We start from the raw sequence: 57,671 nt of genomic DNA, 5'->3' as shown, positions 1-57,671 counted from the left end.
CCAGCGCCGTGCTCGACACCGAGAGCAGCTTCGCCGGCACGGTGCCGGTCGACATCAATTCGATCCCGCCCGGCGCCATCGACCACATCGAGATCCTGCGCGACGGCGCCGGCGCCCAATACGGCAGCGACGCCGTGGCCGGCGTCATCAACATCGTGCTGAAGAACGCCAAGCAGGGCGGCTCGGCCTCGGTCAGCTACGGCCTCAACCACACCGACTTCGCGCCGACCAGGCAGACGCTGACCGACGGCCAGACCAAAATCGTCAACGCCGACTACGGCGTGCCCTTGGGCGACGCCGGCTACTTCCGCTTCGGCGCGGAAACCCGGCGCCGCTCGCCGACCGAGCGCGCCGGCCCCAGCGACGCCGGCTGGACCTCGTGGAATTCGACCCCGGCCGACCTGGCGCTGGACGGCAAGGTGCTGTTCAAGTCGGGCGACTCGAAACAGAACAACGACTACCTGTTCTACAACACCCTGCTGCCGCTGGCGCCGGGCGTCGACGCCTATTCCTTCGCCACGCTGAACCAGCGCAAGTCCGACGGCAGCGCCTACTTCCGCTTCCCCGGCGACCCGTCGAATGTGCCGGCCTTGTACCCGCAGGGCTACCGCCCCGTCACCAAGGGCGACAAGACCGACCTCAGCGTGGTGGCCGGCGTGCGCCTGGGCGCGGCGGGCTGGAACTGGGACTTGAGCGGGCGCCACGGCGGCGACAAGTTCCGCTACGACCTGAGCAACTCGGCCAACGCCTCGCTGGGCGCGCAAAGCCCGACCAGCTTCCACCTGGCCACCTTCGACTTCCAGCAGAACGCGTTGAACGCCGACCTGAGCCGCGAGCTGGACCTGGGCCTCGGCCTGGCCGCGCCGCTGAACCTGGCCGTCGGCCTCGAATACCTGCGCGAAACCTACCGCAGCACGCCGGGCGACGCCGCCTCCTACGCCGCCGGTCCGCAGACCGAGGCGCCGCCGGGCGCCCAGGCCGGCCCCGGCCTGCGTCCGGCCGACGCCTTCGACGGCAGCCGCAAGGTGCGTTCGATCTACGCCGACCTGGAGCAGGAGCTGGGCAGCAAGCTGCTGGTCGGCGCGGCGGCGCGCTATTCCGACTACAGCGATTTCGGCAGCGCCTCGACCGGCAAGCTGTCGGCGCGCTACAAATTCAGCAACACCTTCCTGCTGCGCGGCTCGCTGTCGAACAGCTTCCGCGCGCCGGCGCTGGTGCAGACCGGCTTCCGCTTCGCCACCCTGAACTTCAACAGCGACGGCAGCGCCCTGCAGACGGCGGCCCTGCTGCCGGCCAGCGACGGCCTGGCGCGCCGCTTCGGCGCCGAGGCGCTGAAGCCGGAGAAGTCGACCAACCTGTCGCTCGGCCTGGCGTGGAAGCCGGCGCCGGCCACCAGCGTCACGCTGGACGCCTACCGCATCCGCATCAAGGACCGCATCACCCGCAGCAGCGATTTGCAGAGCGAGGCGGTGAGCGCCTACCTGGCCGGCATCGGCCGCAGCGACATCCAGTCGGTGGCCTACCTGGCCAACCTGCTCGACACCACCAGCGACGGCCTCGACGTGGTGCTGAACCACGAGCTGAACCTGGCCGGCGGCAAGCTGAACCTGAACGCCGCGTTGAACCTGAACAGGACCACGCTGGACAAGGTGCGCCAGAGCTCGGCCGCGCTGGCCGCCATCGACCCGTCGCTGACGCTGCTGACGGACAGCGGCCTGTTCCGCATCCGCAACGCCTCGCCCAGCAGCAAGCTGATCCTCGGCGCCGACTGGCAGGGCCAGCGCTGGGGCCTGCTGGCGCGCGCCACCCGCTTCGGCGCGTTGAAGGACTTCTCCTACGACCAAGAGGCGCCGCTGATCGACGGCGTGCACGCCCAGCGCTTCGGCGCCGTCTGGTCGCTGGACCTGGAGGCGCAGTACAAGCTGAGCAAGCAGCTGACCCTGGCGCTGGGCGGCAACAACGTGCTCGACCAGTATCCCGACCGCGTCCGCCAGACCAACAACGCCACCTACGGCGGCGCGTTGCCGTACAACTTCGTCAACCCGATCGGCGTCAACGGCGCCTATTTCTACGCCAAGCTCAGCTATACTTTTTGAGCATTGATCGATCCACATTGTTGAACAAAGGTAGACCACGATGGCATTCCGCATGATTCCAAAATTGATCGCCACGGCCTGTTTCAGCGCCGCCATGATGGCCTCGGCCCACGCCGGCTCGGCGCTGGTGCTGCTGACCGACTTCGGCACCGCCGACGGCGCCGTCTCGGCCATGCACGGCGTCGCCTTCGGCGTCGACCCGACGCTGCAGGTGTCCGACCTGACCCACCAGATCCCCGACTACGACATCTGGCTGGGCGCCTACCGCCTGTACCAGACCGCCAACTACTGGCCGCAGGGCAGCGTGTTCGTCGCCGTGGTCGATCCGGGCGTGGGCACCGAGCGCAAGTCGGTGGTGCTCAAGACCAAGGGCGGGCGCTACTTCGTCGGCCCGGACAATGGCCTGTTCACCCTGATCGCCGAGCGCGACGGCGTGGCCGAGCTGCGCGAGATCGACGAGTCGCGCAACCGCCTGGCCGGCTCCGGCGAGTCCTACACCTTCCACGGCCGCGACGTCTACGCCTACGTCGGTGCGCGCCTGGCCTCGGGCGCCATCAGCTACGAGCAGGTGGGGCCGGTGCTGCCGAGCGAGTCGGTGGTCAAGCTGGCCTACCAGAAGCCGGTGTTGAAGAACGGCACCATCCGCGGCATCGTCCCGGTGCTCGACGACAAGTACGGCAACGTTTGGACCAACATTCCCAAGTCGCTGTTCGAGGAGTTGCACATCGGCCTGCACGACAAGGTACAGGTGCGCATCCTGCACGGCGGCAGGGAGGTCGACAAGCTGGTGGCGCCGTTCGAGCACAGCTTCGGCGGCGTGGCCAAGGGCAAGCCGCTGGTCTACCTGAACAGCCTGCTCGACGTGGCAGTGGCGATCAGCCAGGGCAACTACGCGCGCCGGCACCACATCGGTTCGGGTTTGGATTGGCAAGTGGAAGTGAGCAAGGCGAAGTGATACCCAGTTAGCCGCGCTAAACGGCACGGCGGATTGCCAACAACAGCCGGGCCTCCCTCGCGGAACGCCCGGCTTTCTTTTTTGACTAGGTCACCGCAAAGTGTGGCGTGTCGTCCAAACGTCGAGGTTCCACTTCGACGAGAACGGCGTTGATTCCGACGCTATAGCTCCCGCAAGGAATTCGCAGACAACTGAAACTTATCTTCAGAGCCAAGGTCACAACAAGTAGAGATGCGCTCGCCGTCTCGGATGGACAGCTAGATTTCTCATTTCGTTAGCACTCAGATCCCGACGGGGGCCGGGCAAGTGATGCAATGCACAACAACTCAGACCGTTCAAGAGTGGCTCTTCGATTTGGAGCAATTGCGGAGCGAAGGGCGATGTGGCGCGCCGAAATTTATCAAGCCGTTTCATCTTGCGACATTGGCGCACACCTTGATGCAGCTCGAATCACGGAAGTTGGCGTTGCCGGAAAAAATCGCCCCCTATGCGGACACGATGAAGTTGTGGGATGCCGTCAACGTGCCCTCGCCATTTCCGGAGAAGGTTCGGTCGCCCGGTGGTCGCTACCATCCCATACAGCTTTTAAAGGACGAAAGTACCATAGACGCAACGGCGGCCTCGCTAACAGCACTCTTTCAGACAGTGTGTCCCGACGCGCGAACGAACGACGCAATTTGCATCATGCTGAGGGAGCTGATCGCCAACTGCTACGTGCATTCCGCAGTTGCGGACGGGTTGTACGGTTTGATATGCGCGCAAGTCTGGAGCGTAGGCCGAAGAGCGCAAATCGTATTGGCGGACACCGGAATCGGAATTCGGCAATCGCTTGCGCAAAATGCACTGCTCTCTGCTAGACTGAACATTGAAAATGCTTGTTAAATCGCTACTGAGTATGGCGTTACCGGCAAGCCAGGAAAAGGGCATTCCGGGTATGGCCTGTCGGTGGCTAGAAGGTTGCTCGAACAGAACAAGGGTTTTCTGCTAGTCTTATCCGGTAACGAAGGGTTTGCCTCTCGATATGGTGCTTCAACGCACGTCAAGATGAAGACGAGTTGGAACGGTACTCTGCTTGTAATCGAATGGAGTCTTGATATGCCGATGGATATCGGTGCTGTGTATAGGAGCTTTCCTTTGCCAGAAGGGATGGACGACGATGACTTCGACTTTTAGAATTAATATCGAGGATGTGGCTAGCGAGATGACGACACGTCCTGTTGGCGCGCTGGCCCGTACGCGCATCCTGAGCTTTTTGCGTGATTACGAGTCGATCGACATTGATTTCGGCAATCGGAGCATCACGCCCTCGTTCGCTGACGAGTGCATTGGCCAGCTTGCTGCTAAGCTCGGACTGTCCGGTTTTAAGAATCGAGTTAGGCTTTCCAATCTAAGCGACTCTAGCAAACCGTTGGTGAAGCACGTTATATTAACCCGTTGCAATGAGCTTCGGCAGGCTATCATCTAGCTGCTAAATTACTAAGAATTGCTCTGCCATTGTGGACCTATTTGTCGTGTCCCGTGCAACCAAGCACTATCCTTCCTCTCATCACCGACGCTAGTCATACCTCTGGACACGCCAAGTATCGCGGCGCTCTCCTCTTCACAATCTGAAGTAGCGTGCTGTGTCTCAGCCTGTTTCAATATATTTACCCGGCGCATGGCCAGTTTTTATGTCTCGCCGTCGAAGCCGCGCGGCGCGATCGGTCCAAGGTGGATGGTCGCGCGGTGCTCGACATCGCTTGCCACATCGGCCAGCGTGAGTTTGGCGAAGCGCTGCATCAGCAGGGCGCGGGCGTCGCGCAGCGCGTCCTCCAGGCCGGCGTTGACGGCCTGTTCGACCAGGCAGTGCGGGTGGTCGTCCGACAGGCCGAGGGCGAACACCGGCGGTTCTCCCAGCGCGCGGTAGACGTCGAACAGGCTGATCTGTTCCAGCTTGCGCGCCAGCACCCAGCCGCCGCCGTGGCCCTTTTCCGATCGCACATAGCCCTCGTCGCGCAGGCCGGCCATGGTCCGCCGCACCACCACCGGGTTGGTGCCGAGCATATGGGCGATCACGTCCGAGGTCACCGGACCGTCGTGTTGGGCCATGTGCAGCAGCACGTGCAGCATGCGCGATAGGCGGTTGTCACTTCTCATCGTCTTCCCTGGTTGGCCGGGCGCCATCGGCGCCCACGCAACATTATAAGTTGCGGGAGAATTTTTACGCTGATATCATGTAACTTTTAAAGTATCGAAATAGGGACCGCAATGACTTATGACGTGATCGTAGTGGGTGGTAGCTTCGCCGGCCTGTCGGCGGCGATGCAGGTGGCGCGGGCGCGGCGCCGGGTGTTGTTGGTCGACGCTGGGCAGCCGCGCAACCGTTTCGCCGCGCATTCGCACGGCTTCCTCGGCCAGGACGGCAAGGCGCCGCACGAGATCGTCGCCGAGGCGCGGCGCCAACTGGCCGCCTATCCAACGGTGGAGTTTGCCGACGGCCTGGCCAGCGCGGCGCGGCGCACGGCGGACGGTTTCGCCGCCGTGTTGGGCGACGGCCGCGAGGCGGTGGGCACGCGGCTGGTGCTGGCCACCGGCCTGCGCGACGAGTTGCCGGCCATCGCCGGCATCGAGGGCCGTTGGGGCGCGACGGTGCTGCACTGTCCATATTGCCACGGCTACGAGGTGGCCGGCCAGCCCTTGGGCGTGTTGGCCAACCACGCGCTATCGGTGCACCACGGCATGCTGGTGCCCGACTGGGGCAGCAGCACCACCTACTTCACCCAGGGCGTGTTCGAGCCGGACGCCGAGCAACTCGCCGCCTTGGCGCAACGCGGCGTGCGCATCGAGCGCACGCCGGTGGTCGGCTTCGTCGGCACGGCGCCGGCGATGGAGGCGGTGCGGCTGGCCGACGGCCGGCTGCTGCCCATGGCCGCCGTGTTCACCGCGCCGAAGACGCGCATGGCCAGCCCGCTGGCGCAGCAACTCGGCTGCGCCTTCGACGACGGCCCGCTTGGCGCCACCGTGCGGGTCGACGATATGCAGCAGACCACGGTCGAAGGCGTCTACGCGGCGGGCGACATGGCGCAGCCGCGCGCGAACGCCACGCTGGCAGCGGCCGGCGGCGTGATGGCCGGCGTTGGCGCGCACATGTCGCTGATCTTCGGCTAGGTTACCCTAATATTTTGAAATTTATGCAGCAACGCCTCTTGTTTTCCTGGCCGTCACAAGACTGAGTATTGCTATACTCGCAATGAGTGACATGCCAATGCTATACAGCGGAATTGGTTTAAGCAACCAAATGGAACATACCCAAAGAAAACTCAAAACCGATGGTATTGCAACGCTCTGCATAGTGCCGCGAGCCATATAAATAAAAAGACAAATTAAAAAACCTGATGAAACGATTCCGGCAAACCAAAATATGTCTTGAGTTTGTGATAATTGAATATTTTCTCCTGCTTCTGCCCGGGCCTTCATTCCCATGAGGAGCCGTCTTTCCATAATGAAATGAAGAGGAACTTCTATGTAACTCGCAACCTTCAACCATTCGTTGCTTTTGCTCGCAAGCTCTTGAGTTCGAATAATTAAACGAGTTTGTTGACTATTTACCTCTTCCAGCAAAAATGTGCCCCAATTGCCCAGCACAAAAGCTCTTTCTGGCTCAACATGAAGAACCGGAAAACTGTAAGGGACAATGCTACGCTTTTCATTGATTGATCCTCGCACCAGATCGCCTACTTTTATCTCCTTAAATTCAGGCGTAATGGAAGCCTGGTGACGAGTTTCATAGCCCAGTGCTTCTTCAATAAAGGAATAGCTGTAAAAGCCTCCTCTATCCGCCCCTAGTTGTACCAGCCATTTCCACACTTCGGATTTCGATCTGTTAATTGATATGGCTCTGGTGGCAGTGATGGTTAAGGCTTTATCGTCACCAGCCATTGGCATGGAGACTTCTTTTTCAGAGGCGCCCCATGTGGTAATGACAGGCTTCAAAAAAATATCATATATTGACAACTGCAATAGAGTAATAAAAATAACGATTAATATGGATTTGACTACATTCCGCATGCTGATTTCTCCCGATTGAACCACGCCGTCATTTTTTCGTTCGACCTTGCCGCTCGGCTAGACGTCGCGCGGCAAGCTTGGTATGGCGGCCGTGTCGTGCGGCCGCCGATGCTGCGCTTCAGCTGGCGCTGGCCTTGCGCATCAGCCACTCCAGCGGGCCGAGCTTGAAGCGGCCGCGCCACAGGTGGGCGAACAGCACCGAGGCCAGGCAGAACAGCAGCGCGCTGGCGACGGCGAAGCCGAGCGACTGCTCGTTCAGCAGGCCGAGCTGTTCCAGCAGGCCCATGCCGACCACCACGTGGGCCACGTACAAGGTCAAGGCCATCTGGCCGGTGCGCACCAGCGGGCGCAGCCAGGGCGCGTCCTGCCAGGCCTCGCCGGCCTGCACGCACAAGGCGATGACGGCGCAGGAGCTGCCGACGGCGGAGAAGAAGTACAGCGGCAGCGGCGGCATCGGCGTGGTCGAGAACAGGTAGGCGACCAGCTCGGGCGCGTAGCCGCGCCGCTGCGCCTCGGCGCGCAGTGCCCAGGCCAGCGTTTCGAGCGCGACGGTGGTGGCCAGGCCGCCCCAGAAAACCTTGCGGCGCAGGCCTGCCTGTTGCAGCGGCAGGCGGCCCAGCAGCAGGCCGAACACCAGGAAGGCGGCCCACGGCAGCACCGGGTGGAAGCCGTTGAACAGCAGGTTGCGGGCGAAGCCGGCCGGCGTCCACAGGTCGGCGTAGGCCAGGGTTTCCCAGTTCCACGCGGTGCTGTAGTCGAGGTTGAGGAACAGCAGCGGGAAGGCCAGCGCGATGCCGATTGCGCACCACAGCAGCGCGCGGTTGGAGGCGCCCAGCAGCACGGCGGCGAGGGCGATGTAGACGCCGTAGTAGTGCAGGATGTCGGCCGGCCAGACGGCGATGTAGAGCAGCCCGGTGACGAACAGGAAGGCGGCGCGCTTGAGCAGGGAGATGCGCTCGCGGCGCAGCAGGGCGGCGTCGCCGGCCAGCCGCGCGGCGTTGCTCATCAGGGTGATGCCGACGCCGGCCAGGATGACGAAGATGGCCGAGGCGCGGCCGTCGAGCAGGTTGAACAGGCCCAGCCACCAGGCGCCGCCGTCGGCGTGGGCGTGCATCACGGTTTTGAAGTTGACCACCACCATGCCGAACACGGCGAGCGCGCGGGCGATGTCGTAGCCGTGGATTCTTTGTTTTTCAGACATGGGCATTTCCTCGCGCGGTGGATGGCCGCGCGCGGCCCGGCCGCCGGCGGGCGGCGGCAAACCATTGTTGGATTGGGTACATGGGATAGAGCCTGGCAGGTGTGACGGGTTGTGCGCTGCGGATGTCAGCGCCCGAAAAGTGTAGCCCGCAGTTAATTTCCGCGCAATGTTGGTTACAATGCATTTCAATTCGCGGGCGCCAGCATGCCACCGCCGCTCAGGCCGACTGGCGGACCTGTTCCTCGACCAGCTCGCAGACCACCGCCGCGCTCGGCTCGCCGGCCAGGCGCGCCGCCAGCTCGCCGCAGCGCGCCCGCGTTTCGCCCGACGCCAGCAGGCCGGCCAGCGCGGCCCGCAGCGTGTCGGCGCGCAGGCTGCGCATGTGCAGGATTTGGCCGGCGCCGAGCGCGTGGATGCGCTGGGCGTTGTCGAACTGGTCGTGGGCGCAGGGCACCAGCAACTGCGGCACGCCGGCGCGCAGCGCCTCGGCCAGGGTGCCGATGCCGCCGTGGTAGACCAGCGCCGCCGCGTGCGGCAGCAGCGCGCGCAGCGGCAGGAAGGATTGCCACAGCACGCTGTCGGGCAGCTGCGCCGGCACCTGGTCGCGGTGCGGCGTGAGGAAGATGGCGCGCCGGCCCAATGCCTTCACGGCGCTCAGCGCGGCGGCGAAGTAGGCGGTGCCGTGCTGGTAGCCGGTGCCGGGGGTGAAGACGATGGGCGCGTCGCCGGCCGCCAGGAAGGCTTGCAGCGCCTCCGGCAACGGCGCCTCGGCTTGCGGATCGTACAGCTGGAAGCCGGCGTGGGCGAAGGGCCGCGGCCAGTCCGGCTGGGTCGGCCCGTACCAGGCCGGGAACAGGGCCACCGAGGCGTCCGCCGTGTCCATCATGTGGTCCCAGAAGCGCGACAGCGGCGCCAGGCCGAGCGCGCCGCGCGCCCGGTTCAACGTGGGCATCACCACCGGGTCCACCGTGGTGGCCTCGGCCAGGCGCCACAGCGCGGCGCGCAGCCACATCGGCATCCAGCGCGGCACCGGCGTGTAGCCCATGGTCAGCGGGTCGTGGCAGGTGCGCAGGTTGGACGGCGCCAGGTAGGCGGTGACGATGCGCAGGCCTGGCCGGCGCGCGCGCGCCAGTGCCGCCGCCGGCGCCGCACCGGGATGGACCAGCAGGACGCAGGGCGCCTCGGCCGGCAGGGCGGCGACCAGGTCCGGCAGGCGTTGCAGCGCCGCGCTCTGGGCCAGCCAGGCGGCGCTGAAGCCCTTGATGTGGTGCCACAGCAGCGGGTTGCTCAACATCGCGTCGGTCTCGTCCTTGCTGAACAGCGCATGGAAGTCGAGGCCGGCCTGGAGCACCGCCGCCTCGAAGTGCTGCGCTGCCAGCAGCGTGACCCGGTGGCCGCGCTGGCGCAGCGCGCGGCCGACGGCGATGAAGGGGAACACGTCGCCGGCGGTGCCCAGCGTGACGACCAGCACATGCGCGGGATGCGGCGAACACGGCGAGGTATGCGGCGCCATCTGCGGCGCCATGTGTGACACGCTTGGTGTGGCCGGCGGCGCGCCGACGATGGGCTTGCGGGTGGTGGTCTCGGTCATTGCCGTCCTTGGTTGGGCCTGCAGTGGGTTTGCGCCGCCAGTCTAGCGGGGTAGGCCCGGCTTCGATTGTACCGAGCCGACGTGTGCTTGCCGGTGCCGGGCTCGGCTATAATTTTCCGACCCGGCCGTTTGCGCCGCCCCCAAGAGAGTCCGCGCCATGCCCCCACAGGTCTTCGCTCCCGCCGCCCCGCTGGCCCCGCTGCTCATGCACATCATGGCGCTGCGCCTCGACGGCTGCGAGTTCCACCTGCCGGCCAGCCTGTCGCCCGGTCTGGTGTTGTACGTGCGCGGCGGCGTTAGCGTGCTCGACCCCGCCGGCATGGCGTGGCGCCGGCCGCGCTTCGAGCTGGCCGGCGCGTTCATGGCGCCGCGCCGCGCGCTCGCCGACCCCGGCACGCTGGTGCTGACGGTGCTGCTGCGTCCCGGCATGCTGCGCCAGGCGCTGGGCATCCCGGCGTGGGCACCGGACAGCGTTGGCCCGGCGCTGGAGCAGCTGGTCGATCCGGCGCGGTTGGCGCGCCTGTTGGCGGCGATGGATGCCGAGCGTCCGCTGGCCGAGTATGTCGAGCTGTTGCAGCAGTTCCTGCTGGAGACGCTGGACTGGCGTTCGGTCGCCGGCTTCGGCGCGGCCCTCCTCGCCGTGCGGCAAAAGATCTTCCTGCCCGTCGTCGAGATCGCCAGCTGGTTCGGGCTGGGCGAGCGCCAGCTGGAACGGCGCGTGCTGCAGACCTTCGGCTTGTCGCTGCGCGACGTGCGCCGGGTCAGCCGCTTCGGCTTCGCCCTGCGGCGCCTGCTGCGCCAGGGCGCGGCCGGCGGCTTGGCCGCGCTGGCCCACGACGCCGGCTACTTCGACCAGCCGCACATGGTGCGCGACTTCCGCGAGCTGGCCGGCCTGGCGCCGGCCCAGTTGCTGGCCCAGGCGGCCGGCAGCGATCCCGCCTACTGGCTGTACCGCATCGCGCCGGACGACTTCGACAAGCTGTTTTTCCAGTTCGATTGAGCCGCGCCGCGCCACTTAGCCGGCGAGGATCTCGTCGAGCGCCGCCACCAGCTGGGCGCATTCGGCGTCGGTGCCGATGGAGATGCGCAGGAACTGCTCGATGCGCGCCTGCTTGAAGTGGCGCACCAGGATGGCCCGCTGGCGCAGCGCGGCCGCCAACGCCACGGCGGCGTGCGCGGGATGGCGCACGAAGATGAAGTTGGTCTTCGACGGCAGCACCTCGAAGCCCATGGCCGCCATGCGCTCGCTCAGCGCTTCGCGCGTGGCGATGATGGCGCCGCGGGTCTGCTCGAAATACGCGCTGTCCTGCAAGGCGGCGACGGCGCCGGCGATGGCCACCTGGCCCAGCGGGTAGCAGTTGAAGCTGTTTTTGACCCGCTCCAGCCCGGCGATCAGCTCGGCGTGGCCGAGCGCGTAGCCGACCCGCAGGCCGGCCAGCGAGCGCGACTTGGAGAAGGTCTGGATCACCAGCAGGTTGTCGAAGCGCGGGATCAGCGCCGCCGCGCTGGCGCCGCCGAAGTCGACATAGGCCTCGTCGACCACCACCACCTGGTCCGGATGGGCCGCCAGCAGCGCCTCGATCTGGTCCAGCGCCAGCGCGCGGCCGGTCGGCGCGTTCGGGTTGGCGATGATGATGGCGCCGCCCGGCTGGGCGTAGTCGGCCACGTCGATCTCGAAGTCGGCGTTGAGCGGCACCACGCGGTAGTCGATGTCGTACAGCGAGCAGTAGGTCGGGTAGAAGCTGTAGCTGATGTCCGGGCACAACAGCGGCTGCTCGTGCTTGAGCAGGGCCTGGAAGGTGTGGGCCAGCACCTCGTCCGAGCTGTTGCCGACGAACACCTGGTCGCGCGCCAGGCCGAAGTGGCCGGCCAGCGCCTCCTTCAAGGCGCTGGCGTTGGGGTCGGGATACAGGCGCAGCTGGTCGGCGACGGCCTCGCGCATGGCGGCGATGGCCTGCGGCGACGGGCCGTAGGGGTTCTCGTTGGTGTTCAGCTTGACCAGCTTGGGCATGGCGACCTGCTCGCCCGGCGTGTAGGGGGTCAGGCTGTGTACGATGGGGCTCCAGAAACGGCTCATGGTGTGCTTGTGCTCTCGGCTAGGGATGGACGATGGGCAAAATCATACAGGCAATGGGCGTTTTTTTCCGGCAAGGCCGTATTTTCCTTGGAAATATGAAAAACGGCGGAGCTGCCGCGAGGCAACTCCGCCGTGGATGGGGTGAAAATTCTGCCCAGGGTCAGACCCTCAGGGTCTGACCCTCGTCGTTGCCGTGGGGTGGCGCGCGGCCTAAGGCAAGGCGACCGGCAGCTCGGGATACTCCTCCGCCAGCGCGTAGCGCACGCCGTTGACGGTGATGGCGTAGGCCGACGGTCCGCTGATCGGCAGCCGGTAGTTCAGCGTGATGGCCAGCGAGGCGCCCGGCGTCAGCGACTGCCAGCTGGGCAGGGTGAACTGGGCGTGGTTGAAGTTGGCCTTGAAGCCGCCGATGTTGTTCGGCCCCGTGTAGCCGGCCTTGGTCACCTTCAGGCCGACGCCGGACTGGTCGCTCATGTCGGCCGGCGCCGCCACCGGATAGTCGAACTCGACCACCGAGCCGCCCGGTATCGTCGTCGCCGAGTTGTTCTTCACGGTCATGACCGGGTTGATCGGGTAGTTGCTGTCGCCCAGCTTCCAGCCGCCCAGGCTGATGCTGACCTTGGCGCTGCTGGCCGGCAGCGCGCCCTCGGCGCGCAGGTTGCCGTAGGGGCCGGCGGCGCTGAAGGCGTTGAAGATCGCGCTGGTCAGGGTGGTGCCCATGAAGTACTCGCCCTTGCCGCCGTTCTTGCCGGCGTTCCAGGCGTAGTCGCCGGCCAGCTCCCAGATCATGATGCCGCCGATGTTGTTGTCGACCACGTACTGCGCCTTGGCCGCCATCGACTGCACCGTCTCGGTGGAGATGAAGACCTTCTTGGCGGCGTTCCACAACCACGGCGCGGCCATGGTGCTGCTGTAGTTGGCGACATAGCTGCCGGTCAGGGTCTTCTCGGTCACCTTGTAGGCGTCCAGGTAGTCCGGCACGATGCCCTGTTGCAGGTTGAGCGCGTGCCACAGCGGGTTGCCGCCGCCCGGCGTCGGCTTGCCGGTCGAGTCGAGGTCGTACCACAGGTTGTCGATGCCGACGGCGCCGGTGCCGCAGGTCTTCACGCCGGCGCAGGTGACGGTCGAGTTGACCAGGGCGGTAGTGCCCCACAGGCCGTTGTTGCCGCCGGTGACGTCCTTCCAGCCGCGCGTGTAGTAGGGCACGCCGATGTTGATGCGGCCGGCCTGCAAGGCGCCGCGATAGTAGCGGTAGGCCCAGTCGACATTGAGGTAGCCGATGTTGGCGTACTGGTAGGCGTTGCCGGCGCGCAGCTCGCCGTCGTTGCCGTCGTCGAACAGCGCGGCGTTCGGGCCGACGTACTGGTTCCAGGCGCCGTGCAGGTCGTAGGACATCAGGCTGGCGTAGTCCAGATACTTGAGGCCGGAGAGGTTCTCCTCGCCGCGCAGCACCCAGCCGGAGGCCGAACCGGCGATGGTCAGCAGGTAGTACTTTTTGTCGGCGACGGCGGCCGCGTCGAGCTTCTCGCGCACCGTCTTCAGCAGCACGTTGTAGCTGGCCATCAGGCCGGCCAGGCGCGGCTTGGACAGGCTGAAGTCGTTCGGGTTGCCGGCCTCGTTGTTGGTGGTCGGGTGCTCGTAGTCGACGTCGATGCCGTCGAAGAAGGTGTACTGGCGCAAGGTCGCCACCATCGAGTCGGCCAGGGTGTTGATGCCGGCCTGGTTGAGCGTGCCGTTGGCGTTGGTGGTGGCCGTGTAGAAGCCGGTCGAGCCGGCCCAGCCGCCCACCGACAGCATGATCTTCACGTCCGGATGTTTCTTCTTGTACTGCGCCAGCAGATTGAAGTGGCCCTTGTACGGCAAGGCCGGGTCCATCGCGGCGGCGGGGATGGCGGGCCAGCTCAGGCCGGTGTCCGGGTTGTCGGCGCCGCTGCCCAGCTGTACTTTCGAGGTGGCGGTGTCGACGGCGGCGAAGGCGTAGTTGACGTGGGTCACCTTGTCCCAGGGGATGTCGCTGACCAGGTAGGACGGGCTGCCGTCGACGCCGGTGCGCCAGCTGGTGAAGTAGCCGACGATGCGCCGCTTCAGGCCGTGCGCCAGCACTTCGCGGCCGTCGGCGTCGTACACGCCGCAGTAGGGCACGGCGGTCACCGGCGAGGCCAGGCCGTCGGGACGGCAGGGCACCTTGGACGGGGTGGGCGTCGGCGTCGGGGTGGGCGGCGTCGGAGTCGGCGGCGTCGGCGTCACGTTGCTTTCCTCCCACGGTCCCCATTGCGAGGCGCCGGGCACGTCGCCCTGGGTCCACCACTTGGCGGTGTAGGTCTTGCCGTTGTATTGCACGCAGTTGCCCTGGGTGTAGACGGCGCTGGCCAGCCAGGCGCTGCACGACAGCGTGGTGCCGCCGGCCAGCAGCTTCGGCGTGGCGGTGGTGTTGGCGTTGTCGCCGCCGCCGCCGCAGGCGCTCAGCGCGACGCCGAGCAGGGCGATCAACAGACGATTGCTGTGAAAGTTCATGGTGGGTCTCCGATATTGGTTTTGGTATTGCTTGGGGCTAGATCAGAAATCGTGATCGGCCGGGTAGTTGCTGTAGAAGTCGTTGTCCCAGCGGAAGTTGGTGGCCGAGATCGTCACCGAGATGTCCAGGCCCTCGACGAAGTGCCACCAGCCGACCGGCAGGAAGAGGATCTCGCCCGGCTCCAGCACGCAGTCGATCACCTGCGCGTGGGCCATGGCGGGGAAGCGTTGCAGGTCGATGTGGCGGCCGTCCACATCGGTGAAGCAGTGGCGCTGGTTGTAGATGTTGGGCAGCTCCCACGGCGCCACCAGGCGCACCCGCTTGCGGCCGATCATCTGCATCATGAAGATGTTGTTCAGGTCGTGGTGGAAGGGGGTGATGGTGCCGGCCGGACCGCACCAGAAGAAGCCACGGTTGTCCGGGTTCGGCGCCAGGTAGTCGGGCAGGGTCGGCACGTCCTGCCACAGCTCGATCAAGGCCTCGCGGTTGAGCGAGTCGTTGTTGGCGGTCATGTAGAAGTCGTTGCTGTGGCCGCTGTCGCGCACCAGGTCGACGTACTCGCCGAAGCTGAGCCGGCGCTTGTGGGCCACGCTGTTCTCCTCGTAGCGCGGATCGGCCTCGCGGCCGAACTGCACCTCGACCATGCGCTCGCCGAACTGGCGCTGGAAGTAGTCCAGGCTCCAGCGCTGGCGCGCCGCGTTGTCGTCCAGCATGCCGGTGAGGATCACCGGCCGGTTGGCGGCGTAGTGCTCGCGCAGGAAGGTCTCGCCGGACAGGGCGGCGCGCCGCTCCACCCGCGGCGGCACCAGCTTGCCCAGCTTGGCGGAGATGGCCAACACCCAGTCGCGCTTGGCCATGCGGTTGTGCAGCCGGCGCGCGCCCTGCAGGTAGGGGCTGCGCAGGGCGGCGTCGATCTCCGCCTTGGCGTCCGGCACGCCTTGCTTGAGCAGGATCTGCGCCAACGCCGTCGGATGGCTGCCCAGCATCAGGTTTTCGGCGATCCAGCGGCGCCAGTCGTCGCTCAGTTGCGGCCGGGCCGGCGCCTGGTGTTGCTGGCGGCGCGCGTTGCTTGCTTGCGGTTTCATAGGACTCCCATCGGAAAGGATGTGGCCGGTAGTGGCCCGAGCCGGCCCGAACCGGCCCGGGCCGGATGGATCAGCGGCCCTTCCACACCTCGCTGGTCAGGGCGCCGCTGGCGTCGCCGTCCAGTTCCCACGAGAAGGCGCCGCGCAGGCCCTGGTCGCGCATGTATTGCATCTTGACGCCGATCACGCTCTCGTCGTCATAGCTCCACCATTCGCCGCCCGAGGTCAGCAGGAACAATTGCTTGGTGGCCGGGTGGTACCAGCGCGTGCCGACCTTGTTCTTGAGCACCTTGTAGTCGTCGATGCCGGCCTCGTAGGTGCCGGCCGCGCCGCCCGCCGTGGCCTGGTACAGGCCGTTGCCGTTCGGCCCCGCCGCCACGCCCTTCCAGCCGCGTCCATAGAAGGGCACGCCGAGCAGGATCTTGTTGCGCGGCATGCCGGCCGCCACCAGCGCACTGATGCCGTCGTGGGTGTTGTACTTGGCCAGGTTGCCGGTGGCCGGATCGGCCGGGTCGTGGTACAGCGGCGAGTGGAAGTTGGTGGTGTTTTCCCAGCCGCCGTGGAAGTCGTAGGTCATCACGTTGACCCAGTCCATGTACTGGCTGTACAGCGCCGGTTCGGTCTGGGCGATCTTCTCGGCGCCGGCGCCGATGGCGGCGGTCAGCGCGTAGCGCTTGCCGTCGATGGCGCCCTGGGCGTCGAGCTGGGCGCGGAACTCGGCCATCAACAAGGTGAAGTTGTGCTTGTCGTTGACCGTGTCCACCGTGTTGTAGGGCTGGCCGCCGCCGCCCGGGTATTCCCAGTCGATGTCGATGCCGTCGAACACGCCCTTGGCCGCGCCGGGGCCGCCCCGGCCGTCCTGCAGCGGCAGGTCGCCGGCGATGAACTGCTTGACGCAGGAACGCGCCAACTGCTTGCGCAGCGCGTCCGTTTTGGCCGCCGCCGAGAACTGCTTCGACCAGGTCCAGCCGCCCAGCGAGATGAACACCCGCAGGTTCGGGTGGGCCGCCTTGAGCAGTTTCAACTGCGCGAAGTTGCCGGTCAGCTTGGCGTCCCAGGGAATGGTCTTGCCGTCGACGGTGCGCGCCGGCTGGCGCTGGTAGTCGGCGAAGGCGTCGCCGCCGGTGCCGGCGCTGGCCGGTGGCGGCGACTCGTTGCCGGTCTCGGTGCGCGTGACCATGTCGCATTCGTAGCCGCCGTTCTTGGCGTAGACGTTGCCAAAGGCGTAGTTGATGAAGCTCAGCTGGTCGGCCACGCTGGTCTGCACGCCGTTCACCGGGGTTTTGGTGGTGTGGATGTCGGCCACCTCGTAGCCACGGCCGTAGACGCCCCATTGGGCGAAGTAGGAGCCGATCTCGCGGCCGCCGATCGGGGTGGGCGTCGGCGTCGGCGTCGGCGGGGTTGGCGTCGGTGTCGGCGTGGGCGGCGTCGGCGTTGGCGTCGGGGTTGGCGGGGTGGGTGTCGGCGTTGGCGTCGGCGTCACGCCGGACTCGGCCCACGGCCCCCATTGCTCGGTGCCGGGCACGTTGCCCTGGGTCCACCACTTGGCGGTGTACAGCTTGCCCTGGTAGCTGACGCAGTTGCCGGCCGTGTAGACCTGGTTGGCCACCCAGGCGGCGCAGCTGTCGGCCAGCGTGGCGCCTTGCGCCAGCAGCTTGTTGGCCGGCGTCTGCTGGTCGGCGCCACCGCCGCCGCAGCCGGCCAGCATGGCGCCGACCAGCGCCGTGATGAGTCCAGTTGCTGTTTTTTGATAGTGCATTGTCGTCTCCCTGTTCGTCAGAACTGTTGGTCCCGTTCCGCCGGCAAGCCGCAGCCACTGCGGTTTTCCGGCACGGTGGGACGAGGATGGGACGCGTGAAAGTGGTAGTCAAGTGGTTTCAAGTACCCCTGTTTTTAGTAATACCAGAGCCAATTTTGGTCTTGTGTTTTTGGACGAAAAAGCGCCTCGGACGGGGCGGAAAGTCATGACCGGAAGCGGTGGCCGGCACGTCGGCGGCGGCCCTGTTCGCCGGGCTGGCGCTCCGGGTGTAATTGTTAAATTTTACTTTTTCAAACTGTGTCATAAGCAAGTAAGTTTATTGCTCGACAAGGAAGTGTTTCGCGGAAACTAGTACCAATTTAAAAAATTTAACAAAGTGGTATGCCCGCCGTTTTCGGCGCCGGCGCCTCGGGCGCTCAAAAGATAGCAAAAAGAGTTATTTTTTTCTTAAAAAATCGTATAAAATGCCGCCGGGAAACTTTTGCTTACCAGGGGCATGCATGGAATTGGTTTATAGAAAAGAAAAGACGCTGTTCGTCTTGATGTTGGTGTTGTCGTTGCTGTTGTGGGCCGCGCTGCTGGTCGGCACGGCCGGCATGGTGGCGCTGTATATGTTGCTGTTTTTCGTTTCCTACTGTTTCGCCCAGTCGGCCCTGGTGTCCTATTTGAAGGGCACCGGCGTCAAGATCACCGCGCAGCAGTTCCCCGACCTGAAGGCGCGCATCGACGCCTGCTGCGCCCGGCTCGACGTGGAGCAGGTGCCGGACGCCTATCTGCTGCAGATGGGCGGCGTGTTCAACGCCTTCGCCACGCGGTTTTTCGGCCAGCATTTCATCGTGCTGTATTCGGACGTGGTCGACGCGCTGGAGGATAAGCCGGACGCGATCAATTTCTACATCGGCCACGAGCTCGGCCATATCAAACGCAAGCATCTGCGCTGGGCCACCCTGCTGGCGCCGGCCGCGGCGCTGCCGCTGCTGGGCGCGGCCTATGCGCGGGCGCGCGAGTACACCTGCGACCGCCACGGCTTCCACGCCTGCGACGACCTGGCCAGCGCCCAGTTGGGCCTGGCCGCGCTGGCGGCCGGCGGCAAGCGCTGGCGCGACATGAGCATCAGCAACTACGTGGCGCAGGCGCGCGAGTCGTCCGGCTTCTGGATGTCCTTCCACGAGCTGGTCGGCGACTACCCCTGGCTGGTCAAGCGCATGGCGGTGATGCGCGGCCTGGCGCAGGGCAAGGAGATCGAGCAGCCGGCGCGCAGCGGCGTGGCGTATCTGCTGGCGCTGTTGGTGCCACGGCTGGGCGTGGGCGGCGGCGGCGGCTCGCTGCTGGCGGTGCTGGCGCTGGTCGGCGTCATGGCCGCCGTCGCGCTGCCGGCCTACCGGGACTACGAGGCGCGCGCCAGGATGGGCCGCGCCGTCGCCGTCGGCCACGAGGCCACCGCCGCCGTCGAGCGCTATTTCTACGCCAACGGCAAGGCGCCGGCCACGCTGGAGCAGGCCGGTTTCGCCCTGGCCGACCCCAGCCACGCCGTGCAGGACCTCAGCGTGGACGCCGGCAACGGCGTGGTGCGCGTGTTCCCGTCCGACCTGAGCTATCGCGGCAAGGCCATTGCGTTCACGCCCAGCCTGGACGAGAATAAGAAGGTGGCCTGGCGCTGCGCCAGCGAGGAGATTCCCGCCAAGCTGTTGCCGGAGGAGTGCAAGCAGCGCTGAGGCCCCGTAACCCCGCAAAGGAAACCCGATTTGAGCCTTGCCCTGGAAGTCGCCGCCAACGCGGTCATGACGTTGTCGATCGTGCTGGCGGGGCGCAACAACGCCCATTCCTGGTGGCTCGGCGTGGTCGGCTGTTCGATGTTCGCCCTGCTGTTCTACAGCGTCAACTTGTACGCCGACGTGGCGCTGCAACTGTTCTTCATCGTCACCTGCGTGATCGGCTGGCTGCAATGGCGCCGTGGCGGCGCCGGCGCCGCCTTGCCGATCACGCGCGTGCGCGCCGGCGCGCTGGCCGCCATGGTGCTGCTCGGCATTGCCGCCACCGCCGCCTACGGCCTGATGCTGCACCAGTTCACCCAGGCCTACGCCCCCTTCATCGACTCGGCCGTGCTGGTGTTCAGCATCATCGCCCAGCTGCTGCTGATGGGGCGGCGGCTGGAGAACTGGCCGTTTTGGTTGCTGGTCAACACCATCTCGGTGCCGCTGTACTTCAACCGGGGCCTGCATCTGACGGCGCTGCTGTACGCCGCCTACTGGCTCAACGCCATCGTCTCCTGGTACTTCTGGCGCCGCCAGATGGCGGCCCAGGCCCTGGCCGTGGCGGACGCGGCCAGCGTGCCGGCCGCGCCGCCGCGCCAGGCCGCCGGCCTTTAGATCCAAATCGTATATACAAGGAACAAATGATTCGTTCCGACAAGCAATAGCGGCCGGTATAGTGCAATCTCCCTTGCACCACCGGCCTTTTGTTATGTTGCGTTCCACCCTGATCCTGTCCCGCCCTGACCGTCACGTCCTGTACATGCTTTGCATGGCGCAGTGCATGTGTAGCGTCGCCTAACACCTTACCCCCGTAGTCGGCGGCAGCCCGCCGCAATCCACTGCAAACCCGCGCAATACCCGCACCGACCCACCAGGCCGGCAGGGCTGTGCACGCCCTTTTTCCACCGGAAGAGGGCGCCAAACCCACCAAGAGGAAACCATGTTCAAGCCACTCAGCATCAGTTTAGCCATCGCCGCCGCCTTCCCGCAGCTCGCCTACGCCGACGAACCGGCGCGCGTCGTCGTCACCGGCTCCAACATCCGCGTCAGCGAGAAGGAGGGCGCCAGCGCCGTCCAGGTGATCAGCGCCAAGGACATCGCCGCCAGCGGCAAGTCGAGCATCGCCGACGTGCTGCGCGCCATCTCGGCCAACAGCGGCAACAGCTACAACGAACAGTACACCGGCAGCTTCTCGGCCGGCACGGCCGGCCTGTCGCTGCGCGGCCTGGGGCAGAAGAACACGCTGATCCTGGTCAACGGCAAGCGCGTCAGCCCCTACGCCACGGCGCAGGATTTGCAGGAGGTGTTCGTCGACCTGAACAGCCTGCCGATGGAGTCGGTGCAGCGCATCGAGGTGCTGAAGGACGGCGCCTCCTCGGTCTACGGCTCGGACGCGGTGGCCGGCGTGGTCAACATCATTTTGTATAAGGAATTCAAGGGTACCGAGCTGAGCGTCAAGGGCGGCGCCTCGACCCAGGGCAGCGGCCAGACCGAGAAGAGCGCGGCGCTGCAGACCGGCTTCGGCAGCCTGGCGCAGGACGGCTACAGCGTGGTCTTCTCGCTCGACGCGCAGCAACGCAGCAAGCTGCAGCAGTCGGACGTCGACTGGATGGCCGGCAACGACTGGCGCGGCCGGGCCAACGGCTCGCTGGCGTGGACGCCGACCAACTACTACGGCACGGACGCCACCAAGCTGCTGGGCGGCCTGCAGGGGCCGCTCGAGCAGAAACCCTACGGCGACATCACCGAGGGCAAGAGCGGCCTGGTGCAGGCCTACAACCCGGCGCAGTACAAGACGCTGATCCCGGGCATCTCGCGGGTGCACTCGGCGCTGCGCGGCACCTTGCGCCTGAACCAGGACAGCGAGGCCTACGCCGACCTGCTGTACAGCCACTCGCGCGCCGACCAGACCTTCGGCGCGCCGCTCACCGTCAGCAACGGCAGCCTGCGCGCCTGGAACAACACCTTGCAGAAACTCGACAACATCAGCGTCACGCTGCCGGTCGGCCATCCGAACAACCCGGGCGGCAAACCGCAGCCGATCAGCGCCACCCTGTTCGACCTGGGCCCGCGCCTGAAGTCCGACAAGGTCGACTTCTACCGCGTGCTGACCGGCCTGAAGGGCACGCTGGCCGGCTGGGAATACGACGCTTCGGTGGGCCGTTCGGCCAGCAAGCTGGAGGAGACGGTGCAGAACTTCGTCAACCGCTACGAGTTCGAGAAAGTGCTGGCCGACGGCAGCTACAACTTCGCCGACCAAGCGAAGAACAGCGAGGCGGTGCGCCAGCGCCTGCGCCTGTCGACACTGCGGCCGGCCGAGTCCAAACTGACCACGCTCGACGTCAGCGCCGCGAAGGACCTGTTCGAGCTGCCGGCCGGCCCGCTCGGCTTCGCCGTCGGCAGCCAGTGGCGCCGCGAGGAGATGAACTCGGACACCTCGACGGCCGTGCTGTCGGGCACCGAGCTGCGGCCGGCGATCAATATCATCAAGGGCACGCGCGACGTGGCGGCCGTGTTCGCCGAGTTCAACGCGCCCGTCGTCAAGGACCTCAACGTCAACGTGGCCGGCCGCGCCGACCACTACAGCGACTTCGGCAGCGCCTTCTCGCCCAAGGCCAGCGTGCGCTACCAGGCGGCCCAGTGGCTGCTGCTGCGCGGCACCGTGTCGCGCGGCTTCCGCGCGCCGTCGCTGCCGGAGATCACCAACAGCACCTCGGTCAGCTACGGCCCGGTGATCGACGCCAAGGACCCGATCACGCCGAAGCAGCCGCGCAGCGTCACCAACATCACCCGCGCCAACGACCAGCTGCGTCCCGAGCGCTCCAACAATCTGAACCTGGGCCTGGTGATCGCGCCGAGCAGCAACAGCAGCGTCGGCCTCGACTACTACCGCATCAAGACGCGCGGCGTGATCGGCACCGATTCGGTCGAGACCATTTTGGCCAACGAGGCACGCTTCCCCGACAAGGTCAGCCGCGACGCCGAGGGCCGCATCATCACCCTGTACAAGCAATACGCCAACCAGGGCGACCGCGAGGCCAGCGGCATCGACCTCGACCTGCGCCAGCGCTTCGACCTGCGGCAGAACGGCAAGCTGAGCCTGAACGCCCAACTGAGCAAGGTGTTCAAGTTCTCGGCTCCGCTATCCGAGGGCGAGCCGCTGAGCAACGGCGCCGGCAACAACTACTTCGGCTCGATCCCGAAATGGCGCGGCGTGACCTCGGCCACCTGGGACATTGGCAACTGGAGCAGCACACTGACCTGGAACTACGTCGACGGCTACGACCAGACCAAGGCCGCCCGTCCCGGCGAGCGCGTCGCTTCGGTCGCCACCTTCGACGCCAACGTGGCGTGGCAGCTCACGCCGGCCGCCACCGTCAGCCTGATCGTGCAGAACCTGACCGACCAGCGGCCGTCGTGGGACTCGTCGGCCAGCAGCTTCTTCGACTTCACCCAGGCCGATCCGCGCGGCCGCTTCGCCTCGGTCAAGCTGACCTACAAGTTCTGAGCGGACCAGGGCTGAACGCCTGACGGGCGGGCGGGGGCGGGGTGCCCCTGCCGCCCGCCCGTTTTTTGCATTCAGAAGTAAATCTGATAAATACACAAAAATATACTGTTTGTATGATGGATCGTTCTGTTCTCTAATGGTTGCATTAAAAAAGTAAACCCCAGAGGAGACAAGATGGACACAGGCAAGGCAATCGATATTCCGGCATTGATCGACAAGGGCAAGACCGGCCGCTTCCAGGCCGGCGTGCTGTTGCTGTGCGGCCTGTGCGTCATCATGGACGGCTTCGACGTGCAGGCGATGGGCTATGTGGCGCCCGCCATCATCCACGACTGGGGCGTCAGCAAGGCCAGCCTCGGCCCCGTGTTCGGCGCCGGCCTGTTCGGCATGCTGGTCGGCTCCTTGCTGTTCAGCCTGCTGGCCGACCGCGTCGGCCGCCGCCCCGTGCTGATCGCCGCCACCCTGTTCTTCTCCGTCTGCATGCTGGCCACGCCGTCGGCCACCAGCCTGTTCCAACTCGAACTGATCCGCTTCATCACCGGCCTGGGCCTGGGCGCGGTGATGCCCAACGCCATGGCCCTGGCCGGCGAATACAGCCCGGCGCGCCGCCGCGTCACCCTGATGATGATGGTGTCCTGCGGCTTCACCGTCGGCGCCGTGGCCGGCGGCCTGCTGTCGGCGGCGCTGATCCCGGCCTTCGGCTGGCACTCGGTGTTCTATGTCGGTGGCGCCGTGCCGCTGGTGATCGGTCTGCTGATGCTGGCCTACTTGCCCGAGTCGCTGCAGTTCCTGGTGTTGCGCGGCAAGGTCGAGCAGGTCGGCAAATGGCTGGCGCGCATCGACCCGCAACTGCGCATCGACGCCGGCACGCGCTACCTGGTCAACGAGAAGCAGCGCGCCGGCGCCAGCGTGGCCCAGCTGTTCCGCGAGGGCCGCGCCCGCACCACCCTGCTGCTGTGGGTGGTCAACTTCATGAATTTGCTCAACTTCTACTTCCTCTCCAACTGGCTGCCCAGCATCGCCAAGGACGCCGGCCTGTCGACCCAGACGGCGGTGCTGGCCGGCACCGTGCTGCAGGTCGGCGGCACCATCGGCACCCTGACCATGGGCCAGTGGATCGACCGCGCCGGCTTCCAGCGCGTGCTGGTGCCGTCCTTCCTGGTCGCCGCCGTCGCCATCGCCCTGATCGGCCGCGCCGACGCCTCGCTGGCCCTGCTGTTCTGCGCCATCTTCGTCACCGGCTTTTGCATCGTCGGCGGCCAGCCGGCCGTCAACGCGCTCGCCGCCCAGTACTATCCGACCACGCTGCGTTCGACCGGCATCGGCTGGAGCCTGGGCGTGGGCCGCATCGGCTCGATCGTCGGCCCGGTGCTGGGCGGCCAGCTGATCGGCATGAACTGGCCCAACAGCAGCATCTTCCTGCTGGTCGCCGTGCCGGCCCTGCTGTCGGCCGGCATGCTGTGGCTGATGGCGGCGCGCGACACGCGCGGCGCCGGCCAGGCGCCGGCCGCCGTGGCGGAGTGAGCCGCGGCGCCTAGCACGGCAAGCTTTCAATCCGCTATCGACGCGCAAAAAAACGCACTCCGCACAACACTCGGCGGCATATCTGTCGACAGCCGGACGCGGCGGTTTTATGATGGTCGAGTTGGCATTAGGGAAACTTCCTTTGCCGGCCACCGTCATCGCCGCGTCCGTCGGCGAGCGGCCACACAGCGGGGAGACGCCATGAAGTGGTTTTACGATTTGAACATCGCACGCAAGCTGACCTTGGCCTTCGCCGTCGTCATCGCGATGACCTGTTTCCTCGGCGTGTTCTCGATCGGCCAGTTGGTCAAGGTCAACCAGGCCTCGACCGACATCGCCACCAACTGGATGCCGGCGGTGCGCTACCTGGGCCAGATGCAGACCTCGCTGTCGCGCTTCCGCATCTCCGAGGCGACCCACATCCTGCTGGCCGAGGAGGCCGAGATGGCCGCCACCGACAAGTCGATGGCCTCGCGCGTCGAGACCTTGCGCAAGCAACAGGCCAGCTACGCCGCGCTGGTTTCCGAGCAGGAGGAGAAGCGCATCTACGCCGAGTTGCAGAAGGCGCTCGACGCCTACATGGCGCAGAGCGGCAAGCTGGCCGCGTTGTCGCACGAGGGCAAGAAGGACGAGGCGCGCGCGCTGTTCCGTGGCGAGTCGAACAAGGTGTTCCGCCAGGTCAACGAGCAGCTCGACGCCCTGGTCAAGATCAACGACGAGGGCAGCGCCGCCTCCAACACCTCGGCCAGCGCCACCTTCGCCATGTCGCGCAATCTGATCATCACCATCCTGCTGGCGCTGATCGGCGTCGGCCTGGCGCTGGCGCTGTTCGTCGCCCGCACCGTCGCCGTGCCGCTGCGCGAGGCGGTGGCGATCGCCCGGCGCGTCGCCGACGGCGACCTGAGCGGCCACATCGTCGCCCACAGCACGGACGAGACGGGCCAGCTGATGCACTCGCTCAAGGCGATGAACGACAGCCTGCTGCGCGTGGTCGGCGAGGTGCGCAGCGGCACCGACACCATCGCCACCGCCTCGGCGCAGATCGCCAGCGGCAACCTCGACCTGTCGAGCCGCACCGAGGAGCAGGCCAGCTCGCTGGAGCAGACCGCCTCGGCGATGGAGCAGCTGACCTCGACGGTGCGGCAGAACGCCGACAACGCGCGCCAGGCCAACCAGCTGGCGCAGTCGGCCTCGGGCACGGCCAGCGACGGCGGCAGGGTGGTCGGCCAGGTGATCGAGACGATGGAGTCGATCAGCGCCTCGTCGCGCAAGATCGTCGACATCATCAGCGTGATCGACGGCATCGCCTTCCAGACGAATATCTTGGCGCTCAACGCCGCCGTCGAGGCGGCCCGCGCCGGCGAGCAGGGCCGTGGCTTCGCGGTGGTCGCCTCGGAGGTGCGCAACCTGGCCCAGCGCAGCGCGGCGGCGGCCAGGGAGATCAAGGAGTTGATCGTCGACTCGGTCGGCAAGGTCGACTCCGGCACCAGCCTGGTGCAGCAGGCCGGCAGCACCATGAGCGAGGTGGTGGCCAGCGTGCGCCGCGTCAGCGACGTGGTGGCCGAGATCTCGGCGGCCAGCCAGGAGCAGAGCACGGGCATCGAGGAGGTCAACAAGGCGATCACCCAGATGGACGAGGTGACCCAGCAGAACGCCGCGCTGGTGGAGGAGGCGGCCGCCGCCGCCTCGTCGCTGCAGGAGCAGGCCGCCAAGCTGGCGGCGGTGGTCAGCGTGTTCCAGCTGGACGGACGCGGCGCGGCGCCACGGCTGCGCTGAGGGCGCGCGATAGTCAAAGGAAATTCAAAGGAAATTCAAAGGAAATTCAAAGGAAATTCAAAGGAAATTCAAAGGAAATTCATGGAATATCGACGCTAACAACAACAAGAAACAACAAGAATCCGTCCGGCGCGCCAGCGCCGGCCGCTGCCGCCGGGGGGCTTCAGTCCTCCGGCGGTTTTTTATGTTGCTGCATCGACAGGCGGTAGGCGCTGGGGGTGACGCCGATGCGCTCGCGGAAGGCGGTGGCGAAGTTGCCGGCGTTGTTGAAGCCGATCAGCAGGGCGATGTCCTGCACGTCGATCTCGCTCTCGCGCAGCAGTTGCACGCCACGGCGGATGCGCTCCTCGCGGATGAAGGCGAACACCGTCATGCCGGTCTGCTCGCGGAACACCTGCGACAGTTTTTCGCGGTAGGTGCCGACGCTGCGGGCGATCTCGGCCAGGCTGGGCAGGGCCGCCAGGTTGTCGGCGATCAGGCGCTTGACGGCGCGCACCAGCACCGCGTCCGGGTCGGCCGCCTGGCCGGCGGCGGCGGCGGCGCCGGGCCGCTGCACCAGGTTCAGGTGGACGTGGATGCGCGCCGCCAGCTCGCCCGGCGAGAACGGCTTGGAGACGTAGTCGACGCCGCCGATCGACAGGCCCATGATGCGCTCCTCGTCGGCGTCGGCGCCGCTGAGGAAGATCACCGGGATGTCGCGCGTGGCCGGGTTGGCCTTGAGCAGGCGGCAGGCGGTGTAGCCGTCCATATTGGGCATGCGCACGTCGAGCAGGATCAGGTCCGGCTGCTTGGCCAGCGCCAGTTGGTAGCCCTGCAGGCCGTTGAAGGCGACCGAGATGCGGTAGGGCAACTCGCCCAACAAATCCATCAGCATGCGCTGCTCGAACGCGGAGTCGTCCACGATCAGGATATGGCGCACGGTCGATTCGTTGCTTGGAAACATGATCAATTTGCTACGTTAACTGGAAGTGTGTTGCGTATTATGCCTATCTTTCCATTTTTTTTAATAGTTTTCTCTGCATCCAAAACCGCTGTCTCGCCCAGCAAAAGCAGGCATTTTACGAATGGACAATAATGACTTTGCGAAAGCGGTGACTCTGCCGTCACCCCGCAATCTCACCCGCATCAGCACCGGAACGGAGTCCCCCATGAAACATACCGATTTTGGCCGCATGCCCTGTCCGATCGCCCGCAGCTTGGGGAAGGTCGGAGAGTGGTGGAGTATCCTGATTTTACGCGATGCCTTCTATGGCTTGTCGCGCTTCGACGAATTCGAGAAGAGCCTGAAGATCGCGCCGAACATGCTGACGCGCCGTCTGGCCGGGCTGGTCGAGGGCGGCCTGATGGAGCGCCGCCAGTACAGCGCCCGACCGCCGCGTTACGAATACGTGCTGACCAAGTCCGGCCGCGCCTTCAAACCGGTGCTGCTGGCCTTCATCGCCTGGGGCAACGACCATCTGGCGCCGGAGGGCGCCAGCCTGCTGGTGGTCAGCCGCGAGACCGGCAAGCCGGCCGACCAGGTGTTGGTCGACGCCAACAGCGGCCTGGCCATCAACGACGAGGACTATATGTTCGCGCCGGGACCGGCCGCCTCGGAGAACATGCGTTCGCGCCTGATCGAGGTCGGCAAGCACGCCTGAGCTTGGGTTGAAGCCCGCCCGGGCCCCGGGCGGGCCGGGCCGGACCTCCACCCGGGAGGCCGGCTCCAGTTGTGCGTAGGCGGCGCCGGCGATCCCGCCCGGCGCCGTTTTGCCGGGCGCGCCGCACAGCGCGTGGCCGAACTCCCCGTCGATCCAAGGGAACGCGCCGACCCGGCCCGGGCGCGCCGCGCCGATGCCATCGCGCGAAAAATACATTTTTTCGATCTCGACAGCATAGAGCAAAAGCCCGCGCTTACAATGGCCTGCCATGCTCGATATCCTCGCCGTCACCTTCCCCTTCTTCGCCCTCGTGCTGTGCGGCTATGTGGCGGTGCGCCGTGGCATGCTGCCGCTGGTCGCCATTCCCGGCATGAACAGCTTCGTGTTGTACTTCGCGCTGCCCTGCATGTTGTTCCGCTTCGGCGCGGCGACCCCGCTGGCCCAGCTGCTCGACCCCGGCCTGTTCGCCGTCTACCTGCTGTGCGCGCTGCTGATGGTCGGCCTGACCATGGCCGCCACGCTGAGCCACCGCATCGCTTGGAACGACGCCGCCTTCGGCGCCCTGGTGGCGGCCTTCCCCAACACCGGCTTCATGGGCGTGCCGCTGCTGCTGGCGCTGCTCGGGCCGCGCTCGTCGGGGCCGGTGATCCTGACCATCGCCGTCGACATGGTCATCACCAGCTCGCTGTGCATCGCCCTGTCGCGGGTCGGCAGCGGGCGCGGCCGCGGCGCCGTGCTGGCCGCGCTGCGCGGCATGCTGGCCAACCCGATGCCCTGGTCCATCGTGCTCGGCGCGCTGGCCTCGGCGCTCGGCCTGGCCCTGCCCGGCCCGCTGCAGCGCAGCGTCGCCATGCTGGCCGACGCCGCCTCGCCGGTGGCCCTGTTCACCATCGGCGCGGTGCTGGCCCGCTCGCAGATGGCCAGCGCCGACGCCACGCCGCTGCGCGAGTACGTGCCGGTGGCGCTGAAGAAGCTGGTGCTGCATCCGCTGCTGATGCTGGCGCTGGGCCACGCCGCCATCCGCCTCGGCCTGCCGCTCGAGCCCTTCGCCTTGAACACCGTGGTGCTGGTGGCCTGCCTGCCGAGCGCCAGCAACGTCGCCATGTTGTCGGAACGCTACGGCGCCGACACCGGCCGCATCGCGCGCATCATCCTGGTCTCGACGGCGATATCGTTTTTTACATTTTCCGCCGCCGTGACGCTGTTGCGTTAGCCGCGCGGGCTTCCCAACAGGTCAATCATTGTTTCCATGTGGAATCAACATTTGTCTTTGATATCAAGCACTTGAGTCCTTCCACCGGCCGCAAAGCCGCAGCGCCAGCGGCTTGCCGGCCAAACTGTGAAATAATGCGGATGCGCGTGTAAATGCGCATGAGCAAGAAAACCGTGCCGCCGGGGCCGGATCCGGGGTCCCCGTCGCGACACAACAGCTTGAGGAATTGATTTAGTGGAAATGTTTGCGCTCGATGAAGAGTTGGCGCAGTGGAATGCGGCGCTGCCCTCGTCCGAGGGTGCTGCGCGGCTGACACTGCTGGCCCAGCTCGCCTGGCACAGCCGCCAGCGCGATCCCGCGCGGGCGCAGGGCTGGGCGGCCGAGGCGGCGCCCCTGCTGGCCGCGCTGGCCGAGGCGCAACGTTTCCCCGTGCAGGCCCGCCTCGAGCTGGTCGGCGCCGAGGCGCACTGGCTGGCCGGCGCGCTCGACGCCGCGCAGGGCCAGGCCGAGCACGCGCTGGGGCTGTTCGAGCACTGCGCCGACCCGCGCGGCCGCGCCGACGCCCACTGGCTGCTGGCCTGGATCGCCAACGACCGCGGCGACCCGGGCCGCGGCGACGCCGCGCTGGCCAGCGCCGCCGCCAGCGCGCGCGCCGCCGGCGACCCGCTGCGCGCCGACGTGATCGACGCCGCCGCCGCCATCTTCGACGTGTTCGGCGACGTCCACAGCGCCACCGCGCGCTGGGGCCAGCGCTTCGCCGCCGAGCCGGACCCGGCGCAGCCGGTGGCGGCCGGCTGGATCAGCGACTACCACGGCACCCGCGCCTTCCAGGCCAGCGACTACGGCCGCGCCATCGGCCACCTGATGCACAGCTACGAGGCGGCCATGGGCAGCGGCCAGCGGCGCCGCGCCATCATCGTCGCCACCAACATCGGCAACGCCTTCACCAGCCTGAACGCGCACGACGCCGCGCTCGAATGGATGCAGCGCGGCCTCGACCTGGCGCGGCCCACCGGCTGGCCGCTGAGCATCGGCCTGTGCCTGATGCAGACCGCCGAAACGCTGCGCCAGCTGGGCCAGCGCGAGGCCGCCCAGGGCCTGCTGCGCGAGGCGCTGCACACGCTGGCGCCGCTGGCCGGCTCGCGCGCCTACGCCATCGCGCTCGAGTACCAGGGCGACCTGGCGCTCGACCTGGGCAACTACAACGCCGCCCTCGACAGCTTCGCCCGCCTCGGCGAGCGCGGCGACGCGCTGCGCCAGTCCGACTTCCAGAGCAGCGCGCGGCGCGGCCAGGCGCACGCCCTGTCGCAGCTGGACCGGCCGGCCGACGCGCTGGCCGTCGCCAACACCGCGCTGGCGCTGGCCTGCGAGCACGGCGACGCCTCCAACCAGATCGCCGCGCTCAGCGTGCTGGCGCGCATCCACGCGCGCCACCGGCTGGCGCCGCCGGCCGACATGGCCGCGCCCAACGCCGTGCTGCACTACCTGCAACTGGCGCTGGCCACCGCCGCCACCATCGACGGCTACGCCGTGCCCGGCGCGCTGCTCGACGCCGCCGCGCGCGAGCACGCCGCCATCGGCGACTACGCCACCGCCTACCAGATCGCGCTGCAGGCCAGCGCGGCGCGCGACCAGACCCACAGCCAGCAGGCCACCAACCGCGCCATCGCCATGCAGGTGCAGTACCAGACCGAGCGCGCCCAGACCGAGGGCGAGCACCACCGCCAGCTGGCCGCCGCCGAGGCGCAGCGCGCCGAGGTGCTGCAGCAGACCAGCGCCACCCTGCAGCACCTGAGCGCGATCGGCCAGGAGATCACCGCCCACCTCGACGCGGCGGCGGTGTTCCGCGCCCTCGACCGCCACGTCCACGGCCTGCTCGACGCCACCCACTTCTCGATCTTCCTGCTCGAGCCGGACGGCCAGTCGCTGCGCTGCGCCTTCGGCGTCGAGGCGGGCAAGCCGCTGCCGGCCATCCGCTTCGCGCTGGGCGACCCCAGGGCCAACAGCGCGCGCTGCGTGCGCGAGCGGCGCGAGCTGCTCATCGAGCTGGCCGCCGACGGCGCCACGCCGAACCTGATCCCCGGCACGCTGCCGACCCTGACCCTGTTGTTCGCGCCGCTGCGCGTCGGCGAGCGCGTGCTCGGCGCGATGACGGTGCAGTCGCTGCACGCCAGCGCCTACGGCGACCGCGACCGGCTGATCTTCCGCACCCTGTGCGCCTACGGCGCCATCGCGCTCGACAACGCCGCCGCCTACCGCCAGGTCGAGGCCACCCTGAAGACGCTGAGCGCGACCCAGGAACAGCTGCTGGAGAAGAACCTGGAACTGGAGCGCGCCTACAAGGCGCTGGAGGAGGTCAGCCTGACCGACCAGCTGACCGGCCTGCGCAACCGCCGCTTCTTCCTGCAGCACGTCGACACCGACGTGGCGATGAGCCTGCGCCGCTACGACCAGGGCGCGCGCGCCGACGGCGCCGAGCGCGAGCAGATGCTCGACAAGGACCTGGTCTTCTTCATGGTCGACCTGGACCACTTCAAGGAGGTCAACGACCGCTACGGCCACGCCGCCGGCGACTCGATCCTGGTGCAGATGCAGGAGCGCCTGCGCGAGGTGTTCCGCGAGTCCGACTACCTGATCCGCTGGGGCGGCGAGGAGTTCCTGGTGCTGGCGCGCGCCACCCACCGCGACGAGGCCAGGGTGGTGGCCGAGCGCATCCGCTGCGCCGTGGCCGACCGGCCCTTCGAGCTGGCCGACGGCGCCACCCTGGCCAAGACCTGCTCGATCGGCTTCGCCTGCTTCCCCTTCCTGCCGACGCAGGCGCGGCTGCTGACCTGGTCGCAGGTGGTCGAGCTGGCCGACCAGGGCCTGTACATCGCCAAGCGCTCCGGCCGCAACGCCTGGGCGGCGCTGTACGCCACCGAGCTGGCGCGGCCGGACGGCCTGTTCCCGCGTCTGATGCAGCAGCTCGACCAGGCCGTCGCCGAGGGCGAGGTGCGCCTGGTGACCAACCTGACAGGCCCGCTGGCGCTGGGCGGCGAGCGCCGCCGCGTCGGCCTGTCGAGCGACCTGGAAGCGTAGGCGGCGCAACGCCGCCGCCGCGTCCGGGCGCGCGGGACTAGCGTAGTGTTGCGTTCTTGGGGCGCATTTCTATGCGTCAACAAGGACTCAACACTATACTAGGGCGCGCGCCGTTCCCAACCTCTCTGGTAAACCTTCTGCTTTTCCTTCTTTTTTCTTCTCTTTTCCCCTGCTTTGAACTCTTTTTCGCTACGCGGGTCAAAAGAGAAGAAAAGAGAAAAAAGCAGGGCAAAGCAGAGGAGAAAAGAGAATGTTTACCACAGTGTCCGTGCAGCTTCCCCATCCCGTCCTGCTCCAGCTGATTGCGCATCTGGAAAAGCATGGCGGCCCGCAGGATTTGTCCGCCGCGATGCTGGCGGCGGTTGAATTGTGGTTGTGTGAGCAGCAATGTCCGCACCCGGACCGGCCGCCGCTGCATGGCTACCAATGGAAATCGCTGTTTCTGCCGGAGGGCACCCGACTGCGCTCGTGGAGCTATGGCGAACACAACTATGCGGAGGTGGTGGGCGACCAGATCATCCACAACGGGCGCGCCGTTTCGCCCAACCAGTTCGCCCGCTCCTTCGCCCGCAGCAACCGCAATGCCTGGTCCGACCTGTCCGTGCGCCGGCCCGGTGACAAAAAATGGACCGTCGCCAGCCGCCTGCGCCGGGAGTTCGCCGCGGAGCAGAGGAGGGCGGAGTTGGCCGCCGCCCCGCTCGCTGTCGCCGCTGTCGCGCCCGCCGCCGCCCTGCCGCCAGCACCCGCCAGCGAGCCGTCCGAGTTGCCCGCGCCCCGACGAGTGGAGGCCGGGCCGGAGTGGAGTCTGCCGGAGCGGCGCAAGTATCGTTTCCGCATGGAGGATATCGCCTACTAGCCGGATACCAGCGTCCCTGAATTGACCTCCGCCATCGATCAAGACATCGTCAACCACAACACCAACCCCAAGCCATTTATCTGGACCGCCAGTGCCCGCGACATATTGCAAAAGGTCATTCGCGCCAATGCGCAACCATGCGCTAAAACAGAATTCAACACTACACTAGCGGGGCGGCGGCGCCTCCACCACCACCTCGGCCTTGAGCGAATTGGCGATGTAGCACTTGTCGTGGGCGGCGTGGTGGATCGCCGCCAGCTCCTCGGCGCCCGGCCAGGTGGTGCCGGCGAAGCTGATCTCGGGGCGCAGCGCGATGCGGGTCATGGCCATTTTTCCGTCCGCGTTCTTGCCCAGCACGCCGACGGCGCGGTCGACGTAGCTGTCGACCGTGTGGCCGCGCTGGGCGGCGATGGAGAGGAAGAACAGCATATGGCAGCTGGAGGTGGCGGCCACCAGCGCCTCCTCGGGGTCGAGGTTGGCCGCCTCCGACATCGGCGGCGGCACCGACAGCGGCGACGACGAGGCCGGCACGGTCAGACCGCCGTCGAAGCTCCAGGTGTGCGCGCGGCTATAGCGCTGATCCAGAAAAACCTGTCCGTTGCGTTGCCATTCCAACGTTGCTTCGAATCGCATGACTGCTCCTGTGATTGGTGGTTGGCCGCCGCCCCAACCCCCGCAAGCCAGGGGTCTGACCCCGTACGGGGTCAGACCCCGACCGTGGCGGATCGGTGGGGGGTAGAAATAAATTATACTGGCTGTCTTTCGCGCCACGACTCGCCTGCCATGACACCTACCCGCTGCAACTGGGCCAACTCGGCCAATCCACGCTATGTCGACTACCACGACCACGAGTGGGGCGTGCCCTGCCACGACGAGCGCAAGCTGTTCGAGATGCTCAACCTGGAGGGCGCGCAGGCCGGTCTGAGCTGGGAGACCATCCTCAACAAGCGCGATACCTACCGCGCCGCCTTCGACGACTGGGACGCGGAAAAAATCGCCGTCTACGACGCCGACAAGGTGGCCGCGCTGCTGGCCGATGCCGGCATCGTGCGCAACCGGCTGAAGGTGGCTGCGGCCATCACCAACGCCCAGGCCTACCTGCGCCTGCGCGCCCAGGGGAGCAGCCTGGACCAGCTGCTGTGGGCCTATGTGGACGGCACGCCCATCGTCAATCCCGGCGCCGAGCGCATCGTCACCACCGCGCTGTCCGACCGCATCTCCAAGGACCTGGCCAAGCTGGGCTTCAAGTTCGTCGGCTCGACCATCATTTACGCCTACATGCAGGCCATCGGCATGGTCGACGACCACGCGCCGGACTGCTTCCGCCACCACTCGGCGCCACGCGCGTGAGCGGCCCGCACGTCGTCCTCGACACCGACTTCGGCCGGGGCGGGCAGTTCTTCCGCCTGTGGACCGAATGGCAGGCGGCGCCCGCGCGCGGCGCGCTGCACTACCTGGCCATCGCGCCGCGGCCGCCGGCCGCCGCCGACATCGCCCCGGCCCAGCTGCGCGCGCTGTGGCCGCCGCTGGTGCCCGGCCTGCACCGCATCCTGCTCGACGACGGCCGCGTCACGCTCGACCTGATGATCGGCTCGGCCGAGGCGCTGCTGCCGCAGATCGAGGCGCGCGTCGACGCCTTCCACGTGCCGGCCGTGGCGGCCGGCGTGCCGGCCATCCCCGCGCGCGCGCTGGCGCGGCTGGCGGTGCAGGGTGCCACGCTGTGGGCCGGCGCGCCGGACGAGGCGCAGGCCTGGGCTTTGCGCGCCGCCGGTTTCGCCTGCGAGGTGGTGCCGGATCCCACCGCCGGCATGGCGGCTGCCACCAGACCCGATGCCGATGCCGCGCCCGCCACCGCCGGCGCAGCGCCCGAGGCGACGGCGCCGCCGGACCTGCGCGGCGTCTACGCCAGCCGCAAGCCGCAAGCGGCGGCGCCGGCCGCGCCCGAGCGGCGCGCCATCGTCGTCGGCGCCGGCGTGGCCGGCTCGGCCGCCTGCGAGCGCCTGTGCGCGCACGGCTGGGACGTGACGCTGATCGAGCGCCACGCCGAACCGGCGCAGGAGGCGTCCGGCAACCTGGCCGGCATCTTCATGCCGCTGCTGTCGAAGGACGACAACATCCCGACCCGCCTGAGCCGCGCCGCCTTCCTGTTCGCGCTGCGCCAGTGGGTGCGGCTGGGCGGCGTCGGCCGTGCCTTCGCCGGCGCCAGCTGCGGCGTGCTGCAACTGGCGCGCGACGCCGGCCACGCCGCCGTGCAGCGCGAGGTGGTCGAGGCCTGGAACTATCCGACCGAGTACGTGCGCTGGCTCGACGCCGCCGCCGCCTCGGCCCGCCTCGGTTCGACCACACCGCACGGCGGCTGGCTGTTCGAGCAGGGCGGCTGGGCGCGCCCGTCCTCCTTGTGCGCCGCGCTGCTGGACGCCTGCGGCGCGCGCCTGCGCCGTGTCTTCCTGGCCGAGGCGCTGGACCTGCGGCGCGTCGACGGCCGGTGGCAGGTGCGCGACGCCGCCGGCGCGCTGGTGGCCGAGGCGCCCACCGTGGTGCTGGCCACCGGCGCCGGCGCGCGCGCGCTGGCGCAGTCGGCGCCGCTGCCGCTGCAGGCGCTGCGCGGCCAGGTCACCCACCTGGCCCCCGAGCGGGTGCCGGCGCAGTCGCTGGTGGTCTGCCGCGAGGCCTACATCACGCCGCCGTTCGAGGGCGTGATCTGCGCCGGCGCCACCTACGACGACGACGCCGACCCGGCGCTGCGCGCCGCCAGCCAGCAGGAGAACATGGCGCGGCTGGCCGAGATCCTGCCCGCCGTGCGGGTGGCCGACGCGCCGCTGGCCGGCCGCGTCGGCTTCCGCTGCGCCGCGCCGGACCGCCTGCCGCTGGCCGGCGCGCTGCCCGACTACCCGTCGGCCGGCCGCCTCGAGCGCCTGCGCGACGTGCCGCGCCACCCCGGCCTGCACTGCCTGCTGGGCTACGCCTCGCGCGGCATCATCTGGGCGCCGCTGATGGCCGAGCTGCTGGTGTCGCAGCTCGAGGGGCTGCCGGCGCCGCTGGAGGCCAACCTGGCCGCCGCCCTCGACCCGGGCCGCTTCCTGCTCAAGGAGCGCCGCCGCAGCCAGTGAGGCGCGCCCGCCAGGGGGGGCGTTGTTCCCGCGCCAAGCGGCGCTTGCGCAAGCGCAAAAGCGGCGCGGCGCTGTTGGCGACAGGATATAATTCGCCTCTGACTACCTTCCAAATCGCGCTAAGGGCGCTGCCGGATCGCCCGATGGAGAGCTGAACGATGGATGATCAAGCGGGTTCGCCCGAGCTGTACATGTTCCTGGCGTCGACCGTGCACGACATGAAGAACTCGATCAGCGTGCTCAGCGGCACGCTGGAAAACCTGCTGGCGGCCGCGCCGCCCGCCGCGCCGGCCGCCGCCGGCGACAACAGCGCCCCGCTCGACCCGCGCGACCCCGCCGCCGCCTACCCGCAGATGGCGCAGATGCTCTACCAGAGCAAGCGCCTGAACGACAACCTGATCCAGCTGCTGGCGCTGTACAAGGAGGTCGGCAAGCCGGCCTACCCGTTCGACGCGACGCCGCAGCAGATCGGCGAGCTGGTCGAGCAGGTCGCCTCGCAGAGCCGCATCCTGCTGCGGTCGCGCGGCATCGCCCTCGAACTCGACTTCCCCTCCGAGCTGATCTGGTGCTTCGACGAGGACCTGGTCATCGGCGTGCTGGTCCACGCCATCAACAACGCCATCCGCTACACGCGCGACCGCATCCGCCTGTCGGTCGGCGTCGACGGCGACTACCTCGAGGTGCGCGTGGCCGACAACGGCGACGGCTTCCCGCCGGCCATGCTGGAGGCCGGCGCGGCGGCCATGCAGGGCGGCGCCGGCAAGCTCAACTTCATCAACAACAGCAGCGGCCTCGGCCTGTACTTCTCCAGCGAGGTGGCGCGCATGCACAAGCACCGCCAGCGCCACGGCGGCATCGCGCTGGAGAACGGCGGCGCCCTGGGCGGCGGCTGCTTCGTGCTGCGCCTGCCTTGAACGGAGCACCTTTGATGACCGCCCACGCCCTCGATCCCGCCGCCACCGCCGTCGACGGCATCGACTGGGCCGAGAAACGCTACCTGCTGGTCGACGACTTCGTCGGCATCCGCCAACTGCTGCGCGAGTCGCTGCGCAACCTGGGCGCCAAGCACATCGACCAGGCCGCCAGCGGCGGCGAGGCCATGACCCTGCTCGGCAAGACCCGCTACGACGTCGTGCTGTGCGACTACAACCTGGGCGAGGGCAAGAACGGCCAGCAGGTGCTGGAGGAGGCGCGCATCAAGAACCTGGTGCTGCCCAGCAGCGTCTGGCTGATGGTGTCGGCCGAGAAGAGCGTCGAGTCGGTGATGGGCGCCGCCGAGCACCAGCCCGACGCCTACATCATCAAGCCGATCACCGAGGGCGTGCTGCTGACCCGGCTCAACCGGGTCTGGCACAAGAAGCAGATCTTCGCCGAGATCGACCACGCCTTCGCCGACAAGGACTACCTGCGCGCCGCCCGGCTGTGCGACGAGCAGATCGTCCACCACAAGCTGCACGAGATCGACCTGCTGCGCATGAAGGCCAACCTGCTGCTCAAGAGCGGCGAGCCGGAGCTGGCGCGCAAGGTGTTCGAGCGGGTGCTCGAGGAGCGCGAGTACAACTGGGCGCGCACCGGCCTGGGCAAGATCCGCATGAACAACGGCGAGCTGGAGGCGGCGCGCCAGATGTTCCAGGGCGTCATCTCGGAGAACCGCTTCTTCATCGACGCCTTCGACCAGCTGGCGCTGGCCTACCAGTTGATGGGCAAGACCGAGGAGTCCTGCGACGTGCTGGAGAAGGCCGCCAAGCTGTCGCCCAACTCGGTGCCGCGCCAGCGCGCGCTGGGCATCGCCGCCCTCAAGCTGGGCAACATCCCGCTGGCCGAGAAGGCCTTCCGCAAGTGCATCGAGATCGGCGAGTACTCGATCATGAAGACGGTCGACGCCTACTTCGGCCTGGCCCGCGTCTGCGGCCAGAAGAACGACAGCAAGGAGGCGGTGCGCCTGCTCAACGCGGCGGTGCGCGACTTCGCCGGCAACCAGGTCGAGCTGCGCGCCAAGATCACCGAGGGCCTGGTCTACCACGAGAGCGGCGACTACCGGCGCGCCCGCAAGTCCGGCGACGAGCTCGAACTGATGCTGGCCGACGAGAAGAAGCGGCCCGACACGCCGACCTGCATGGAAATGGCCACGCTGCTGTTCGCCGTCGGCGTCAAGGAGGCGCCGGTCGAGCTGCTGTGCTACCTGACGCGCAACAACCACGACAACCTGCCCCTGCTGGAGGACGTGCAGAAGGTGTTCGACAAGGCGCGCATGGGCGAGGAGGGCGGGGAGCTGATCAAGGCGGCGCGCAAGGAGGCCGCCGACATGATGAACAAGGGCGTGCTGTTGTGGAAGACCGGCAAGCTCGACGAGGCGGTCGAGTGGATGCGCGAGGCGCGCGCGGCGCTGCCCAACAACCTGCGCATCCTGTTCAACGCGGCGCAGATCCTGATCTCGCACATGCAGCAGCGCGGCTACGACATGGCGCTGGCCGACGAGGCCATCGGCGTGCTGATGCATGTCGACGGCATCGCCCCCGGCCAGCAGCGCTTCGCCCAATTGATGGAGCAACTGGCCCTGCTGGCGCCGGCGCCGGCGCCGGCCGAGGCGGCGCCGACGGCCCCGGCGGAGGCCGCCGCGACGCCGCCAACAGCGGCCGAATGATGGTTTAGCGCAACGGAACCTTGTTTCCGCGCGCCCGAATGATTACACTGGTCTATGGCGCCGACCGGTTCGGCGTCTTGGCCAGACTACGATAAGGATAAATAAGATGCGAGATATCGCCAAAGAAGTGTACGAAAAAATGCGCGTGGGCAGCGCCGCCTGGATCCGTCCGGTGGCCGCCAAGGGCGACACCCTGCCGGACTTCCAGTCCGCGCACGACAACGCCAAACAGCTGGCCGACGAAGGCCTGATCAGCATCGTCAAGGTGCAGCGCCAGGCCGACGGCCTGATCGACGCGATCCGCATCCAACGCCTGGCCTAAGCAGGCCGGCACGGCCCCGGCCCACGCGCCGGGGATACCAGACGTTCATCCCGCAGGTGGAGTGTCCCGTTTTTTTTCGCGCCGCGACAGCGCGAGGCCTCGTTACGCCCGTGCAAGGCGCCGATGGCCACAACAGTGCCAGCGGAGACGGGCCGACTGCGAGGGTCAGCCCCCCGCCTTGGCCCTAGGGTCAGACCCTAGGGTCTGACCCTGAAGTCGCACCGCTGGACAATGTGGCCGCGCCCTAACTCAGGCCTTGCCGGCCGTCGCGCGCTTGGCCGGCGCCTTCTTGGCGGCCGGCTTGGCCTCGGCCTCGGCCTTGAGCGCCGGCTTGTCCGCCGCCTTGGCGCTGACCGAGGCCGACGAGCCGCTGGCCGACGAGGCCGTCGCCGCCGGCGGTTTGCCGCCGGCGGCGACGACGAACTTGGCCGCCGTCTCGGTGGCGCGCGCCGTCGCGCCGGCCACCGCCTCCGGGCTCATCGCCGTCGACACGGCCTGCTTGAACTGGTCCTGCAGCAGGTTCCACCAGACGGCCGGGCTGCCCAGTTGCGCGGCGTCCGAGGCGTCGGCCGGCTTGGCGGCGGACGCGCCGCCGCTGGCCGGATTCGGCGCCGGTGCGGCCGCCGCCGGTGCCGGAGCGACTGCCGCTTCCGCTGCCTTCGGCGGCGTCACGCTGGGCTGCTGGAAGAAGGCCGACATATACGGGTTCGACTCGAACTTTGAGGTGTCGGCGCCCTGGTTGACGGCGGCGGCCAGGCTGGCGCCCACCGATTTGAGTGTGGCGATGGTGTTGCGTTGCACCTCCAGCGCCTGGATGCTGCCGCGCAGCATGCTCATGTTCAGGTTCAGCCACGCCTCGACGGCCTTCAGGTCGTTGATTTTCTTGTCCAGGTCGTCGACCGACAAGGTGGGCGCCGTCAGGCCGGGAACGCTCATGCTACCCCACAGGTTCTTGACGAAATCGAGTGTGTCCGTCATGACAGCGGCGCCTGGGATGTTGGGCATTTGCGGATTGGCCATGGGTAGTCTCCTGTGAGGTGAGCAAATAGCGTAGCAGATAAATCACGCCCCTTCAAAGAAATCCACGCTTTGTGCCGGCTCGGCCAAGGGCGACCAATTGACATGGAACAATGAAGTGTCAAAAAACGACGGCATGGCGCTCGCCATGCTCCTTTCCCGACGCTGCAGCTTGCCAGTGTGCCGCGCGTGTTCCCTTTGCGCAGGCCCCGTCGGGCGCGAGGCGACTTCACGAAATGAAGTAGCAATAAATATTTCATTTGTGATGTTTGGATAGATTGCCGCCAGAAAATGTCGGTTAGCATGCCTTACGGTTAATAGTTAAACGAGTAAGTATTAATTTTATTGCACTTATTTTGATAGCGACCTGATCCCATTCTGTCTTCCTGGTCAGGCCGCCCAGCACGACTAGACCAGCAGTCCGTCTCGGCGCCACTGGCGCCGGCCTTCCGAAGTGGTAGGGTGAAGTCAGCTTGGCTACAGGGACTCTTGCACTCACAAAATGGCGATGCTCGACATGATACCTGATGTCAAATTCCACTGGAAACGGCATAGAACCGAAATTAATCACTGAACTTCGGCGGCGCATCCGCCCGTCCGTCTCGACCTTATTGTTGGGATAGCTTACGCTCGGCTCTTGAACGTTAACCGGAATTGTTCTGGACTATTGGTCTTTCGTCTTACACCGGAACTCTAACGTGGCGGAGCCTGGGCTACCCAGCGCTGGAAGTTTAATTTGAGTGTTTACGATATCTAAATTCTTACTTTGCTTCCCGCAGAACTCAGTTGCCTCTTGAGAAATCTCTGCATATACGGCCGTAGGCGCGCCGAAACCGACTTGTAAGCTAGTCTTGGAGATGAGATATCCGTCACCGCCAGCCTTAATTACGCCAGTCGATGCGCAGCCTGTAAGTGTAGTAATAATTGCGGCTACTAAAGCAGTCTTCTTAATTGACATTAATATCTTTCTCGGTTGGAGTTGTTACGGCCTGAATTTCCGGCGTGGCCAACGAATTAACGGGACTTCCCCGTCCAGAGCCAGCGGCTTGAGCGCCGTCACGAAATTTTTTTTGAAGCAGTTAGTCCGGCGTCAAAATCGGCGTTAGCAGGAGAGCTCATCAAGGAAATCGGTAAAAGAATGGTAATAATTATTTTACGCATCGAGATAATGTTCGCAATGCAAATGTGAGTAAATATATTCTTCTAAAATATTGAATTTCAGAACGCTAAGTGTCCACTCTCACCAAATTTAAAAAAATGTGCCATCACTGAGGCCGCACGCGATGGTCGCTGTGAACTTGGCTTGACGCGCTCACTTAGATTACATCGATCTTCAGCGTGGAGATGCGTATAACCGATGAGGTTGACGAAAAACTATCGGCAATTAAATGGTTTGTAAGTGCAATTCGTAAAAATTGAGCACCGTATCATGCGTTACATCCTTCCGAATCAATCGAATTATTTGACTCAGCTTTCCCGCATCGTCCTTGACACAAGAATATGGTACGGGAATTTCAATTCCATGGATATTTGTAACTAAAAATTCTCCCTCACTATCATTCTTACGAATTGGCGAGACGGCGGCCAATATTCCTTCAATAGCTTCCATGCATTACCTCCACTAAAAATCAATATTTCTATGTTGGCATCATATCACCAATGACATCATTTGCCAGAAATGTTCTTCTTTTTAATGTAAATATCTTGTTTGGTAACTGTTCAGCCGCTACGCGGCAGGCATGATCGGATCGTCAATAAATGCACGGCGTAATACTTCAAGCATGCAGTGGCCTTGCCTGCGCAGGTGTCAAGGCAGGAGCGGATGGTGCAGAAATTGCTGGCGCCCATTACGGCGCGGAAGCAGCCTGAGATTTTCTGTTTGACCTTCGGCATGCGCACGGCACGTTCGGCAATATTGTTCGAAAACGGGACAGCGGGATCGGAGATGAAACGCAGGATGGCATCTGCATGCAGCCGGAATCGGTGCAACAAGTTGTGAGCCTCGGACTGTTTGCCGGGCTTGCCATTCGGTTTGAGGATGACGGGATGAAGTTGCTCGCCTTCGCGCGCGATATCGTCGTAGACGGCAGCGAAGGCGGCGATGGTGTCGGCGTCAAGCGGCTGCTGTTTTTGTCGCGCAGCCACAGACAGCCGCTGGGCGTTGAGCAGCATTTCGGCCAAGGCGGTTGGCCAGCTTTGGTCGGTCAATTGCTGCACATAGACCAGTTCGCGCAGCAGGTTGGCATTGCACAGCGCATGCAGGCCATCGTCGAGTTTCCAGTAAGGAGCCCAGCAATCATGCACCAGAACGCCGATACGTTTGGGCAAGATGCCATGCGCGGCCATGGCGTCCACACCGCGCTTTTCGTGCAGGCCATACCAGGTCAGCGTGGCGGTGGCCGCCACATGCATCCAACGCAGTTTTCCGTCCACGCGCAGGCCCGACTCATCGGCACAGAGCACCGGGGCGTGATGCAACTGGTGGGCGATCACATCGGCCGTGCCCTGCAAGGCGGCGCTGGCCTTGCCGACCCAGGCCAGCAGCGTTGCCGGCGATACTGGCAAACCATACAACTCGGAAATCAGTTCGGCGGCGCGCGCGTAAGGCAGCATTTGACCTTGCGTCAGGTGCACGCCCAGCGCCCGCACGTTCGGGCCGTACTGCACCATCTCGGTTACTTCAGTAGGAAACGCGCTGTCGTGCCGCAGGCCGCAGGAACACGCCACCGTGTAGGTGCGGTGTTCGATCACATCGAAGGCGCTGGTCGGCACATCGAACACCTGGCGGCGTTCCAGTACTTGCGCTTGAGCCAGCGGCAAGGCGCTGTGGCAGCGGCTGCATTGTCCCGGCAATGGATGGTCCTGCGTCGCGGTCGGCTCTGCCACCCGCTCGAGCGTTTTGCCTTGATGCCCGGGCTGGCCGCCCACTTTTTTGCCGGACTTGCCACGCAGCGAACTGGTCTTCGGCGGCTTTTTAGCCAGCCCGTCGGACGATGGCGGTTTGCTCGAATTATCGCTGTTTTTGGCCAACTGGCGCTCCAACTTTTCCACCTTCGCCGTCAGGGTGAAAACCTGCACCAACAAGCCGTCGATCGTATCCATCAGGTGCACGATCAGTTTGTCCTTTTCCGCTTCGGGCAGCGTGGACAGGCCGGGACGGGGCAGTTTCGGTGGCATCCCGGCATGATGGACAACTATCCGCCTTTCGTTTACAACAGCTTTCTGGTTCTGGTCGACTCACTCAGGCTGAATAGTTACAATTTTTCTAGCTATTTGAAACTGTTCAGTGGATCAGCGGAGACTTTCTTCAAGAAGCACAAATCTGTCAACTCCATTTGGATCGCCTTTTTGGACAATCCCTTTTCCATAAGTCGTATAACCTCAGTACGGAAAAAGATCATTCGAGCAAACTTGTTGTTCTTTTGAGCTGAATATGGCCCTTGTGCTAATTTGTACAGATCATCTGCGTCACTGATCAATAGAGCGTTAACTCCTGCGATCTTAATGATATCGTACTGGTAGCTTGCTAGTACTAGCATCGAATAGCAATCCGTGGTAGTCTCAGTTATCCTGTTTAAGTCCTCCGTGGCACGAATAATTTCAGCTTTGGAAGCGGTATTTAAATCGACTGCAGATACTCTTAAGGAGACTAAAGTTATAATCGAAGCAGTGATCAGTTTAAATTTTGTATTCATTTTTCTTGTTATGTTCGGTCTAACATGAGTCGAAGCCGCGCTAAAAAATAGGGGGATCCAGAAGCTTCCTCAAATTTCGATTGGAAACGCCATAGAGCCTCTCTGAAAATCTTTCCTGACCAACTGATATTTGTGATTTGGTGGCTCAACAACATAAATTGGAATGGCCAGACCTGCACTATCAATAGACCGGATGACATCCCGTACACACCTCTCCGTAATTCGACTCCCGAGGGTCACGCTTTCAATAGCAGACTTATCAAAGGCGTAGAAACCTGCCCCACGGGAATCGGTTAAAAGGTGCAGGTCCTTTGACGGTAAATATGCATTTTGCTGTTTAATCGCTATCTGCTCAGATTCACTCATGGGGCGTTTAACTACTCGCCATTCTGTCTCGTACTTCCAACATTCCGCCTTCATTAGGAGAGCCTTTTGCAAGATGGTGTTATGGTCATCTTGTGGGCGCAGAATTACAGGGAACTCAGAAACGTATTCTATCTTGAGTGCCATTCGAAAGATATCGATGTCCCTTCGGAATCCCACACAGATTCCCTTATGCTGCTTCGCGTAGTGAGACCACATGAGCATACTATTCCAGTGCTCTGTCAAACAAAGTATCCCCACACTATCGAGCTCAGTGTCATCGCGATCAATACTTGGAAGTTTTAGGCGTCTCTGCACCTGATTGACCTTGAGCATCCGTTTTGCTGGTGACCAATGTGGCTGCTCCGTCCTGAATTTTTTCAAAAGCCATTTCGTCCCTACATCAGATTGGTCAACTTGGAAGGCCGAACGAGAATCGTAAGGATCATTGAACGAGGTCCGACTTGCGAACAGCATCGACTCTCCATTCATCAAGCGAGGCAACCAATCTTCTACCGGATAGTATTTATACAAAATGGGTGGTGCGATTACTTTCAAGAAACACCTCTTGGAGTGATAAGCCGAAATCCAGCAATCCACAGTGAAAAATACTTAATTCCGCGGCTTATACCATATCGTTGTGCATAAATCAGCCAAGTCCATCGCGCAGTGCGCGTAGGGTTTCGACTGCGGCATGAACTTTTTTCGTAACTGTTCAGCCGCTACGTGGCAGGCATGATCGGATCGCCAATAAATGCACGGCGTAATACTTCAAGCATGCTGTGGCCTTGCTTGGGCGTTGTTGCATAAATAGTTGCTAACTCATTGATATTTATTGATTTTCTCAAAAACAAGGCAATGAGACATCCTTTAAAATCAATGGGTTAGCGATTTATGCAACAACGCCCCTTGCTTGCTGTTCTTGGTCAACTGGAGCGCCAGCTTTTCCACCTTCGCCGTCAGGGTGAAAACCTGCGCCAACAAGCGGTCGATCATATCCATCAGGTGCACGATCAGCTTGTCCTTCTCCGTTTCGGGCAGCGTGGACAGGTCGGGACGGGGTAGTTTCGGTGGCATCCCGGCATGATGGACTATCCGCCTTTCGTTTACAACAGCTTTCTGGTTCTGGTCGACTCACTCAGGCTGAATAGTTACGCTTAAATTTAGGATTCGATCGGCATCAACCTGCTCAGCGGCACGTTGAATCTGCAGCGCGACGACAATAGCAGCGCCCCGAGATCGTGTTGTCGGTCATGCCGCGAATCGTGCGCAACATCCGCCGGCCTGACTTGAACTGGGCCGAGACTGGAGTTCGCGCCGCAGACCCCGCAGGTGATGGACGCTGTCGACCACCTGAACGAGGGTGTCGAGCAGGGGGGGGCGGTGGCATGTTGCTGAACATTAAGCTCAACGGTAGGCCAACCCCGTCATCGTCACGGCGACCGTGCTGAGCAAGTAGGCGGCGACATGGCAACCATGGCAATGATTGCCGATCCTTGAGGCGTCCACGCCGGCAGTTTGTCGCCCGGCGCCGGGTGCTGGCGCTGGCCGTCTTCATACCTGCTTCAGGTGGATACCTTACACTAGCGGCATGACGCTCGCCTCCCTCCTTTCCCAACGCAGTCGGATGCTGTTTTTATGTGCAGCCACGGCTGGTCTGCACTATCTGGCCATCGATTGGGTGGGCGGCCGCCTCGGTCCGTTGGACAGCCGCCGGCCGACCGGCCAGGCGCTGGTGACGGCCCAGTTGCGCCTCGCCCTGCCGCAGCGCGCGCCGTCGGCGCCGCTGCCGGAGGTGGCACCGCTGGCGCCGAGCGCCATCAAGCGCGTGCGCAAGGCCGCGCCCAAGCCGGCCGCCGCCGCGCCGCAGCCGGCAGCGGCCGAGGTGCCGGCGGAGACGGCGCCGCCATCCGAGACGGCGCCAGTCGCTGCCGGTGCCGCCGACAGCGCCGCCGCGCCGTCGGCGCCCGCCACGGCAGCCGCAGCCGCCACGGTCGCCGTACCGGCCGCCCAGCAGCAGGCCGGCGCCGCCCCGGCGCAATCCCCTGTACCATCCGCCCCGGCGGCCGCCGACATGGCCGACAAACGTGTTGCCTTGCCGGAGGCCGCGCCGCCCGGCATGCGCCGCTACAAGGTCAACCTGCCGCCGTCGGCCGATTTCGAGCTCGACGTCAAGCGGGTCGACGCCAACGGCACCACCTGGAGCGGCGTGGCCGTCATGGCCTGGCACAGCGACGGCACCCGCTACAAGCTCAACGTCGAGGCCGGCCTGAGCATGCTGGTCACCCGCATCAACCTGCTGGTGCTGAGCAGCGAGGGCATGATCGACGACTACGGCATCGCCCCCGTCACGGCCACCGAGAAGGTGCGCGGCCGTTCGCAAACGGCGACCCACTTCAACCGCGACGAGGGCCGCATCACCTTCTCGGCGTCCGAGCGCAGCTACCCGCTGCTGGTCGGCACGCAGGACAAGGCGACGGTGCCGTTCCAGCTGGGCGGCATCGGCCGCGCCGACCACAGGCAGTTCGGCGGCGACATCGACCTGCAGGTCGGCGAGGACAAGGATGCCAACATCTTCCGTTTCCAGCTGGTCGGCGAGGAGGAGCTGGAGACGCGCATGGGCAAGCTGAGCACCTGGCACCTGACGCGGCCGCCCCGGCCCGGCACTTACTCCTCGCGCATCGACATCTGGCTGGCACCGGGACTGAGCTGGTATCCGGTACAGATCCGCAACACCGAAGCGAGCGGCGCGCTCACCACGCAGACCGTCTCAAAAATCACCGTCATCGAATCTGGACATTAAACCTATGCGCACCACAGCACTCCCACACCGCCTGGCCGCCGCCGCGCTGCTCCTGGCCGCCCTGGCACCGGCCTTGGCCGCCGCCGCCCCGGCCGCCACTGCCGAGCACCCGGTGCACAAGCGCGCCTTCAACCTGCCGCCCTCGGTCGACCTGAACTACACCATCCGCGCCCGCCAGCACGGCCTGACCATCAACGGCGACGCCCAGGTGCATTGGCAGGCCGGCGAGGGCAGGTACAGCATCGCCACCGAAAGCCGCGCCTCACTGTTCGGCAAGATCCTGGAAAACCGCAGCGAGGGCGCCATCGACGACTACGGCATCGCCCCGGCCACCTTCTACGAGAAGCGCTTCCGCAAGGACGGCAACACCACCAGCTTCAAGCGCGACACCAAGACCATCAGCTTCAGCGAGGGCGACGAGAGCTACCCGCTCAAGGGCGGCGAGCAGGACCGCACCAGCGCGCCGTGGCAGCTGCTGGCCATCGCCCGCGCCGCGCCGGACAAGTTCAAGCCCGGCAGCGAGTGGTCGTTCTTCGTCGCCGGCCGGCGCGACGCCGAGGCCTGGACCTTCAAGGTGCTCAAGAACGAGAGCGTGCAGACCGGGCAGGGCGAGGTCAACGCCGTCCACCTGGTCAAGGCACCGCCACCGGACGCCCAGGGCCAGCAGGTCGACCTGTGGCTGGCGCCGTCGCTCGACTGGCTGCCGGTGCGCATCCGCTTCAACGACGCCGACGGCGACTACGTCGACCAGGTGCTCGACAAGCTGACCAAAAAATAGGCGGCCGCCGCGACCCCGAATATGGCCACCATCCGCACCGTCGCCGAGCACGCCGGCGTTTCGACCGCGACTGTGTCGCGCGTCATGAACACGCCGCAGCAGGTGAGCGAGCGCACCCGTGCGCGCGTCGAAACGGCGATGCGCGAGCTCAATTTTTCCCGCAATAGTGTCGCCGCCTCGCTGGTCACGCGCCGTTCCGATTGCATCGGCTTGATCGTCGGCGGCTTGTCCGGCGCGTTCTTCGCGCCGCTGGTCAACATCGTCGAGGAAACCGTGAGCGCCGCCGGCAGCTATTTGATCGTCAGCTGCGGCAAGGACAGTCCCGAGGAAGTGCTGGCTGCGCTGCAGTTTTTGCGCCAGCGCCAATGCGACGCGATCATCTTGTTCCCCGGAGAGTTGCCCGACGCCGCCCTGTCTGCCTTGCTGCGCGAGCAGGCCAACGTGGTGGTGATCCACCGCAGCGTCGCCGGCTTCGAAGACCGCTGCGTGCAGGTGGACAACGCCGCCGGCGCCCGTCTGGCGGCGCGCCACCTGCTCGACTGCGGCCACCGCGACATTGGCGTCATCAGCGGTCCGGCCACCAATCCGGAAAGCGTGCAACGCCTGGCCGCCTTCGCCGACACGCTGGCCGGCGCCGACGTGCCGCTGGACCCGGCGTTGGTGTTCGCCGGCGACTTCCGGCTCGCCTCGGGCCGGCAGGGCATGGCCGCGTTGCTGGCCGGCGGCAAGCCGCTCAGCGCCGTCTTCTGCTTGAGTGACCAGATGGCCTTCGGCGCCCTCGATTATTGCCGCGCCGTGGGCGTCGCCGTGCCGGAGCGCCTGTCGCTGCTGGGATTCGACGACGTCGAATTCGCCGAACTGATGCACCCAAGACTGACCACGGTCAGACAGCCGATCGACCTGCTGGCGCGCACCGCCGTCGAGATCGCCCTGCGCTTGAGCCGCTTGAGCCCATCAGGCGCCCCGTCCTGCCCGCAGGCGCTGCTGACGCCGCAACTGATACTGCGCGATTCCGTGCGCCGCCTGGCCTGAGCGGCGCCGCGCCCCGGCGCCTATTTCCCACCGCCATCAGCTGCTTTCTTTAAGAAATATTTCGCCATCTTCGGCCCCCTCCGCGGGCTGTCAGCGCTTGCATTATTTGTGAAGATTTACTACAAACGATGAAATATTATTATCTTTTGCGGCAATCTTGTTAAATAATGTAAACGCTTACATTGGCTCTCCGGGGCTTGGATAGCAATGCTGGGCGCGACGTTGGCGCCGGACGCCGGGTCATGCAACACCAGGCGAAATGCCGGCCTCTGTAATAAAAAAACAGGAGACGCAATGACATTCACACCACGTATCTTCCACCGTGCGGCCATCGCCTGCGCACTGGGCAGCGGCATACTGAGCGGCTGCGGCAGCGGCAGCGATAGCAGTCCGCCCCCTTCCAACCAGCTGCTGGCCGAATCCGTGTTCGGTCAGAAGGAACTCAAGGATTTCCCGCGCATCAAGAGCGACATCCCCCAGGACGGCGCCACCGAACAGGCCATCACCGGCATCCTCGCCAGCATGACGCTGGCGCAGAAGGTCGGCCAGATGACCCAGGCCGAAATCAAGAGCATCACGCCCGACGAGGTGCGGCAGTACTACATCGGCTCCGTGCTCAACGGCGGCGGCTCCTTCCCCAACAACGACAAGCACGCCAGCCCGGCCGACTGGGTCGGGCTGGCCGACAGCTACTGGCGCGCCTCCATGGCGACCGACGCCGCCACCAAGATTCCGGTGATCTGGGGCACGGATGCGGTGCACGGACACGGCAATGTGTTCGGCGCCACCCTGTTCCCGCACAATATCGGCCTGGGCGCGGCCAACGATCCCGCGCTGGTGCGCCGCATCGGCCTGGCCGTCGCCGCCCAGGTGGCCGCCACCGGCATCGACTGGACCTTCGCGCCGACGCTGGCGGTGGTGCGCGACGACCGCTGGGGCCGCAGTTACGAGGGCTATTCCGAGGACTCGGCCATCGTCGCCAGATATGGCCGCGAAATGGTCAAGGGCCTGCAGGGCGACTTCAATGACGGCGCGCCCACCGTCATCGCCACCGCCAAGCACTTCATGGGCGACGGCGGCACCGACCTGGGCAAGGACCAGGGCGTCAACATGTCCAGCCGCAGCGAGATGATCAACGTGCATGGCCAGGGCTACTACACGGCGCTGGGCGCCGGCGCGCAGACGGTGATGGCCTCGTTCAACAGCTGGACCAACGAGAGCCTCGGCATCCAGATCGGCAAAATGCACGGCAGCAAGGAGATGCTGACCGATACGCTGAAAACCAAGATGGGCTTCGACGGCTTCGTCATCGGCGACTGGAACGGCCACGCCCAAGTGCCGGGCTGCAGCGACGGCAGTTGCCCGCAGGCGATCAACGCCGGGGTCGACATGATCATGGTGCCGGACCAATGGAAGGCCTTCATCGCCAACACCATCGCCTCGGTCAACAAGGGCGAAATCCCGCTGGCCCGCATCGACGACGCGGTCAGGCGCATCCTGCGCGTGAAAATGCGCGCCGGGATCTTCCGCGCCAAGGCGCCGCTGGCGCGCGCCCACGCCGCCGACGCGGCCCAGTTGCAGCACCGCGAGCTGGCGCGCGAGGCGGTGCAGAAGTCGCTCGTCCTGCTGAAGAACGAGCAGCAGATCCTGCCGCTCAAGCGCGGCGAGAAGATCCTGGTGGTCGGCAAGAGCGCCGACAACATCCCGAACCAGACCGGCGGCTGGTCGCTGACCTGGCAGGGCACCACCAACACCAACGCCGACTTCCCCAACGCCGACAGCATCCTGAGCGGCATCAAGGCAGCCGCCGGCGCCGGCAACGTGGTGTTTAGCGAGACAGGGGCGGGTGTCAACCTGGCCGGCTACAAGGCGGTGATCGCGGTGATCGGCGAAACGCCGTATGCCGAGGGCGTCGGCGACATCGGCAAGACCGGCACGCTGGAGCACGCGCGCCGCTATCCGGAGGATCTGGCGGTGCTGAACGCTGTCGGCGGCAAGGGCGTGCCGGTGGTGACCGTGCTGGTGACGGGCCGCGCGGTGTGGACCAACAAGGAGCTGAACCGTTCCGACGCCTTCGTCGTCGCCTGGCTGCCCGGCACCGAAGGCAAGGGTGTGGCCGACGTGCTGTTCCGCAAGGCCAACGGCGACATCGACCACGATATGGGCGGCAAGCTGTCCTTCTCATGGCCGAAGAGCGCCTGCCAGACCCCGCTCAACAAGGGCGCCGCCAACTACGATCCCCTGTTCGCCTACGGCTACGGGCTAAGCTACAAGGACACGGTCAAGGTCGCCAAGCTGGACGAAACCACGCCCGTGCTCGGCTGCGCCCAGGACCCTGGCAGCGGCGGCGTCGCCACCGTCGACCTGGAAGTGTTCAACTCGGCCGACAAACCGCCCTACACGCTGCGTATCGGCGACCCGAGCAACTGGTCGAAGCCGCTCGGCGCCGACCTGAACGCCACCATCACGCTGCCCAACCTGAAGGCCGAGACCACCCAGGTCAACGTCCAGCAGGACGGCCGCAAGATCACCTGGACCGGCGCCGGCCAGTTCTACTCGCAGGCGGGCGAGCCCGCCGACCGCCAGCCCTACCTGAACGCCAACGCCGCCCTGGTGTTCGACACCATCGTCGGCCGCGCCCCGGCCGGGACGGTGAAAATGCGGGTCGACTGCAAATACCCCTGCATCGGCGAGCTCGACGGCACCCGCCTGTTCACCGGCCTGCCGTTCAACACCAAGCGCACGGTGAAGATTCCGCTGGCCTGCTTCGCCGCCAAGGGGACCGACTTCGCGCTGGTCGACACGCCCTTCCTGGTCTACACCGAGAAGGCCTTCACCGCCTCCTTCGCCAACATCCGTTGGGTGCCGGGCGCCGCCAAGGACGCCGACGCGCAGACCTGTGAATCGATGGGGCCGGGGCCGGCCGTGTTCGGCCCGCCCGTCCCCGGTCCGCTGTTCGGCCTGTTCAACAATGGTCTGCTGAGCGCCGACCTGGCCTTCAGCACCTACTCCACCAACGGCAGCCACACCAGCATGGCGGTGCAGCCGGACGGCACGCTCAAGCTGGGTTTTGCCGCCGACGGCGGCGACGGCCTGCTGATGGTGACGGGCACGCCGCTCAATCTGAGCAACTTCGCCGCCGGCACGCTGCAGTTCGACATCAACGTGGCCAGCTACGGCGCCAACGCCGCCGGGCTGGCCGTGAAGATGGAGAGTCCCGGCACCAACTGCAACTCGGGCGACTATCTGTTCGGCCGGCCCGCGCCCGGCGCCTGGACGCCGGTCACGGTCAAGGTCAGCGACCTGATCGGCGGCGCCACCTCCTGCTTCGACCTGCGCAACGTCGGCATGCCCTTCGGCACGCTGCCGAAATGGGGCGACCAGCAGGGCGTCCAATACTCGCTGCGCAATATCCGCCTGGTCCAGTAGGCCGCGTCGGTAGGGGGGACGGGCGTCGGACGGCGCCCGTCTTGCCGCGCATTTTCCGTCCATCTTGGCGCGGCCGGGTGTTTCCACCCGGCCGCGTGCTCGTTAGGCGACGCCATCGTTGCCGCGCCTGATATACTGACGCCCCCGCGAAGCAGATGCGGACCGCGCGCCCGAGGGGCGGCGCCGTTGCCATCTTCACCACAGTCGCGTTGCGTACAGAATGGCAGAGAATGATTGACATAATGGCAAGTGCGGCTGCGGCCGCGGAAGCACCGAACATCGAACACGACCACCACGACTCACTGCAAGCCCACTTTCAGCCGAACGTGTCGGCCGACGAAATCGAACAGGTCTTCCATCTGAAGCGGGCCCAGCCCCTGCTGCAGGTGTTCACCACGCTGTTCCACGGCGGTTTCGACGGCGTGCTGGTGCGCCTGCTGGTGCTGCGCGAGCTGGCCTCCGACGCCTCGACGTCGGCCTTTTCGCGCGCCGACATCAACACCCGCCTGGCCTATCTGCTGCCGGAGAGCCTGGAGACGGTGCTGGTGCGGCTGCGCTCGAACCAGCTGCTGGCCTGGGACGCCCAACAAGCCGTCTACCGCGTCACGCCGATGGCGCGCAACGTGCTGTCGGCCATCGACAGCCTGCTGGCGCTGGGCCAGAGCGCCGACGAGGCCGAGATGGGCTTCCTGCTGTCGCAGGTGGCCGGCGCCCAGGCCATCGGCGGCGTCTCGGTCGAGCAGTTGCAGCATTTGCTGGGCCGCCTGAACGACCTGACAGAGGAGTTCGCCGACGCCATCGCCTCCGGTTCCGAGTTCCTGCTGCGCGCCTCGCAGGCCAAGTGGCACATGGCCTGCGACTGGGTCGAGAAGGGCTCGGAGATCCTGCGCGCCATCACCAGCGACGAGAACGCCGACGGCGCCACCCACCGCGCCGCCCAGGCCATCGGCCGCGCCCAGAGCGCGCTGCTGAACATGCAGGGCATGTTCTCGCGCGCCCTCAACCAGATCGAGCGCCAGCGCGTCCACCTCGGCCAGTCCGGCCTGTCGACCACCGACATCAAGCGCTGGCTGCTGCTGCACGAGGACCTGGCCTCGCTGGCCGACGGCGCCATCGACCAGCCGGTGGTGCCGCTGTTCATCACCCCGGCCGAAATGATCGACGTCGCCGAGACCGAGCTGCTGGCCGACCGCGCCTCCGGCGTGGTGTCCGGCGGCCTGCCCACCGGCACCGACGCGCCGACCACCATCAACGACGGCCCGGCGATGCAAAAGGAGCTCGACGATTGGCTGGCCCGCCTGTCCGACTTCGCCACGCTCGGCAACTTCCCCAGCATCGCCGCCGAGTCGCCCCGTTCGATCCCGATCCAGGACTCGCTGCTGCCGGCCAGCTTCGCCATCGCCTCCTACCGCGCCTCCATGCTGCCGCTGCTGGGCGACGCCTCCGAGGCCAGCCTGCAGGGCGCCACCGCCGATCTGGCGCGCCTGCCGATCACCTTTACGCCGACCGACGAAATGGTCCAGCTGCTAGACCCGCATGTGGCTGCCATGTCGATCGCTTCGCTTTCACTTTCACTTTCTTTAGACTCGGAAAGCGGCCCGGCCGATGAATGACGATTCCCAAATCCTGATTGCGCGTCTGTTGACGCACCAAACCCTGCGCCGCGACGACAAGCTGGTCAAGCGCGTGCTGTCCGACGAGCTGTTCCGCGCCGAGGTCGACGCCCGTTTGCTGGCCACCGGCCTCAAGCTGCTCGACAACGTCTACGCCGACCACGTCACGCTGGCGCTGACGCGCGCCATCGAGCCGAAGATCTTCGGCGCGCGCGACATCTGGCAGAACAACAACTTCGGCCTGGCGCGCGACGGCGTCGCCCTGCTGGTGGTGCTGTGGGCGCAGATCATCCTGCCCAAGCGCGAGCGGCAGGAGACCCACCAGCACGTCGGCGACGACCAGAACGACATGTTCGGCATCGAGAAACCGCTGCCGCGCGCCGAGGACACCTCGATCGGCATCGCCTACAAGGCGCTGCTGGCCGACTTCGGCGACAAGCTGGGCAAGAAGACGCGGATGGACATGAACCTCGGCATCCTGGCCAAGCTCGGCTTCATCGAGCGGCGCGGCGACATCATCGTCGAAGGCCCGCTGCTGGACCTGATGATGGACACCGACATGCTCAAGGAGCGCATCATCAACGGCGCCCTGGCCGACGTGTTCAAGCGCGCCCCGGCGCGCATCATCCCGGTGCCGCGCCGCGCGCCGCCGACGCCCACGCTGGAGGAGACGCTCAGCGAGGAGGCCGCCGCCGAGGCGGCCGCCACCCCTGACGTCGCCGCCGACACCGCGCCGCCGGCGCCAGCCCTGCCGTCCGGCGCCGCCGCCGAATCGCACGACGCCGCCTTCGCCGCCGCCGCCGCCGCACCCGATGACAGCGCCGCCGCGCCGTCCGCCGACACCCCTACCCGAGACTGAGCCATGTTCCACATCAAATCACTAGAACTGGTCCATTGGGATTATTGGCAGCGGATCAAGAACATCCCGCTCGACGCCAAGATCATCACGATCGCCGGCCAAAACGGCTCCGGCAAGACCACCCTGCTCGACGCGCTGCGCACCCTGTTCGGCCTGGACTGCTCGATGGGTCGCACCTACAAACACTACGCGCGCCACTCCGGCCAGCAGACCGCCTGGCTGCGCGCCGTGGTCGACAACAAGAACGTCGGCAAGCAGCTGTCCAACCGTCCCTTCCGCAGCTCCGGCTTCTTCAGCGACGACGAGGTCACGCTGTTCTGCCAGATCCAAAAGAACGGCGGCGACTGGAAGCGCCAGTACCTGATGCGACCGGGCAACGTGCAGATCGAGGAAGTCACCGACGCCAACGACTGGCTCGGCGTGGAGAACTACCGCAAGCGCCTGGCCAACGCCGGCCTGTCGCCGGCCATGGCCAAGGTGCTGGCGCTGGAGCAGGGCGAGACCGACAAGCTGTGCGAATACGCGCCGCGCCAGCTGCTCGACCTGGTGTTCCAGGTGTTCGGCGACAAGGAGGTGCTCGACGCCTACGACGAGGCCAAGCGCCACCAGCGCGACACCGAGACCGAGTTGAAGCGTTTCGAGACCGAGCTGGAGGCGTCGAAGACCAACCTGGAGGGCCTGCGCCTGCGCGTGGCCAACTACCACCAGTGGGAAGACCTGAACAAGGAACGCCGCAACCTGCAAGAGGAAGTGGCGCCCTCGCTGGAATACCACGAGGCGCGTGAAAAGCACGCCATGTTGAGCCGCCAGCTGCGCGACGCCCGCAAGCCGCTGGCCCAGGCCGACCAGCAGCTGGTCGACAAGCGCAACGCCGTCGCCGCGCAGGCCAAGGCGATGACCGAGGCGCAGCAGCACGAGACCGTGCTGGAACAGGAATCGACCGCGCTGCAAAGCCGGCTGAACCTGATCAACGGCAAACTCAAGCCGCTCGACAGCCTGCTCGAACAGAAGGCCCGCCTGCAAAAGCTGGCGGCCGACTCCGGCGCCGACATCGCCGAGGTGGCGCAGCAGCTGGAGGAGAAGGAAACCGAGCTGACCCGCCAGCGCCAGGCGCGCGAAGCGCTGGCCACCCGCATCGCCGGCGAACAGGCCACCATCGCCGCCCTGCAGGGCAAGACGGCGATGCCGGAGCCGGACAATGTGCGCGGAATGCGCCGCGCCCTGCGCGACGCCAACATCGGCCACGTCATGCTGTCCGACATCATCGACGTGACGGACGCCCGCTGGCAGGGCGCCGTCGAGGGCGTGCTGGCCGGCTTCGCCTCGGTGGTCCTGCTCGACAAGTCCGGCGACGCGCCGGCCGCCTACCGCCTGGCCGAGAAGGAGCGCTACCGCCACTTCATCGTGCCGGACCTGGTGTCGGCGCCGTCGTCGTCCGACGACAGCCTGCTGTCGGTGGTGAAGTTCAGCGCCAAGGTGCCGGCCTGGCTGGTCGAACAGCTGCAGCGCATCAGCCGGGTCGACTCGGTCGAGCAGGGCTTCAAGCTGGGCAACCACGCCGAATGGATCACCCCCGAGGCCTACCACCGCGAACGTCGCGGCGGCCGCTCGCTGTTCGTCGAGGCCTCGCGTTACCGCTTCGGCACCGCCGGCCGCAGCCAGCGCATGGACGCGATCATGAAGGGCCTGCCGGCGCTGGAGGCGCAGGAGGACAAGCTGACGCTGACCATCAGCAAACTGGCCGGCGAAGTCGGCGCGCTGAAGGGCCGCATCGCCGGCGTCGACGCCGCCAAGGAACTGGCCGCGCGCCAGGCCGAGTTCGACGAGGCGGCGCGCAACGCCGTGCCGTTGAAGGAGGAACGCATCGAGGTCGGCACCCGCCTGGGCGAGCTGCAAACCCTGACCAAGAACGCCACCGTGGCGCGCACCCGCACCGACACGGTGTGGCAGAACGCCCGCTTTGCCCTGTCCGAGGCCGAAGCCGGCCTGCGCCTGGGCCACAAGCGCCAACTGGAGCAGCGCAGCGAGCACGCCCGCGCGCTGCTGGCGCTGCGCCGCACCTGGCGCCACCTGCCCAAGGCATGGCGCCGGCCGGCACGGCGCACGGCGCTGGTGCGCGAACACCAGAACGCGCACCAGGTCGCGCTGCGCATCCATAGCCTGGAGGCGAGCCTGTCGCGCAGCGACTGGGAACTCGACGCCACGGTGATCGACCAGTACGAACGGCTGAACGAGCAGCTGCACGGCCGCCAGTCGGAGACCGAGGAGCGGCGCTACCAGAACAACCGCGCCATCGAGGCCACCGGCAACGCGCGCGGCGCCTACATCGAACGGCTGCGCTACACCGTCAAGACCTACAGCAAAAACATCAAGGAGCTCGGCGAGCTGGCCGGCATCGAGGTGCACGCCGACCCGGTGCGGCTGGAGAACGACGACACCCAGCTGTCCCAGGCCGGGCTGCACGTGCGCTTCAAGTTCGACGGCAAGGGCATCATCGGCATGAACGACGGCGAAGCGTCCGGCGGCCAGCAGGTGATGAAGTCCTTGGTGCTGCTGATTGGTTTGCTCAAGTCCGAAGACGGCTCCGGCGGCTTCGTCTTCATCGACGAACCGTTTGCCCACCTGGACATCCGCAACATCCAGCTGGTCGGCGAGTTCCTCAAGAACACCGAGGCGCAGTACCTGATGACGACGCCGCTGACCCACAACACCGACGTCTACGACCCTTCCGAGCTGACCCTGATCACCAGCAAGAAGAAGAAAGACACCGAGTGGGCGCAGCCGATCTTCGTGCTGCAGCGGCGCGCCAGCGACGTCGCCAAGGTGGCATAGACACCGCCGTTGCTTCGCACAAAACAAAAAACCCGGCTCGCCTGAGCCGGTTTTTTTTTGCCCAAACGAACCACCGCACCGCCGGGGTCAGTGCCGACATTCGGACATTCATGCCGTGAATGTCCGAATGTCGGCACTGACCCCGATGTTTCACGAATGTCGGCACTGACCCTAATGCCGTTGACTTAAGCTTTTGACTTCTTGTATGGGTAGCGCTGTGCCTTTGATTTGACGACCCGGTCAAAATGACGGCCGGGTCGTTTGACAGTCAGTTCTGTGACTAGCCTTTGCCGCATTCTTTGTAGTAGGGAAGGCAGCTTGCCATAGGCGCGAGTCGCGGCGGCCCATGTTAGTTCGTATTGAATGATGTGAAATGCACGGACGAAGCTGATGTCGGTGGGGTTGCATTGAGCGTCGGCGGCGACGTTGGCCATTTCAAGGCGCACCAGGTTGTAGGCGATGCACGCGCCCCAGATCTCCTGGTTGATCCCCTCGACGG

Annotated in this window: 41 protein-coding genes and 2 pseudogenes (1 of these 43 running past the window's edge); 27 read left to right on the top strand and 16 right to left on the bottom strand. The window is 65.8% G+C overall.

Features of this window, described 5'->3' with window-relative positions; translation table 11 throughout:
* The 4 genes from BM252_RS22975 to BM252_RS22965 all read left to right on the top strand — a co-directional run.
* Nucleotides 1-2,096, top strand: partial view of a TonB-dependent receptor plug domain-containing protein gene (locus BM252_RS22975; protein WP_245774398.1) — the 3' portion only. Its footprint begins 496 nt before the window's first position; the window shows 2,096 of its 2,592 coding nt (coding positions 497-2,592); its start codon lies off the left edge, out of view; the stop codon is at nucleotides 2,094-2,096.
* Nucleotides 2,097-2,148: 52 nt separating this feature from the next.
* Nucleotides 2,149-3,051 carry an SAM hydrolase/SAM-dependent halogenase family protein gene (locus BM252_RS22970; RefSeq protein WP_093390006.1) on the top strand — a complete coding sequence of 301 codons (903 nt, stop codon included), beginning with the start codon at nucleotides 2,149-2,151 and terminating at the stop codon, nucleotides 3,049-3,051.
* A gap of 309 nt (nucleotides 3,052-3,360) precedes the next feature.
* Nucleotides 3,361-3,933, top strand: a complete 573-nt coding sequence (locus BM252_RS30390; RefSeq protein WP_139236685.1) for a hypothetical protein — start codon at nucleotides 3,361-3,363, stop codon at nucleotides 3,931-3,933.
* 274 nt (nucleotides 3,934-4,207) lie between these two features.
* On the top strand, nucleotides 4,208-4,516 hold the full coding sequence (locus BM252_RS22965; RefSeq protein ID WP_093390005.1) for an STAS-like domain-containing protein: 309 nt from the start codon (nucleotides 4,208-4,210) through the stop codon (nucleotides 4,514-4,516).
* 203 nt (nucleotides 4,517-4,719) lie between these two features.
* On the opposite strand, the gene BM252_RS22960 is transcribed toward BM252_RS22965, so the two are convergent.
* Entirely contained in the window at nucleotides 4,720-5,187 is a 468-nt protein-coding gene (locus BM252_RS22960; protein ID WP_093390004.1) for an Rrf2 family transcriptional regulator, read from the bottom strand.
* Nucleotides 5,188-5,298: 111 nt separating this feature from the next.
* Between BM252_RS22960 and BM252_RS22955 the strand changes: the two genes are divergently transcribed.
* Complete coding sequence (locus tag BM252_RS22955; RefSeq protein WP_093390003.1) at nucleotides 5,299-6,198, top strand: NAD(P)/FAD-dependent oxidoreductase; 900 nt, start codon at nucleotides 5,299-5,301, stop codon at nucleotides 6,196-6,198.
* 21 nt (nucleotides 6,199-6,219) lie between these two features.
* Here BM252_RS22955 and BM252_RS30385 read toward each other — a convergent pair whose 3' ends face one another.
* The 3 genes from BM252_RS30385 to BM252_RS22945 all read right to left on the bottom strand — a co-directional run bounded on the left by BM252_RS30385 (nucleotide 6,220) and on the right by BM252_RS22945 (nucleotide 9,890).
* On the bottom strand, nucleotides 6,220-7,098 hold the full coding sequence (locus BM252_RS30385; protein WP_139236683.1) for a hypothetical protein: 879 nt from the start codon (nucleotides 7,096-7,098) through the stop codon (nucleotides 6,220-6,222).
* Nucleotides 7,099-7,216: 118 nt separating this feature from the next.
* On the bottom strand, nucleotides 7,217-8,299 hold the full coding sequence (locus BM252_RS22950; protein ID WP_093390060.1) for a DUF418 domain-containing protein: 1,083 nt from the start codon (nucleotides 8,297-8,299) through the stop codon (nucleotides 7,217-7,219).
* Between the two features lie 217 nt (nucleotides 8,300-8,516).
* On the bottom strand, nucleotides 8,517-9,890 hold the full coding sequence (locus tag BM252_RS22945; RefSeq protein WP_174900638.1) for a glycosyltransferase: 1,374 nt from the start codon (nucleotides 9,888-9,890) through the stop codon (nucleotides 8,517-8,519).
* Nucleotides 9,891-10,047: 157 nt separating this feature from the next.
* Between BM252_RS22945 and BM252_RS22940 the strand changes: the two genes are divergently transcribed.
* On the top strand, nucleotides 10,048-10,890 hold the full coding sequence (locus BM252_RS22940; protein WP_139236681.1) for a helix-turn-helix domain-containing protein: 843 nt from the start codon (nucleotides 10,048-10,050) through the stop codon (nucleotides 10,888-10,890).
* Between the two features lie 15 nt (nucleotides 10,891-10,905).
* On the opposite strand, the gene hisC is transcribed toward BM252_RS22940, so the two are convergent.
* The 4 genes from hisC to BM252_RS22920 all read right to left on the bottom strand — a co-directional run bounded on the left by hisC (nucleotide 10,906) and on the right by BM252_RS22920 (nucleotide 17,326).
* Complete coding sequence (gene hisC / locus BM252_RS22935) at nucleotides 10,906-11,967, bottom strand: histidinol-phosphate transaminase (RefSeq protein WP_093390002.1); 1,062 nt, start codon at nucleotides 11,965-11,967, stop codon at nucleotides 10,906-10,908.
* Nucleotides 11,968-12,177: 210 nt separating this feature from the next.
* Nucleotides 12,178-14,481, bottom strand: coding sequence for a glycosyl hydrolase family 18 protein (locus BM252_RS22930; RefSeq protein WP_093390001.1), 2,304 nt, complete (start codon nucleotides 14,479-14,481; stop codon nucleotides 12,178-12,180).
* 42 nt (nucleotides 14,482-14,523) lie between these two features.
* Entirely contained in the window at nucleotides 14,524-15,567 is a 1,044-nt protein-coding gene (locus BM252_RS22925; RefSeq protein ID WP_093390000.1) for a cupin-like domain-containing protein, read from the bottom strand.
* 70 nt (nucleotides 15,568-15,637) lie between these two features.
* Nucleotides 15,638-17,326 carry a glycosyl hydrolase family 18 protein gene (locus tag BM252_RS22920; protein WP_093389999.1) on the bottom strand — a complete coding sequence of 563 codons (1,689 nt, stop codon included), beginning with the start codon at nucleotides 17,324-17,326 and terminating at the stop codon, nucleotides 15,638-15,640.
* Nucleotides 17,327-17,826: 500 nt separating this feature from the next.
* Between BM252_RS22920 and BM252_RS22915 the strand changes: the two genes are divergently transcribed.
* The 5 genes from BM252_RS22915 (at nucleotide 17,827) to BM252_RS22895 (ending at nucleotide 25,888) form a co-directional block, all read left to right on the top strand.
* Nucleotides 17,827-19,041: a M48 family metallopeptidase gene (locus BM252_RS22915; protein ID WP_093389998.1), complete on the top strand. Its 1,215-nt coding sequence runs from the start codon at nucleotides 17,827-17,829 to the stop codon at nucleotides 19,039-19,041.
* A 30-nt stretch (nucleotides 19,042-19,071) separates the two neighbouring features.
* Nucleotides 19,072-19,695 carry a nicotinamide riboside transporter PnuC gene (gene pnuC, locus BM252_RS22910; RefSeq protein ID WP_093389997.1) on the top strand — a complete coding sequence of 208 codons (624 nt, stop codon included), beginning with the start codon at nucleotides 19,072-19,074 and terminating at the stop codon, nucleotides 19,693-19,695.
* Between the two features lie 325 nt (nucleotides 19,696-20,020).
* Nucleotides 20,021-22,588 (top strand): TonB-dependent receptor, encoded by a 2,568-nt coding sequence (locus tag BM252_RS22905; protein ID WP_093389996.1) that lies wholly within the window; start codon nucleotides 20,021-20,023, stop codon nucleotides 22,586-22,588.
* 174 nt (nucleotides 22,589-22,762) lie between these two features.
* Nucleotides 22,763-24,112: an MFS transporter gene (locus tag BM252_RS22900; RefSeq protein ID WP_093389995.1), complete on the top strand. Its 1,350-nt coding sequence runs from the start codon at nucleotides 22,763-22,765 to the stop codon at nucleotides 24,110-24,112.
* Nucleotides 24,113-24,313: 201 nt separating this feature from the next.
* Nucleotides 24,314-25,888 (top strand): methyl-accepting chemotaxis protein, encoded by a 1,575-nt coding sequence (locus tag BM252_RS22895; protein ID WP_093389994.1) that lies wholly within the window; start codon nucleotides 24,314-24,316, stop codon nucleotides 25,886-25,888.
* Between the two features lie 163 nt (nucleotides 25,889-26,051).
* On the opposite strand, the gene BM252_RS22890 is transcribed toward BM252_RS22895, so the two are convergent.
* Entirely contained in the window at nucleotides 26,052-26,831 is a 780-nt protein-coding gene (locus BM252_RS22890) for a response regulator transcription factor (RefSeq protein ID WP_093390057.1), read from the bottom strand.
* A gap of 205 nt (nucleotides 26,832-27,036) precedes the next feature.
* Here BM252_RS22890 and BM252_RS22885 point away from each other — a divergent pair, with 205 nt between their 5' ends.
* The 4 genes from BM252_RS22885 to BM252_RS22870 all read left to right on the top strand — a co-directional run bounded on the left by BM252_RS22885 (nucleotide 27,037) and on the right by BM252_RS22870 (nucleotide 32,675).
* Entirely contained in the window at nucleotides 27,037-27,528 is a 492-nt protein-coding gene (locus BM252_RS22885; protein WP_093389993.1) for a winged helix-turn-helix transcriptional regulator, read from the top strand.
* Between the two features lie 268 nt (nucleotides 27,529-27,796).
* Complete coding sequence (locus tag BM252_RS22880; RefSeq protein ID WP_093389992.1) at nucleotides 27,797-28,741, top strand: AEC family transporter; 945 nt, start codon at nucleotides 27,797-27,799, stop codon at nucleotides 28,739-28,741.
* 240 nt (nucleotides 28,742-28,981) lie between these two features.
* The gene (locus tag BM252_RS22875) at nucleotides 28,982-31,819 is read left to right on the top strand and encodes a diguanylate cyclase (protein ID WP_093389991.1); all 2,838 of its coding nucleotides are present in this window, start codon (nucleotides 28,982-28,984) and stop codon (nucleotides 31,817-31,819) included.
* A 250-nt stretch (nucleotides 31,820-32,069) separates the two neighbouring features.
* A complete protein-coding gene (locus BM252_RS22870; RefSeq protein WP_093389990.1) occupies nucleotides 32,070-32,675 on the top strand; it encodes a hypothetical protein in 606 nt (201 codons plus the stop codon).
* Between the two features lie 165 nt (nucleotides 32,676-32,840).
* Here the strand turns inward: BM252_RS22870 and BM252_RS22865 are convergent, their stop codons facing one another.
* Nucleotides 32,841-33,308 (bottom strand): OsmC family protein, encoded by a 468-nt coding sequence (locus BM252_RS22865; protein WP_093389989.1) that lies wholly within the window; start codon nucleotides 33,306-33,308, stop codon nucleotides 32,841-32,843.
* A 150-nt stretch (nucleotides 33,309-33,458) separates the two neighbouring features.
* Here BM252_RS22865 and BM252_RS22860 point away from each other — a divergent pair, with 150 nt between their 5' ends.
* The 5 genes from BM252_RS22860 (at nucleotide 33,459) to BM252_RS22840 (ending at nucleotide 38,751) form a co-directional block, all read left to right on the top strand.
* Entirely contained in the window at nucleotides 33,459-34,025 is a 567-nt protein-coding gene (locus tag BM252_RS22860) for a DNA-3-methyladenine glycosylase I (protein WP_093389988.1), read from the top strand.
* Entirely contained in the window at nucleotides 34,022-35,785 is a 1,764-nt protein-coding gene (gene mnmC1, locus BM252_RS22855; RefSeq protein WP_093389987.1) for an FAD-dependent 5-carboxymethylaminomethyl-2-thiouridine(34) oxidoreductase MnmC1, read from the top strand. The genes BM252_RS22860 and mnmC1 overlap by 4 nt, the downstream gene beginning before the upstream one ends.
* A gap of 158 nt (nucleotides 35,786-35,943) precedes the next feature.
* Nucleotides 35,944-36,699 carry a sensor histidine kinase gene (locus tag BM252_RS22850; protein ID WP_093389986.1) on the top strand — a complete coding sequence of 252 codons (756 nt, stop codon included), beginning with the start codon at nucleotides 35,944-35,946 and terminating at the stop codon, nucleotides 36,697-36,699.
* Nucleotides 36,700-36,713: 14 nt separating this feature from the next.
* A complete protein-coding gene (locus BM252_RS22845; protein ID WP_093389985.1) occupies nucleotides 36,714-38,429 on the top strand; it encodes a response regulator in 1,716 nt (571 codons plus the stop codon).
* Nucleotides 38,430-38,535: 106 nt separating this feature from the next.
* The gene (locus BM252_RS22840) at nucleotides 38,536-38,751 is read left to right on the top strand and encodes a hypothetical protein (RefSeq protein ID WP_093389984.1); all 216 of its coding nucleotides are present in this window, start codon (nucleotides 38,536-38,538) and stop codon (nucleotides 38,749-38,751) included.
* A 249-nt stretch (nucleotides 38,752-39,000) separates the two neighbouring features.
* On the opposite strand, the gene BM252_RS22835 is transcribed toward BM252_RS22840, so the two are convergent.
* The 5 genes from BM252_RS22835 to BM252_RS22820 form a co-directional block, all read right to left on the bottom strand.
* Nucleotides 39,001-39,729 (bottom strand): PhaM family polyhydroxyalkanoate granule multifunctional regulatory protein, encoded by a 729-nt coding sequence (locus tag BM252_RS22835; protein WP_139236679.1) that lies wholly within the window; start codon nucleotides 39,727-39,729, stop codon nucleotides 39,001-39,003.
* Between the two features lie 1,423 nt (nucleotides 39,730-41,152).
* A complete protein-coding gene (locus BM252_RS30380) occupies nucleotides 41,153-41,377 on the bottom strand; it encodes a hypothetical protein (RefSeq protein WP_139236677.1) in 225 nt (74 codons plus the stop codon).
* A gap of 110 nt (nucleotides 41,378-41,487) precedes the next feature.
* Nucleotides 41,488-42,945, bottom strand: coding sequence for an IS66 family transposase (gene tnpC / locus BM252_RS22830; protein WP_245774397.1), 1,458 nt, complete (start codon nucleotides 42,943-42,945; stop codon nucleotides 41,488-41,490).
* A gap of 587 nt (nucleotides 42,946-43,532) precedes the next feature.
* The gene (locus tag BM252_RS22825; RefSeq protein WP_139236675.1) at nucleotides 43,533-44,384 is read right to left on the bottom strand and encodes a DUF2971 domain-containing protein; all 852 of its coding nucleotides are present in this window, start codon (nucleotides 44,382-44,384) and stop codon (nucleotides 43,533-43,535) included.
* A gap of 318 nt (nucleotides 44,385-44,702) precedes the next feature.
* The gene (locus tag BM252_RS22820; protein WP_093389982.1) at nucleotides 44,703-44,903 is read right to left on the bottom strand and encodes a hypothetical protein; all 201 of its coding nucleotides are present in this window, start codon (nucleotides 44,901-44,903) and stop codon (nucleotides 44,703-44,705) included.
* Nucleotides 44,904-45,453: 550 nt separating this feature from the next.
* Here BM252_RS22820 and BM252_RS22815 point away from each other — a divergent pair.
* The 7 genes and pseudogenes from BM252_RS22815 (at nucleotide 45,454) to BM252_RS22785 (ending at nucleotide 57,172) form a co-directional block, all read left to right on the top strand.
* Entirely contained in the window at nucleotides 45,454-46,629 is a 1,176-nt protein-coding gene (locus BM252_RS22815; protein ID WP_245774396.1) for a DUF3108 domain-containing protein, read from the top strand.
* Nucleotides 46,630-46,633: 4 nt separating this feature from the next.
* On the top strand, nucleotides 46,634-47,407 hold the full coding sequence (locus tag BM252_RS22810) for a DUF3108 domain-containing protein (protein ID WP_093389980.1): 774 nt from the start codon (nucleotides 46,634-46,636) through the stop codon (nucleotides 47,405-47,407).
* Nucleotides 47,408-47,428: 21 nt separating this feature from the next.
* Entirely contained in the window at nucleotides 47,429-48,439 is a 1,011-nt protein-coding gene (locus BM252_RS22805) for a LacI family DNA-binding transcriptional regulator (protein WP_093389979.1), read from the top strand.
* A gap of 294 nt (nucleotides 48,440-48,733) precedes the next feature.
* Nucleotides 48,734-51,868 carry a glycoside hydrolase family 3 N-terminal domain-containing protein gene (locus BM252_RS22800; protein ID WP_093389978.1) on the top strand — a complete coding sequence of 1,045 codons (3,135 nt, stop codon included), beginning with the start codon at nucleotides 48,734-48,736 and terminating at the stop codon, nucleotides 51,866-51,868.
* A gap of 242 nt (nucleotides 51,869-52,110) precedes the next feature.
* Nucleotides 52,111-53,481 (top strand): hypothetical protein, encoded by a 1,371-nt coding sequence (locus tag BM252_RS22795; protein ID WP_093389977.1) that lies wholly within the window; start codon nucleotides 52,111-52,113, stop codon nucleotides 53,479-53,481.
* Nucleotides 53,474-54,098, top strand: a pseudogene (locus BM252_RS22790) (hypothetical protein); the annotation flags it as partial. The gene BM252_RS22795 and the pseudogene BM252_RS22790, both read left to right, overlap by 8 nt.
* A gap of 245 nt (nucleotides 54,099-54,343) precedes the next feature.
* Nucleotides 54,344-57,172, top strand: a complete 2,829-nt coding sequence (locus tag BM252_RS22785) for an ATP-binding protein (protein WP_093389976.1) — start codon at nucleotides 54,344-54,346, stop codon at nucleotides 57,170-57,172.
* A 185-nt stretch (nucleotides 57,173-57,357) separates the two neighbouring features.
* Here BM252_RS22785 and BM252_RS31180 read toward each other — a convergent pair.
* Nucleotides 57,358-57,671: pseudogene (locus tag BM252_RS31180) on the bottom strand (IS4 family transposase); the annotation flags it as partial.

The organism is Rugamonas rubra, assembly GCF_900114705.1.
GTDB classification, from domain to species: Bacteria; Pseudomonadota; Gammaproteobacteria; order Burkholderiales; family Burkholderiaceae_D; genus Rugamonas; species Rugamonas rubra.
Note: the sequence above shows the minus strand (reverse complement) of the source record. Positions and strands in the feature narration are given on the sequence as shown.

Coding starts and splice junctions, on each gene's coding strand:
- BM252_RS22920 (WP_093389999.1), bottom strand. CDS start 17,326: ATGCACTATCAAAAAACAGCAACTGGACTCATCACGGCGCTGGTCGGC.
- tnpC (WP_245774397.1), bottom strand. CDS start 42,945: ATGCCACCGAAACTGCCCCGTCCCGGCCTGTCCACGCTGCCCGAAGCG.
- BM252_RS22900 (WP_093389995.1), top strand. CDS start 22,763: ATGGACACAGGCAAGGCAATCGATATTCCGGCATTGATCGACAAGGGC.
- BM252_RS30385 (WP_139236683.1), bottom strand. CDS start 7,098: ATGCGGAATGTAGTCAAATCCATATTAATCGTTATTTTTATTACTCTA.
- BM252_RS22955 (WP_093390003.1), top strand. CDS start 5,299: ATGACTTATGACGTGATCGTAGTGGGTGGTAGCTTCGCCGGCCTGTCG.
- BM252_RS22785 (WP_093389976.1), top strand. CDS start 54,344: ATGTTCCACATCAAATCACTAGAACTGGTCCATTGGGATTATTGGCAG.
- BM252_RS22940 (WP_139236681.1), top strand. CDS start 10,048: ATGCCCCCACAGGTCTTCGCTCCCGCCGCCCCGCTGGCCCCGCTGCTC.
- BM252_RS22865 (WP_093389989.1), bottom strand. CDS start 33,308: ATGCGATTCGAAGCAACGTTGGAATGGCAACGCAACGGACAGGTTTTT.
- BM252_RS22815 (WP_245774396.1), top strand. CDS start 45,454: ATGCTGTTTTTATGTGCAGCCACGGCTGGTCTGCACTATCTGGCCATC.
- BM252_RS22895 (WP_093389994.1), top strand. CDS start 24,314: ATGAAGTGGTTTTACGATTTGAACATCGCACGCAAGCTGACCTTGGCC.
- BM252_RS22890 (WP_093390057.1), bottom strand. CDS start 26,831: ATGTTTCCAAGCAACGAATCGACCGTGCGCCATATCCTGATCGTGGAC.
- BM252_RS22840 (WP_093389984.1), top strand. CDS start 38,536: ATGCGAGATATCGCCAAAGAAGTGTACGAAAAAATGCGCGTGGGCAGC.
- BM252_RS22860 (WP_093389988.1), top strand. CDS start 33,459: ATGACACCTACCCGCTGCAACTGGGCCAACTCGGCCAATCCACGCTAT.
- BM252_RS22965 (WP_093390005.1), top strand. CDS start 4,208: ATGACTTCGACTTTTAGAATTAATATCGAGGATGTGGCTAGCGAGATG.
- BM252_RS22845 (WP_093389985.1), top strand. CDS start 36,714: ATGACCGCCCACGCCCTCGATCCCGCCGCCACCGCCGTCGACGGCATC.
- BM252_RS22960 (WP_093390004.1), bottom strand. CDS start 5,187: ATGAGAAGTGACAACCGCCTATCGCGCATGCTGCACGTGCTGCTGCAC.
- BM252_RS22945 (WP_174900638.1), bottom strand. CDS start 9,890: ATGACCGAGACCACCACCCGCAAGCCCATCGTCGGCGCGCCGCCGGCC.
- BM252_RS22930 (WP_093390001.1), bottom strand. CDS start 14,481: ATGAACTTTCACAGCAATCGTCTGTTGATCGCCCTGCTCGGCGTCGCG.
- BM252_RS30390 (WP_139236685.1), top strand. CDS start 3,361: ATGCAATGCACAACAACTCAGACCGTTCAAGAGTGGCTCTTCGATTTG.
- BM252_RS22870 (WP_093389990.1), top strand. CDS start 32,070: ATGTTTACCACAGTGTCCGTGCAGCTTCCCCATCCCGTCCTGCTCCAG.
- BM252_RS22850 (WP_093389986.1), top strand. CDS start 35,944: ATGGATGATCAAGCGGGTTCGCCCGAGCTGTACATGTTCCTGGCGTCG.
- BM252_RS22810 (WP_093389980.1), top strand. CDS start 46,634: ATGCGCACCACAGCACTCCCACACCGCCTGGCCGCCGCCGCGCTGCTC.
- BM252_RS22905 (WP_093389996.1), top strand. CDS start 20,021: ATGTTCAAGCCACTCAGCATCAGTTTAGCCATCGCCGCCGCCTTCCCG.
- BM252_RS22915 (WP_093389998.1), top strand. CDS start 17,827: ATGGAATTGGTTTATAGAAAAGAAAAGACGCTGTTCGTCTTGATGTTG.
- BM252_RS22800 (WP_093389978.1), top strand. CDS start 48,734: ATGACATTCACACCACGTATCTTCCACCGTGCGGCCATCGCCTGCGCA.
- BM252_RS22925 (WP_093390000.1), bottom strand. CDS start 15,567: ATGAAACCGCAAGCAAGCAACGCGCGCCGCCAGCAACACCAGGCGCCG.
- BM252_RS22820 (WP_093389982.1), bottom strand. CDS start 44,903: ATGCCACCGAAACTACCCCGTCCCGACCTGTCCACGCTGCCCGAAACG.
- BM252_RS22970 (WP_093390006.1), top strand. CDS start 2,149: ATGATTCCAAAATTGATCGCCACGGCCTGTTTCAGCGCCGCCATGATG.
- BM252_RS30380 (WP_139236677.1), bottom strand. CDS start 41,377: ATGGAAGCTATTGAAGGAATATTGGCCGCCGTCTCGCCAATTCGTAAG.
- BM252_RS22875 (WP_093389991.1), top strand. CDS start 28,982: ATGTTTGCGCTCGATGAAGAGTTGGCGCAGTGGAATGCGGCGCTGCCC.
- hisC (WP_093390002.1), bottom strand. CDS start 11,967: ATGAGCCGTTTCTGGAGCCCCATCGTACACAGCCTGACCCCCTACACG.
- BM252_RS22795 (WP_093389977.1), top strand. CDS start 52,111: ATGGCAAGTGCGGCTGCGGCCGCGGAAGCACCGAACATCGAACACGAC.
- BM252_RS22885 (WP_093389993.1), top strand. CDS start 27,037: ATGAAACATACCGATTTTGGCCGCATGCCCTGTCCGATCGCCCGCAGC.
- BM252_RS22835 (WP_139236679.1), bottom strand. CDS start 39,729: ATGACGGACACACTCGATTTCGTCAAGAACCTGTGGGGTAGCATGAGC.
- BM252_RS22950 (WP_093390060.1), bottom strand. CDS start 8,299: ATGTCTGAAAAACAAAGAATCCACGGCTACGACATCGCCCGCGCGCTC.
- BM252_RS22880 (WP_093389992.1), top strand. CDS start 27,797: ATGCTCGATATCCTCGCCGTCACCTTCCCCTTCTTCGCCCTCGTGCTG.
- BM252_RS22805 (WP_093389979.1), top strand. CDS start 47,429: ATGGCCACCATCCGCACCGTCGCCGAGCACGCCGGCGTTTCGACCGCG.